The following is a 57671-nucleotide window of genomic DNA, read 5'->3' as shown; positions in this document are numbered from 1 at the left end:
ATGCCCATTCATCCATGATTGGTGATTTGGAAGTAGTAGGTGAGATAACTTTATCTGGTAATGATATCCCCTTTGAAACAAATTCTGATGATGGAAATAGGCATCGTTCAATAACTCCTGATATTCCTATTATTGCAACGTTGTGCGGGAATAATTTGGTAGAAATCAATTTCTTTGCCGCTGTAGGCGAAGTTGAAATAACCATTTCCCAAGATGGTGTTCCGGTGTATACTTCTTCTGAGAATATCACTACTTCTATTTTGAAGAATATTCAGTTGTCACCTGACATGACTGGAGCATTCTTGATAGAAATAAAAGGAGATAACGGGGCTTATGCTTATGGATGGTTTAATCTATAAGTCACGGCATCACAGGCACTGTTACTATATTTTCATTATAACTACTGGTTAGGGTGTTGGATACTTGACTATCTTAATACTCTACAGGCGGAAGTTTCTCTGTTGATGGAGGGATTTTCCGCCTTTGTTTTTAATCTATTTCGGCTTGTCCAGATACTCTCTTTTAAACATATCCACGAACAAGAAGAACAATGAGAGTAATAGTGGTCCGAATATGACTCCCATAAAGCCGAATAGAGACAATCCGATTACTACTCCGAAGATAGTGATTAGCGGGTGTATATCAGCCATTCTTTTTTGTAGGATAAAGCGTATCAGGTTGTCGAGTTGAGAGATAATCAGAGTTCCGAATATAGCCAGGCCGATACCATTGAAGAGATCGCCGGATAATGCCATATAGACAGCAATCGGGAACCAGACCAAGGCTGTACCTACCATAGGGATGACTGTTGCAAGGCAGGTGAGAAATCCCGTTAACAGAATATCCGGAACATCAAAGAACCAGTAACCTATCATGGCCACTCCACCTTGTATGATTGCCAGTAAGGGAATGCCGACCGCATTGGAGTGTACAATCATCTTTATTTCTCTCACTACATGATCTTTATTCGCTTTATTAAAGGGAAGTATGTCACTGATATATTGCTCCATCTTTTGTCCGCCTATCAGCATGAAGTATAGAACAAATACCAATACAAAGAGATTGACAGCAAAGCTACTGATACTACCCATTACGAATTGTCCTATGGTAGGCAGTGCAGAAATAATAAAAGAAGTGGTGTCTTTACCCAGAACATCATAGCCAGTCCTGTCTTTTATGATATTGGCCATATCTTCAATGGGGGCAATAATGCTTTGAGGATCTAAGTTGATGTCTTGTAACTTGCTGACTAATAGCCATACAGCCAATGCCAAAGGAACTAAGAAGAAGAGAATGGCTTCAGTGGTAATGAGGGTAGCAGCGATGCTTCGTTTCATATTCCGCTTGTCGGTCAGATGTATCATCTGCTTTCTGACCAGTATGTAGATAGTCAGTGCACCTAATAGACCACCCAGAAAGGGTGTAATCTGTAAAAACAGGATTATCCCCAGTCCGATGATAATAGTAATTAGTGAATATTTCCAGTATTTTTCTTTTGTACTCATATCCTTTTTGTTCGTTTTCTTAAAAAACAAACAAAAGGGGGATTTGGTTGATTATTATCCTTCATTCAACCAGCCTTTTCCTTGGCGTACAATCTCTGCCTCTCCATTGGTACAGTCCACAATGGTGGAGGATTCCGTGCCACCGATTCCACCATCGATAACCAGATCGACAAGGTCACCGAACTTTTCATCGATTAATTCCGGGTCGGTACAGTACTCCATGTCTTCATGTTCTTCGTGAGGCAGGGTAGTAGTCATAATAGGGGCATCCAGAATGCGGGCTATCTCCTGGATAATGGCATTATCAGGCATACGGATACCAACCTCCTTCCGGTTGCGGAATATTTTAGGCAAACGGGTAGTGCCGTTCAGGATGAAAGTGAAAGCACCGGGCAGGTTCCTTTTCATCAATTTGAATGTATTGTTATCTACTTTGGCATATTCACTGATGCTGCTCAGGTCATAGCAAATAATAGAAAGGTTGTTTTTGCGCGGATCAATTTCTTTGATACGGCAAATACGTTCGATAGCACGCTCTTTCAGCCCATGGCAACCAATGGCATACATGGTGTCGGTGGGATAGATGATAAGTCCACCGTCATTCAGAATATCCACTATCTGTTGCAGGTCTTGTGGATTGTTGTTCTTTTCGTACAGTTTCAGAAGCATAGGGCTGGTTGTTAGTCTATATATAATAACACAAAAGTAGAGAATAAGTTTCTTATTATCAAATAAGTGTGGCTTATTTCTTGGATGATTTTTTTCGAAGTTCTTCTGCCAGCCTCCACTGTAATGCAGCTTCTACTTCTTTTCCTGCCTGCATCAGGGCATCGCCAAAGAGTTCGTGTGCTCCGGCATGGTCGGGTTTCAGGGTGGTAGCCTTGTCCAGATCGGCAATAGCGCCTTCTGTTTCCTGTTGTTTCAGTCGCAGTTTTCCCCGGTTATAGACAGCTTTAAATTCTGCCGGACGTAGTTTTACTGCCCGTGTGAGGCATTCTTCCGCTTCAATATATCTTCCGTCATTGAAGAGGGTGATTCCTTTGCGTATCCACGCATCCGCATATTCGGGATAGAGTTCCAGCGCCTTGTCATAGTTGGCAATGGCGGCACGGGAGTCATGGGCAAGAGTGATAGATTCATTGCCCATAAGGTAATACTCTCGTGCATAGGCTTGCAGTCGTTTTTGCTGTTCGGCCATCTGGGCTTTTAGTTGATCGTTGTTGTCACGTAGCTTGTTGATAACACCTAACTTGCGACGGATGAGGCGTTGTATAACAGGCTTTTCTATGTCGTATCGGGAGTGTATAGCCTTGAAGAAATGATTGAGAAAGACTTCGAAATCTCCTTGGTCAAAAGCTTTGGTCGCAGCAGCATATTCCACGTCGGCCTGTGCTTGTTTCAGGGCGCGGTCTATGGCTTGCCGGTTGTTAAAGCGTTCGGCAAAGTTTACTATTTCCGGGCGGACAAAGATATCAGCGCGGTTGACAGGTTTCTTTAGCTGGATGCCTTCCAATGAAGTGCAACGACTGAGGGCAACATAGGCTTGCCCACCGGCGAACACGCCACCGGTGAAGTCGATAACCACACGGCTGAAAGTCAATCCCTGACTTTTATGAACAGTGATTGCCCATGCCAGCCGTACGGGGAACTGGGAGAAAGTACCCAGGACTTCTTCTTCAATCTCTTTTTTCTTTTCGTTGTATTTATAGCGGATATTTTTCCAGTGTTCCGGCTTGACGTCACATTCTTTTCCATCATCGGTGATGACGTAGAGAGTTTCTTCTATTTCATCGAAGCCGCTGACTATGCCAATAGTACCATTTACCCAGCGGCGGTCGAAGTCATTTTTGATGAAGATAACCTGAGCTCCCGGTTTCAGCACCAGCTCGCGCGATGTGGGCAGGCTACTTTCCGGGAAATCTCCCGTGACTTCACCCCGGAAGGTAACAGAGTCACCGGGTAGTTCTGCCAGTTTCCGGTCGTTGATGTAGTCTACATTATCGCGGCGTGTAGCGAGGGTGATGTACATATCTTCCTCATTTTCCTCAATATCAGTGCCATAGCGTGTGTTGAGTAATTGCAAGTCGGCTGCACCGGCGGTGTTACTGCGGATATGGTCCAGAACACTGACAAATACTTTATCCGTTTGACGATACACCTTTTGGAGTTCGATGGAAACAAGGTCTATCTGGCTGAAAACTCTTGCTGAGAAAAAGTAGGGAGTAGGATAGAAGCGGTTTAGTATTTCCCGTTCATCTCCCTTAACGACAGGCTCGAGTTGGAAAACATCACCTACTAACAGAAGCTGTTTTCCGCCGAAGGGCTCACGCAGGTTGCGTGAATAGACTCGCAGGATGCGGTCTACGGCATCGATAATATCCGCCCGTACCATGGAAATCTCGTCGATAATGATAAGTTCCAGTTCTTCCAGTAACTTTCGCTGCGGCTTGGTATACCTGAAGAATTCGTGGATGCGCCCGCGTTGCAGGCTCAGGTTCGGATCATCGGGTAGCAGAGGATGAAACGGTAATTTGAAGAAACTGTGCAAGGTGCTGCCACCGGCATTGATGGCTGCAATACCGGTAGGAGCCAATACTACATACTTCTTTTTTATATTCTCGCAGATATATCGCAGAAAGGTAGACTTACCCGTACCTGCCTTTCCGGTTAGAAATACGGACTGGCGAGTATATTGTATAAGACTCAGGGCATCCTGAAACTCTTTATTGTTGGTATCTATCGACTGCGACAAGGTAGAATGAAATCGTATTTAAATGATTGAAAAATGTTTGAGCGCATTGGCTATTCCGTTTTCGTCCACTGAGGTAGTGATGTAGTTGGCATGTTCCTTCACTTCATCCACTGCATTACCCATAGCCACACCAATGGCAGCATGGCGTAACATGCTTACATCATTGCCGCCATCTCCGAATGCCATCGTCTCTTCCAGGCGAATGCCGAAATGACGAATAATTTCGTCGATTCCCTTTTGCTTGGTATTTCCTTTTGCGGTAATGTCGGTAAAAGCAGGAAACCAGCGTCCGGCTTCACAACCGGGAAGTTGTGGGAGAATAACTTTCTCTTGCTCCAGGGTGATGAACGGAGTCATCTGGAATATTTCTTGTCTGATAGCTTCTTCGGGTGTCTTTTCCGGAATTATATCCACCCTAAGATAATCGTTGAATATCTTCTTTACCATCTTATCAGGTTGGCAGACACAGACATCATGCTCACTCACGAAAATGCAAGGGAAATTCTGCTCAGCAGAGATACATGCAAGCTTTTGTACGTCAGTGGCAGGAATTGCACTCTTATAAATCACTTCTTTGCCTACGAAACAATATCCGCCGTTCATGGTTATATAACCATCTATGAGTCCACGGTCCTGCAAGGCAGAAAGGTTGTTGATGATAACAGCGGGGCGTCCCGTAGCGATAAATATCCGAATGCCTTTGGCTTTGGCAGCGGCGATGGCTTCGATGGTGGTTTCGGGGATAGCATGTGTATCAAAACTCACTAAAGTGCCGTCGATGTCAAAAAACAGGGCTTTAATCATATATTTTTTATTTTACTTGGATGCAAAAGTACTCAAAAGTGAGGATATTTTGTACTTTTGTCTCCTAAAGAAATCGTAAATAGTGACTATACATTAATAAAATAGCAAAAGCTGTTTTGAACGTAGTTAAATCGTAGATGAAAAAGCATTCCTTCAAAGATTGGTTGATCGCTGTACGCCCTTGGTCATTCCCGGCGTCGGCAATGCCGGTGATTGTGACGCTGGCGTATTTGTATTGGGCATACGGGGTAATAGAGTGGGCGAACGGACTGCTGGCGTTGGTCGGTATTGTTATTTTCCATGCTTCGGGAAATGCATGGAGTGATTATTTCGATTTTGAACGAGGAGTAGACCGCGTAGATACCTTCGGTGTGAAGACTCTGACGAGTGGGCAATTCATGCCATTGGAAATACGCAACCTGGCTATAGGATTAATGGTACCGGCAGTGGTTATCGGCCTTTGGCTGGTTACACGTACCGGACTTCCCTTGTTATGGATAGGAGTTTGCGGTGCCATGTGTTCGTTGCTCTATCCGTGTCTGAAGTACCGGGCTTTCGGTGATTTTGTTATTTTCGTGGCTTATGCTATTCTGCCTACTTTGGGAATAACTTATATAACAATGGGGAGATTCCTGCCTGATGTATGGTTGATCATTGTTCCGGTAGGATTGATAACAGTAGCCATCCTGCATGCTAATAATACGCGTGATATCGGTACGGATGTACGGGCAAAGATCAGTACGCTTGCTATGAAGTTGGGAGTGAAGACTGATATTTACCTCTATATGTTTGAAGTACTGTTTCCATTCTTGTGGATTGCGATTTGTGCATTACTGGGCTACTTTCCATGGTGGTCTCTGTTGACTATAATAGGAATTCTGCCGGCTATAGCCAATGCCCGTACTATGTTGCGGTTACCGAAAGAAGGGATTGGTGCAATCTCTAATCTGGATGAAAAGACGGCGAAACTGCAACTTTTGTTCAGCTTACTGTTTACGGTTACATTTTTAATATAGTATGAAACGAATTATCATCCCTTTGCTGATAGCTGCTTTCTTGTGGTTTTTCATGTTCTCTCCCTGGACAAGCGGCATATTCAACTTCTGGACAGCAATGAGCTTTTCAGCGGTTATACTGATGAATATGTCTTTTGCACTTCGTCCGCAGTGGTGGGTAGAAGATGTGAAGTTCGATTGGAAGAATATTGCCGGAGGTGTGGCTTTGTCCGTTGTATTATGGGGAATATTCTGGATAGGGGATAAAGCTTCTGCCTGGCTTTTTGACTTTGCCCGCCCGCAGGTAGAACTTATTTATGGTATGAAGACCGGGGAAAATCCCTGGCTACTCTCTATACTGTTACTCATATTGATAGGCCCTGCAGAAGAAATCTTTTGGCGTGGCTATGTACAGAATGCACTATCGAAACGTTGGAACTCGAATACAGGTTTCATTGTGACGACGCTGGTCTATGCCTTGGTGCACATTTGGTCGTTTAACTTTATGCTGGTGATGGCAGCATTGGTAGTTGGAGCTATCTGGGGACTGGCTTACAGGCTGTATCCGCAGAAGTTAGGGGCACTGATCGTGTCGCATGCGGTGTGGGATGTGGCGGTGTTTGTACTCTTTCCGATATGAGAATGGGTACTATGATTTGTGTGACTTACGTAAATAGAAATAGAACGATGAAATACAATTTTGATGAAATCATTGAACGCCGTGGTACCAACTCCGTGAAGTGGGATGGCGTAAAAAATATCTGGGGACGTGATGATTTACTCCCTATGTGGGTAGCTGATATGGATTTCCGCACTCCGCCTTTTGTAATGGACGCTTTGAAAAAGCGCTTGGAACATGAGGTGTTGGGATATACTTTTGCCTGTGAAGAATGGTATACTTCCATTTGTGCATGGTTGCGCGATCGTCACGGATGGGATATATCCCGTGAGATGTTGACATTTGTCCCGGGGATTGTCCGTGGACAGGCTTTTGCCTTGCAGTGTTTCACTAATCCGGGTGATAAAGTGATGGTGATGACTCCTGTCTATCATCCTTTCTTTCTGGTGACCGAACGCATGGGGCGTGAAGTGGTATATTCGCCTCTGGAACTATGTGACGGACAGTATCAGATTGACTTTGAACGTTTCCGCAAAGATATACAAGATTGTAAAGTGCTCATTCTGTGTAATCCTCATAATCCCGGTGGGCGTGTCTGGACGGCGGATGAACTGAGAGAAATAGCTGCCATTTGTTATGACAGTGGTACTTTTGTGATCTCTGATGAGATACATGCTGACTTGACTTTGCCACCTTATAAGCATCATCCGTTTGCCACGGTTTCTGAAAAAGCAGCTGCAAATTCTCTTGTTTTTATGGCTCCCAGTAAAGCATTCAATATGCCGGGGTTGGGCAGTTCGTATGCAATCACTGTTGATAAAGGTATTCGTGAGCGTTTCCAGACTTTTATGGAAGCTGGTGAGTTTTCCGAAGGACATTTGCTTGCTTATATCGGTGCGGCAGCGGCTTATATGCATGGTGCAGAATGGCTGGAACAGATGCTCGACTATATAAAAGGAAATATAGACTTTACTGAGAACTACCTGGAAGAATATATTCCGGGCATCAGTATGATACGTCCGCAGGCTTCTTACCTTGTTTTTCTGGATTGTCGCGCTTTAGGGCTGACACAAGAGGCATTGACTCGTCTTTTTGCAGAGAAAGCACACTTGGCTCTGAATGATGGAACCATGTTCGGTGTGCCGGGAGAAGGTTTTATGCGATTGAATATCGGTTGTCCCCGTTCGGTGCTGGAGCAGGCTTTGAAGCAACTACGTGATGCGGTTGTACAGTGATTTAGAAAGGAGACTATACCTTTGTTGCCTGTGAAGGGCTATACTATATGAAGAAACTCTTATATCTTTTCATCATAAGTAGTATTCTGCTGTGTGCTTGCAGGCATACGGACAATACTACTTTGCTTCGCCAGGCGGATGCAGTGATTTATGGAAATTCGGATAGTGCTATGAAGCTTCTGTCATCAATCAAGAATCCGGAGCGGTTGCCGTTTGAGGAAAAGATGCTGTATGGTTGGCTGCGTACATTTGTGCATAACGTACGGGGAAATTCCATGACGGAGGACTCTCTGATTCTTCCGGCATTCGATTACTTTGTTGCCGGTCCGGACACGGTGAAAATGCTTAATTCATTTGTGTTGAAATCCAAGTATTTATATTGGCAGAAAAGGCATGAAGAAGCTATGTCTGTACTTGATAGTGGTATCGCAGCAGCTACAGCCTGTAGAGATACTTATCTGATGGTCAGCATGCTTGCTGAGAAAGCTAACAGGTATGTATATGTTGATAAGGACTATAAAAAGGCAATAGAAGCACATCTCCGGGCGATTGCTATTCGTGAAGATGAAGGATTGTGCTATTCTTTGGGTATTGCCATGGGACTGCAGGGGAATGATTCTGCTTCTTACTATATGGACCGGAGCATTGCGTTGGTGGAGCAGAAGAAGGATACGGCCCGCTTGGTACATTATCTGCGAAACTATGCACAAATGTTGTCTTATATCGGCAATGATTACGAAAAGGCAGCAGTTGTTTCGAAACGCTTGCGAAGCCTGACGCCGGACGGAGGGCAGATTGCAATGACTGATCTGGTGCTGACAGAATGTTTTCTAAAGATGGGAAAACTGGATTCTGCCCAATATTATCTTGACCAGGGCAGATCGCTGCTTGCTTATCAGGAGAAGTTTCTGACTACAGAAAATATGATGAGTTATTATCAGGGATTGATAGATTATACTCGTCATCGTACGTTTGACTTCCTGAAAGTGATGCGATATAATGACTCTGTTCACAATGCCCTTTATGCCTTGCAAAGTACTATCCGGCGAAAGGACGAAAGCAAAGAGTCACTTTCGAATGCTAACTTGATGCTGACGGTGGAACGGCAAGAGGCACAGCTGACATTATTAGGCTGTTTGCTGTTGTTGGTTGTAGTAGGTGGCGGGGCCTTTTTTTATATCCGGAGGCGTCGTCATCGCTTGATTGAGGCGGAAGAACGTATTGAAACACTAAATCGCTTGCTGGTAGATGCTACAAAAGGAGATGATGAACAGAGAGTTGTCGGAAGTACTGATAAAGAAGTGGAAGATGGACAGTTTTTCCGAAAGATACTTTTGCAACAGTTGGGCATTATACGCTTGGTTGCTACACAACCTACATCTCAAAATCAGGAGTTGCTTCGTCGTATATCCGGTATCACGAACCGCGAGTTGCCGGTAGAAAGCCTTTTAGTGTGGGAGGATCTGTATCCCGTAATCGACCGTATATATAATGGGTTCTATACCCAAATGAACCGGCGTTTCGGTTCTGTGCTTATTGATAAGGAACAGCAGCTTTGTTGTCTGCTTTGCGCAGAATTCTCGACGAAAGAGATTAGTGTTGTGACACAACAAAGCATTCCAACCATTTATCAGCGGAAGACAAATATCCGAAAGAAACTTGGAATGGGAGAGAAGGAGGACATTGTCGGGTTCATTTTAGAGAAATAAGGCTTGTTTTCTCGTCAACTAATTCATATCAAGAAAGTAATGAAGCAAATGATTCAGTAGTACTATCCGTCATCCTGTAGTCGAAGGATCTCTTCCCTTACTGTATAGCGCAGCCTTATGCCAAGAGAGTAGATTCTTCGACTACGCTCAGAATGACGGATAGTCCGCAAATCACTTCATTCATAACCGCTACAGAAATGAATTAAAGATTGCTGATGAATTTTTTTTGTTAATTTACTGATAATCAATGAATAGTATTTACCGACTGTTTACTGCAAAATGTAAAAGCATTTACCGCCGTATGTAACGGCTTTTACCCCTTATTGTAACGACCTTTACCTCGGTATGTAACGGTCTTTACCGCGGTATGTAAATGGAGTTACCGTGTGGAGTGAACAAAGTTACCATTTGGGGTAAACTGAATTTTCATGAAAGGAAAACGACTGTGTCCTTATCACATTTTGTTCATATCCCTCCCAAAATGAACAACCCTTTCTTCAATGCATATAGATAGTATATAGACCTTAAAAAGGTAAATATAGAGAGTGAAGAATGTAATTCGTTGATAATGAGATGCATTTATGCTGCTAATATAGAACTTTTATATCCTGATATAGACCGTTTGAGATACGTTTCACCCTTAAATTAGCATCAGGTAAAAACGAAAAGTGAAACATTAAGATCAATCAAATGATGAAAGCAAATTCAATGAAGTCTATTGGGAAAAGACTTACGTTCTTATTCCTTATGTTATGTGTAGCGGTTTCTATTTCTGCTCAAAGCTATCAACTCTCCGGTTGCGTACAAGATGAAAACAATCAGCCGATGGAAGTAGCAAACATCCTTTTAAAGCAAGCTAAAGACAGTACATACATTACAGGTATGCTGACGGACGCACAAGGTTGTTTTACTTTTACTCAACCTAAAGGGAAATATCTGTTGCATATCACTCTAATCGGTTGTGAAGACATCTACCTGCCTGTCTCTTTACAGGAAAATAAGAATGTAGGTATGCTCACCCTGAAATCCTCTTCTACCTTTTTAAATGAAGTGACTGTCACAGCCGCCCGTCCGGTAATTAAACGTCTGGTGGACAGAGTGGTTTTTGATACTCACAACTCCATTGCCTCTGCCGGTGGAAATGCACTCGACCTTTTGCGCGAAGTACCTGGTTTGCGTGTAGGACAGAATAGCATTGATATTATAGGTAAAGGAGGCGTGAAAGTGTATATCAACGACCGTGAAACGAAACTTTCCGGCGACGAACTGATCGACTATCTCCGGTCTTATGACGCTTCGCAGATACAGAAAGTAGAAGTGATCACCACTCCACCGTCCAAGTATGATGCAGCAGGTAATGCAGGTATCATCAACATACGCCTGAAATCGCGTCCTAAAGATTACTTGGGAGGTACGGTATCCACTTCGTATAATGTCGGTGAGAAGGAAAATTACGGCTATGGCGGAGTAAACCTAAATATCAGTAAAGGCCGTGTATCCTCATTCGCCAATGCAGGTACCACACAAGGTAACTATGAAACGCGTGAAGCAAACCGCCGCTATTTCGCCAAGAATACTTGGGACGGACGCACGGATTACAAGAAGTATATGCAGAGTTATTATGGTCAGGCAGGTGTGGACGTTGCTTTGGAGCATAACTGGACTGTAGGTCTGCAAGCTGTTTATAATTATGGTAATCCTAAAGATGCCAAAGCCGTTTCCGTTACGGAAGTTTATGATGTAGCTACTACCCGTTTGGATTCTCTTCTGTTCTCAGATAGCAAAGAAGGAGGCAAGTCCGATCGTCTTAACTTGAACTTCCATACAGATAAGACTTGGGGGGATAAAGGCAAAAAGATGAGTTGGGATGTGGATTACCTGCGTGATAACCGGGATAGTCATATGGGCTTCCTGTCCGAAACTCAGACTCCTGATGGTGTAGCAATACCTGGAACCAATTTTGATTATAGCTATCTGCAAGACCGTAAGGTAGACGTATTCTCTTCTGCACTCGACTTTACACTTCCGTTTGAAAAGTATAAGGTAACTGCAGGTGCCAAGGTCTCTTTCACAGATACCCGCAATCGCATCAATTATGATACTTCGGACCCGACACTGGTGCAGGATGATTACTTCCACTATAAGGAACAGATTTATGCCCTTTATGCCGATTACAATCGTGCGTTCTCCAAACAGTTTTCTATGCAGTTGGGCGTACGTATGGAGCACACCCGTACTACCGGTATTTCCGAGTCGGCGAATAAGACAGACAAGCATGATTATACCCGTCTGTTTCCTACGCTCTACTTCTTGTACTCACCTAATGAACTGAATGCATTGAATCTTAGTTTATCCAACCGTATTTCACGCCCCTCGCAGAATATGGTGAATCCGTTCCCGTTCTATCAGAATAAGTACACTTATGCTTGTGGAAAGGAAGATTTGAAACCGAGTTATACGTATAATGCCGAATTGGGATATACATTCAAGAACAATCTTAATTTTTCCGCTTTCTATTCTTATTCGGACGATGTATTCTTCCAGGTGGTAGGTTTGGATCCGGAAACAAATGTCAGCTCTTTCCTGTGGGATAACTTTATGGAAACGCACTCTTTTGGATTGAATAATTCATATACCTTCCGTACGGGATGGATGCAGGCTTATGTACAGCATGGGGTAAACTATAGCCGTACGACTTCCAGCGCCGCTTCCACATCTGCCGAAGAGAAAGGATGGGCCTATAATGCCAGTTTGCGCAATACGTTCTTCTTCAATTCGAAGAAGACATTCATTGGAACGCTTTCCGGTTGGTTCACTTCGCGTCAATATAGTGGGGTTTATCTGATAAAGCCTAATTACGGTATCAGTGCAGGTTTGCTTTATCGTATGCTGGATAATAAACTCAGTCTTAGCCTGAATGTGAATAATATCCTGATCAGTCATTCCAAACTTGAGACGGTATCCAACGGTGTCCGGATGACGACGGATAATCAGTTTGCCTTTACCGGTTTCCGCATCGGTGTTTCCTACACATTTGGTGGAGATATCCGCAGCAAAGGGCAACGTAATAGTAACTCGGATATCCAGAATAGATTATAAATATTGCTTTCATCGTTTTTACCTATTTGAAAGCACTCCTGTAACGGGAGACGGGCGGCTTGTCGATATGAAACGGAGGTTTCAATCGGGAAGCCGTCTTTTGGTGTGAATGTGGTTTGATAGGTGGGTTTCGCCGTTTTATAGCATCAGTCCCCCTTTTCTATCAGTTTTTCCCCCTCTTTTTACTATGGATTCCTCACTTTTGCATTACATGAACCAATCTTAGAAGAGAGTATATATGAAAAACGAAATGAAAAACAGAATGAACGGGGCGTACATTATACGTTTCTTATGTCTGGCCTTATTCCTGCTTCCAATCATACCGGCAGGAGCGAGTGTCCTGCCTGATGATGAACAAACGGAAACAACAAAGGAACTGATAGCTTTTCCCGGCGCCGAAGGCTTCGGGCGGAATACAACAGGTGGCCGTGGAGAGCCTGACGGACTTGGAAGTACGGATTGCAGGAATCTAATCATTGACCATTGCTCTATTAGTTGGTCGGTAGATGAATGTTGTTCTATATATGGTGGTGAGAATCTGACTGTTCAATGGTGCCTGGTTTCCGAAAGTCTTCGCACGGCAGGTCATGCTAAAGGTAAACATGGATATGGAGCCATCTGGGGAGGAGCAAAAGCTTCTTTTCATCATAATCTGCTGGCACATCACGAAAGTCGTGTACCCCGTCTGGGACCTCGTCCATTTACTCAGGAACGCGAACACATGGATATGAGGAATAACGTATTCTACAACTGGGCCGGAAACGGTTGCTATGGCGGAGAAGGCATGTGTGTCAATATTGTGAACAATTATTATAAACCAGGACCGGCTACACCGAAAAACAGCCCTGTCCGCTACCGTATTGCCGCCATAGGAGTACGCATAAAGAAGTATTGCATGAATGCAGACGGCACTCCCAATGCCTGGAAACCAATGGAACACGTATGGGGGAAATTCTATGTAGACGGCAATATCATCGAAGGAAATGAGGAAGTAACCCAAGATAACTGGACCAAAGGTATTTACGGGCAAATCAATAATGCTTCTTGTGACAATACATTCACAAAGAAAGTGAAAAAGGAAATGCGTCTGTCCGAACCTCTGGATGCAGGCATTATCACTACTCATAGTGCAAAACAAGCTTATGAACTCGTATTGGATCAAGCGGGATGTTCCAGGCAACGGGATGCCATTGATATACGTGTTATAGAAGAAACCAGAAACGGTACGGCTACCTATATCGGTAGTGTGACAAAAGGAGCGGAAAGTGTTCCCGGCCTGATAGACTTGCCGGCAGATGTGAAACCGGAAGGAGCCACCAGCCCTTGGCCTACATTGAGCGATGGCGGCATTACAGCCGATGAACTGCGGGATACTGATGGAGACGGCATACCCGATGTTTGGGAAGCGGCCCATGGACTGAATCCGAAAGATGTTTCCGATGGCATTGCCACTACATTGAGTAAAGAAGGTTATACCAATCTGGAAGTTTATCTGAACGGCCTGATAAAGTAAAATTCAAACCAATTATTAAATATATTAAGTATGAAGAAGATAATTCTTACGGCATTATTTATGGGCATTTTATTAGGAGGTCATGCCCGGAATACTGCATCACCATTTCAGGCTGTAGTGGCCCAGGATGGTAGTGGTGACTACACAAGCATTCAGGCTGCTATTGATGCAGTACCCGACAACCGGCAAGAGCCGTGGTTGATTTTCGTAAAGAACGGTTCGTACCGGGAACATGTGGTAATACCCGAAACCAAAACGTATGTCCACCTGATCGGTCAGGACAAGGATAAAACCATCATTCATCATCTCCTGAATGTAGGTGGAAAGCCTGAAGAAGGTACAGAACCGGCAAAGACGGCTTTTTGGAAACATTCGGTTCATAATCCCTTTTCCGAAGTCTATAAGTTTGAGGGGAGCGTTGTTAAGGTGAAAGCCGATCATTTCTATACTGAGAATATCTCTTATGTGAATGATTGGGGGGTAGAGAGCCAGAATGGTCCACAGGCATTGGCTATGAGCAGCCAGGCAGATTGTGCAGCGTTCAATAACTGCATTTTCCGTTCTTTTCAAGACACCTGGATGACTTCTACTAATGATTCTCACCGCCACTATGTGAAAGACTGTTGGATTGAAGGTGCAGTCGATTATTTTTATGGTGGGGGAGATGCTTTACTTGAAAACTGTACATTATATAATGTACGTAGCGGTTCTGTAATTGTCGCTCCCTGTCATAAGGATGCAAAGTTCGGATATATTTTCCGTGATTGCATTGTGGATGGCAATGCCTCTGCTGCCGACGGTAAACAGAAGTTGGGGCGTCCCTGGCACAACTCGCCGCGTGCTGTCTATATACATACCACTATGCGCATTCCTCTTGCTCCCGAGGGTTGGACCAATATGGGAGCTATTCCCGGATTATTTGCAGAGTATGATAGTCGTGATGCCGAAGGTAATGTACTCGACTTGAGCCTACGCAAAACAGAATATGACGGACGCGGACCAAATAACCCGCCAAAAGGCTCTTGTCGTGCTATCGTTACCAAAGAGGAGGCGGATAGCTATGTATACGAACGTATCATTCCGGGTAATGACGGATGGGATCCTCGTACAATGATGGAAAAACTACCGGCTCCGCAGAATCTGAAAAAACAAGGAACGAAGATTACTTGGAAAGCTGTATCCGATGCTGCCGGTTATATCATTTTCGATAATGATCAGGTGGTGGGTTTTGCTCAAAAGCCGGTTTTCGAAACAAGATTCGTGATGAAAGGAAATTTAAAAGTACGTGCGGTCAATCGTTATGGTTCATTAGGACTTGAGAGTGCTCTTTAAGTAAATGAATCGTAATGGCACTATAACACATTGACATTTTTTGCATGTGAGATCCCGGGCTTGTGAAAGTCTGGGATTTTTTGTGTAACCCCCTTGTATTTATTGTTCTAACAGATATTTTCCTCTTTTTCCGATAGTTTTTACTCCTCTCTCCATCCGTAAATTGTCACATTTGCAACAGGAAAAAATATGTGAAACTAAATCCTTTATTAATGTGAAACAAAAATCTGTAGAAATGAAAAACAAGTGTTTTGTATGGCTAATGGCTATACTGTTGATGGTTCCTATCGGACTGTCTGCACAAGAGATTACTGTTAAAGGTAATGTGACAGACTCCACGGGAGAAGGTGTTATCGGTGCATCCGTTGTAGAAAAGGGTAATGCAGGTAACGGAACGATTACCGATATAAACGGTGATTTTACTCTGAAGGTCAGTGGCAAAGGTAAGAAACTGGTCATCTCATATATAGGTATGCAGGCCCAGGAGATAGATGCCGTTGCCGGGAAGACGCTAAGTATTAAGCTTCAGGACGACTCTAAAATGTTGGATGAAGTAGTCGTTGTAGGTTACGGTACGATGAAGAAGAAAGACCTGACCGGTTCTGTTTCTTCTATGAACGACAAGGTACTGAAAGATATCCCTGTAACTTCTGCCTTGCAGGCTATGAGCGGACATCTGGCAGGTGTGAACGTAACGGTAACGGACGGTTCTCCCGATGCCGAAATCAAAGTACGTGTACGCGGTGGTGGTTCTATTACCCAGGATAATTCTCCGCTTTATATCGTAGATGGCTTTATCGTGAAGAATATTAATGATATTCCTCCCGGTGACATCCAGGATATCAGTGTATTGAAAGATGCTTCTTCTACGGCAATCTATGGTGCCAAGGGTGCTAATGGTGTAGTTCTGGTGACTACAAAGAGTGGTAAAGCCGGTAAGACAGTGGTAGATGTGAACTCCTATGTTGGTATAAAGAAAACCTACAATCTGACGGATGTCCTTTCTCCTTATGAATATGTATATTATCAGAAGGAAATCGATTCGAGCCCGAATGTATCCAGTGCAGGCTTCTACAGCATGTATGGTATGTGGGATGATATAGACCTTTACAAATACCGTGAAGGTATCGACTGGCAAGATCAGCTGTACGGCAATACCGGTGTACAGAAGAATTTCAATGTATCGCTTTCGGGTGGTACGGAAACTATGCGCTACAATATCAGTTATACACGTGATGATGAAGATTACATCATGTTGAACTCTAACTATGTACGTGATAACTTCAACATTAAGCTGAATAAATCTTTTGGTAAAGTCATTGATCTGGACGTTACAGCCCGTACTACGAATACGGTGATTGATGGTCCCGACGTATCCGGTGGACGTAAGCTCCGTGATGGTGTCAAGTATGCTCCGGTAAAGAGTATAACGACTTTGTCTATGGAGAACCTGGTGGGTACCAGCGAAGAGCTCGACTGGGCAGAATCTGCTAGTATGTTGAATGATCCGATTTACAACATTACCAATGAGTTTAAGAAACAGTACTCATTTGTTAATTCTTATAATGTCGGTTTGACATTCCATATCATCAAAGGTTTGGATTATCGTGTTCAGGGTAGCTACTCTTACGAGAAAGCACATACGGATAATATATGGTTGAAGAAGACCGGTGAATCTAATGCTAATGGTGGACAGCCCGTTGCCAAACGTGAATATACCGATGGTTATCGTTTTACGATACAGAATCATCTGACGTATGATTTTACGGTTGCAAAAGATCACCGTTTCAATATTATGTTTGGACAGGAGATTTTCTCCGGCAAATCGGACAAGATGACCCTTCAATCCAAATTCTTCCCGAAGGACTTTACAGCAGAACAAGTATTGGCTATGTGGAATTATGGTGAACCGTTGCCTACTTATAATGATATAGGTGAGCCGTCGCGTACCTCTTCTTTCTTCGGTCGTCTGAACTATACGTTGAAAGACCGTTATTATCTGACTTTCACAGCTCGTGAAGATGGTACAAACGTATTTGCTCCGGGCAAACAATGGGGGTTCTTCCCCGCTGGTGCTTTGGCATGGCGTCTGTCTGAGGAGCCTTTTATGGAAGCTACTAAAAGTTGGCTTTCTAATGCTAAGCTTCGTTTAAGTTACGGACAGGTAGGTAATGCACGTGTAGGTTCTTACTGGCGTCAGCAATACAGTTTCGAAAGCTCTGCAAACAGACTCTACTATATCGGTGAGAAAGTGCAAAGTGGTTTGAAACCAACCAATACACTCCGTAACGAGAACCTGACTTGGGAAACCAAGACTTCTGCTAACATCGGTTTGGATCTGGGATTCTTTAATGATAAAGTGAATGTGGTAATCGATGCTTATAAGGATGTAACTAAGGATTTGATTCTGGCTGTGGATATCCCGACTCATTCCGGTTACGGCACTCAATACCGCAACCTGGGACAGACTACTAACAAAGGTGTGGAGTTGACAGCTAACTGGTATGCCGTTGAAACTAAGGACTTCAACTTGTCATTGGGTTTCAATATCTCTTTCAACCGCAATACTGTTGACAAACTGGATGGTTCCGACTCTATGATTGCTACTTCCGGCTGGGGAGTAAGTATCGGTTCGGATGATTATCGTGCCATTGTAGGTAAATCCATTGGTCAGATCTATGGTTACAAACAAGATGGTTTCTATTCTTTCGATGACTTTACTTTTAACGAAGAAACGAAACGTTGGATCATCAAACCGGGTGTAGCCGATTGTAGTGATATTATTGCAACCAGCGGTAACTGGTTTGGTCCTGGACACATGAAACTAAAGAAATTGACGGATGATGGTTCTGATAAAGTCACTACGAATGACCGTACCGTCATTGGTAATGCCATGCCGAAACATACCGGTGGTTTCAATATCAATGCGGACTATAAAGGCATCGACTTTGGTGTACAGTTCAACTGGAGTTATGGTAATGACATTCTGAATGCCAATAAAATAGATAATACTACGTATGCAGGTTCCAAGAAGTATCAGAATCTGAGTAGCGATATGGCCTTGGATAAGCGTTTTACCACTATCGATCCTGAAACCGGTTACAATATCATGTATGGTGAATATGCGAATCCGGCACGTTTGCAGGAAATCAATCAGAATGCTACGATCTGGCATCCATTGATGAACTCTACGGTCATGACGGACTATGCTATCGAAGATGGTTCATTCCTTCGCTTGAGTAATCTTACAATCGGTTATACTTTACCGAAGGCTTGGACTAAGAAGTTCCTGGTTGAGAAGTTGCGTGTATACTTCACTGGTTACAACCTGCATTGTTGGACAAAGTATTCCGGACAAGATCCTGAGGTAGATACCCGTCGTAGCACTCCATTGACCCCGGGTGTTGACTACTCTGCTTACCCGAAAGCTCATTCATTCTTATTTGGTATTAACCTGACACTCTAAAAAACTAATGATCATGAAGAAATTATATATATTAACTTTGGCAGCTGCCATGCTGATCACTACTTCATGTGATGATTTCCTGGCAACTGACACCCCCTCCAAACAAAGTAACACAAATGTGTTCAATACCGAGGCTATGGCCGAGGCTGCCCTGATGGGAGTTTATGCTACCATGTCCGACACGTATGTTTACGGACAGAAAATATCTGTGAACTGGCAGAATATCAGTGATACGGAAAATTGTAACCTTTATCTGACTAACTATAAAGAAGTAAATAGCGACTATGGTCAGAACCACTATTATGGTAATTCCGGCAACTCTACCACTCGTTGGAACAATATCTTCCGTTTTGCAGAACTTGCTTCTGCTGCCGTAGAAGGAATGCGTGGAGGTGAATTGCTGAAGACAAATCCGACTGTCGGTAAGCCGTTATTAGGTGAAGCTTTGACTCTGAGAGCATTGGCTTATTTTGAATTGGTGCGTATCTATGGAGATATTCCTTATAAGAAAACAACTTCCAATTCTGACCTTTCCAATGTATATATCGGTAAGATTGACCGTGATACTGTATATGCCGACCTTGTGAAGAACTTGCAGGAAGCCATCGAATACCTGCCTTGGTTAGGTAGTGGTAAAGCTTCTACTGCTGAACGTATCAGCAAAGGTTTTGCTAAAGGCCTGTTGGCACGTGTGGCCTTATTCGCAGGTGGATGGTCGTTGCGTGATGGTAATCAATTCCCTGATATGCAGCTGGAGAAGCATCCTACCATCCCTGAAATGAATGGATATTATGTAGGTCGTGTGAAGAACTATAAAGAGTACTATGAAATAGCAGCTAAACAATGTGCTGAAATTCTGGGTGATCCTGAGAATCCGCATCAATTGGATCCTGACTTTGAGAATATCTGGAAAACGGTAAATCATCTGGATCAGAATCCTTATAATGAAAATCTTTATGAAGTTGGTTTAGGTGTAGGTAATACCGGTGACGTGGGCACTCTGATGGGTTGGGAAGTTCAACAAGGCTCTATGTACGGACAGCAAGGTATGGGTAGTAGCTATGTTACTTCTACAATTTATTACTTCTATTCTTTTGGTAAGACGGATAAGCGCCGTGACGTTACATTGACTTTCGGTCGCTGGCGTAAAGAGAATTATGAGGATTTGAGTCTGAATGCTACGAATGTACACTATGCTAAATGGCGTATGTACTGGACCAGTGAAACCTATCGTGCCCTTCACTTGGCTGCTGCCGGCCGTGTGGCTACCGGTATCAACTGGATTGTAATGCGTTATTCTGATATTTATCTGATGTTTGCTGAGGCTATGAATGAGCTTTACGGACCGGATCATCAGAATACAACGGCAGGTATGACAGCCCGTCAAGCTCTGGAAAAAGTACGTGAACGTGCATTTGGATCCGGTTCTTCTGAAATTGCGAAGTATGATTCTGACTTCTTCAATGCTATAGTGAATGAACGTGCTTGGGAATTTGGTGGTGAAGGTGTTCGTAAAATGGACCTGATTCGTTGGGGGCTGTTGGATAGTAAGATTGAAGCTATGAAAGAAAGCCTTTGCCTGATGCTTGATAACCAACATCCGGTGACCATCTTTGATAAGACTTATCAGCCTTCGGATTTCCCGACTGTATTGTACTATAAGATGCGGACAGATGATAAACTGTATGTAGATTATTCATCACCCAATTATTATCAGGAACTGGGTACGGCTCCTGCAGGCTATGAAAAGATTGACTGGTTTCCGAAAACTTATGCAAAACCTGAAACCGGGTCAGGCACTACTTATCGTGACGAACTTGCCAAGATTCTGGTAATGGCTACCGGTATCAATGCATCTTACGACTATAGTGCATTACTGGGAAAACTGAAGAATGGTGGTGAGATTGGTGATATGTTGAAACAATATCCTATTGGCAACGGAACTTGTAACTATCGTCATCCTTATGCTATCTATGATACGGATATTTATCAGTCCAAGGGTTTTTTGGTAAATTCCTATGGTTATTAATAAACGGACAACAGAATTAAAAAATGAAGATTATGAAACTTAAAAGCATATTCGCATCCCTTGTCATGACAGCCGCACTCTTTTCTTCGTGCGACCGTGACGTAAACGATTGGGAAGTGGCCACCGGTGAGAACCGTTTGTTTAAGCCTTTGATTTTCGAGGCAAGTACGTTGAAGCCTACTTCCATTCAGATTAAACACACTAAAGTAGTTGACGCTGCTAACTATGTATTTGAATTCAGTAAAGATGCCGACTTTGCAACGATTGACAAATCTGTTGTTATTCTGGCTGATACTCTGACTCCGTTTGCAGATTCAAATACAGCGATGAAAGTAGAATACCGTACTTGGTTTGAAGGGCTTGATGGTACTACCAATTATTGGGTACGTATGCATGCTGAGAATGCAGATGCATCATTAAAGTCAAAGTTGAGCTCATTTACCTTTATCACTCCGGCGGAACAAATATTCAGGAGTTACAGACCTACAGTTAATAGCCTGACTTTCCTTTGGGAAGAGACAGATCGGGTTACGAATCTTGTATTGATGAATGAAGATAGTACAGTAGTTGAAAACCGTGTGCTGACTACTGCTGAGATACAGAATGCTGCTGCAACATTTGAAGGTCTGGATATGGGAGTACCTTATATTGCTCAGATTTTCTACAATGAAGTATTGCGTGGAACACTGAATACGAAAACTTCAGGTTCGTCCGGCAGTCTGATTTTTAATATTAATATTTCTGGCATTACTGCTGAGGATATATCAACGGCTTTGGCAGGACATGCTGCTGAAGGGACTAAAAAAGTTACTGTGAACTTTGCCTCTGGTATGGAATTTAATATGGAGGGAACCATTACAATTCCAACAGGTATACAGGATATTAGTTTTGTTGGTTCGGAAAATGCAAATGGTAAGTTGTCTCAATTGAATAAAGTTTATTTTACTATCGAAAGCGAAGTGAATGATGTTAATTTTGAATACCTCAGCATGAACTCCGATGGTGGATTTATGTTCCAAGTAGGTGCGCAGAAGTTCCACGATATTACTTTTGAAGGCTGTGAAGTGAAACAAGTTAATTCTGCTGTCCGTCTCCATAGTGGTGCAGAAGGTAATAGTGTCAACTTCAATAACTGTTGGGTATCGAACACTGGTGGTTGGAGTTTCCTCAATGTAGGTTCAGGCTGTACAATTCCTGCTATCAATGTTACGAATAGTACATTGACTGAATTCAACACCCGTATTGCCGATATACGTGTGAAGACTGATATCAAATTCAAGAATGTGACTTTGGTAAATATTGCAGAGAAGATGACTCACCTTTGGTTACTTGACAACAACTCCAAACCGACTGTGACTATTGAAAACTGTATTTTTGCCGGTCCTAATGGTGGTCAGAAGCTGCACTCTACGAATGGTAACTATAGCAATATTACTATTTCCTATGGTGGTTCTTACAAGACAAATGATTTAATAGAAGATTCTCGTCCGCTGGATGATATTACGGTTGTAAACCTGGATATCTATGGCTTGTTTGTAGATCCTGCCAATGGCGATTTCCACATCAAACAAGGTGCTGGATTTGCAGGAACCGGAGTAGCGGGAGACCCGAGATGGTTTTAATAAGTAGGTATTAGATTCAGGATAAGATTCTCTTAAAAAGGAAGAGGTTGTGTCAAAACTCTGGTACAACCTCTTTCTATAATTTATAGTCCTGTTATCTTTTCTTTTGGCTATGCCGCTTTTTTCTCATTCATTTGTAACAAGTTACTATATTCCCGTTGTATCGGGTTATAAATAGCCCAATAAATATAGATTTAGCAAATGTAATGAGCTCCTTTCCTGCTTTTCTCAGTTTTGCACACATCTTTTTGATATTAAAAGCTATGGCAAAGAAGGCAAAGTCCATTGTCACCTTGTCTTCTCCCACATGCCGGAACCTCCTGTATGCCATGTTGTATTTCATTTGTCCGAAAACAGCTTCCGGTTCTATACACCGCCTTTCCCTATGCCTGACTCCTTCTTCTGAGACTAGCCTTTCCCGTGCCTGCCTTTTGTATTGATTTAACCGGTGGTTGACTTCTATAATACGGTTTCCCCGTGCTTTAAACAACTTCCATGCAAAGGACAGCCTTCGCATCTTTGTGCTTTATACTGGGCACTTTTGGTGATGTATCCGCTCGTTGTTTTGTCACGTCTGGTTCCTATACGGTTCATATGTTGCCTCATTGGACAAACATAATAATCCTCCCCCGCATTGTAATGGAGACTTTCCGCATGGAACGGGTTGGGAGTATAACGGGGACGCTGCTCTTTATGGAAGTAGTTGTACTTGACAAAGGCCTCTATCCCGTTTTCTTGCATGAACCGGTAATTTTCTTCCGAGCCGTAACCGGAGTCTGCCACACCGATACCCGGTAAGCGGTTATAGCGATGCTGGAAGGAGTGGAAGAAAGTGATAGCAGACGAAGTTGAGGCTTTTGGGAAAGAACTTCCCCCTCCGTTTTGAAACTCATAAAATTCAAGTTAGCAACTAGAATCGCGATATGCCAACGAATAAGAATGCAACCATACGATACCAAGCATGAGACAAGTGCTTCCAAGATCATCGCCACCGATACTATATTGATACGTGAGTTCGGGATAAAAAAGTTCCTTTAAAAGTTTTTTCTTATCCCGAACTCACGCTTATATAGAAGCAGGGCATGAGAAAGACATTATTCCCATCCATATATCACGATGTTTCAGATGTAAGATTACTAATCCTTCAAACACAAGATTACCAATCCTTCAGACGCAAGATTACCAAGAAACACGCCATCTTGTGCATAACGCCAACTATCGGCCCGGACATCTCCTCATAAGTAAGGACACCGAAAGGGACAGATTCAAAAGCATGCGGGCGCTTTCGTGATGTGATAATATTTAGGCGCGTATCACGCGGAACAATACGGATTCTATAATTAAATCCGAGGTTCCGCGCAATTCGCGCCTAAAAGAAAGTATCAAGGGAGTTTCTTCTGACACCCTCTACAGCTTGGTTCTACTTTCCGTCTTTAATCAGTGTTACACAGATTGCAGATTTCACAGGAAAGGCAGAGTCGATATCGGCATATTAGTAACCGGGGTTCTGCTCCAATTGGTCGTTGACCAAGAGGTCGTCAGCCGGTATGGGCCACAAATAGTTCTTTTTGGGGTCGAACGACATCTTATAGAAAGTCACGATATAGCCGGCCTCTTCCATCGGAGACAAATCGGGAAGTCCGTCTTCGTCAATATTAGGGATGCCTCCTATCGGATAGTTGCCCTCGTCCCAGTTTTTCAAAAGCTTCATAAACTCGTCAGACAATTGCGTATTCGACTCGCTGCCTGTCAGTCCGTTCCAATTGGTCGAGCCGGACCATGCACGATCCAAGTAATACATGGATTTGTTATGCGACTTCTCGGCTACTCTCCAGCGCAGCAAATCGCGATACCGAACACTTTCGAATGTAAACTCCGCACGACGGTCCATCCGTATGATACGGCGGAGTGCTGCTTGCGAAGCGACCTTGACTCTGGGGTAGTCGATACCTGTATTCCGATAAGCACGCTCCCGGATCAAGTTGATAGTCTTGTCCAAATCTTCTTGCGTACACGTCCCCATCTCATTCTTAGCCTCCAAGTAAGTCATAAGAACTTCGGCATAACGCAGGTAGGGATGGCAATTGTCTGAGACGCCGCCATACTTGTTATAGTTTTTCCACTCCTCTTTCACAAATTTGCGGATTACCAAACCATTGTATGCGGCATGCTGGTTAGAAGCTTTCGAATCGCTGCTCAGAACCATTTTGCCAGTAGCCACCTCGTAGACTTTATTGGCGTAAGGGCTGGGGTTGTATTCATATCCCAGCATAACGTAGTCCGGATATTTCTCGGGGAATGTGCCATCTTTCTTCGAGGCCTCATATTCAGCATAATCTTCCGAATACTTCGTCTTATACGGCTGAATGGTCATTGCCAATCGGGGATCACGGTTGGCAAACGGGTCTTTAGGATTATAGAGCGGCGATTCGTCGATAGGCAATCCGTCTATGCAGGTATAAGCGCATAGCAATTCCAAAGAAGGGCTCTTTCCGGCAGTTCCACTGACCTTACGTATGATTGTATTTCGGATGTCGGTAAAAAGGCCGAATCCTTTCTTAAGAGCCAGGTTTCCCTTGAAATAGAACATCAGCTCTTTCGACTTGTCTGCCTTAAACAAATCGAGATAATTGTCGTGCAACTCGTACACATTCAAGTCCATACATTGCTTAGCAGCATCTGCAGCAGTCTGCCAGTCTTGATGGAACAGGGCAAAACGCGCCTTAAAGCCAAGTGCAGCACCTTTAGTCGGTCTGAGCTGTCCGGTTATCGTGGCCGGCAAGTATTCGATGGCCTTATCGAAACATTCATAAGCATATTCAAGCACCTTTTCCTTAGGAGAACGGGCGGCATGGTATGCTTCGTTCAGGCTCATGTTGTTATTGAGAATGCAGTCACCATAATATGCAGTCAGCTCACCGTAAGCAAAGCCCAGCATAAAATAGGCTTCGCCTTTGTATTGGTTCACTTTGGCTTCTCTCAGCCCCGATGCACTGCCTTTATCCAGTGCATTGACGATTTTGTTTGCACGCGCAATTGCTTTGTAGAGCACGTTCCATCTGCTGACAGAGGTTTTCCATTGCGAAGTAACTGTTCCAATAGTGATTTCATTTGACGCACCACGGTTCAGTACGTCATCGTCCCAATCAATACCATCGATAGGGAAAAAGTCCGGTCGCCACAAATCATTCAAGGCCATTTCTATTTCCGTGGCATCGTGGTACCAGTTTTCACTTGACCCTTCAGACAAAGGATTCAAATCTAAATCAGCGCAAGCTGTCAGGCCGATGGCCATTGTCATGACCAATATCTTTTTATGCAATTTTTTCATGATTTCTTAGATATTAAAATGAAACATTCAAGCCGAATATAAATGAAGAGGTTATTAAATCGTTGCCATAGCTGGTCCACTCAGGATCATACCCTTTAGGATGGTTAGAGAATGCCGGCAAATCATTAACGCTAAAGTAAGCTCTCAGTTTGCTTACATTAAACTTCTGAGTCAGCTGCTTGGGGAAAGTATAACCAAGGGTTATATTCTTTATACGCATGTAAGCCCCATTAAATAAGTAGAAATCACTGGTTGCGTAAATATTTGTATTATTCGTTGTCAGCTTCGGATATTTAGCCTTGGCATTCTCTGCATCGGTAGTATTAGGGCTCCAATGGCTCTCAATTAAATTAAGCGGACAAGCGTATGCCTGATATTTAAAGGGAGTGACGGGCCATGACCAATAAGAAAGTATATGCCCGATGCCTTGAAATGCCAGATTGAAGTCAATGCCTTTCCATTCGGCCCATATAGAACCACCGTATTGCAGTTCGGGCAATGAATTACCCAGTCTCACCCGGTCGCTGGAAGCGGTTATCTTGTTATCGCCATCAATGTCTTGATAACGGATGTTACCCTCTTTGTCATTGTTAGTGAGCACAGCTATCTTCTTTCCATCGGCATCATACATAGCATCTGCATTCAGGATAATGCCTAAGCTCTTATAACCGTACCATTCATTGTAATAAGAACCTTCCTCGGTTATCTTACCGGAACCGATATTCTGTCTGTCGGCCATATATCCCATCTTAGAACGATAGTCGGACAGGTTGAAGCTTACTCCATACTTGAAATCATCAATATGGTCGCTCCACGACAATTCAAAGTCCCAGCCTCTGGTGTGCATATCAGCAGCATTGTTCTGCGGTGCATTGTATCCGAAATAAGAAGGGAATCCTACTTGCATCAGCATATCGGTGGTTTTCTTGTAATAGTAATCGAAAGAACCACGCAAGCGGCTATCTAATAATCCGAAATCCGCGCCAACTCCATAAGTGGTGGTGGTTTCCCATGTCAAATCATTGAAAGCATATTCAGACTGATAGGCTGTTTGAACAACATCGGACACACCCGTAGAGGTGTTGGGAAGATAACCTGTTCCGAAAGCCAACTTAGCTTGATAAGGGAATTCAGAACCGATACGCTCATTTCCCAATTGACCGATAGAGCCACGCAGCTTCAAATAGTCTACAACTTTTTTGTTGAACCAAGATTCCTCAGAAACAATCCATCCGGCACTTACCGACGGGAACGTTCCCCAACGATGACCTTTTGCAAAGCGTGAAGAACCGTCGGAACGGACATTGGCTTGCAGCATGTAGCGATTTGCCCATGAATACATGATACGTCCAAACACAGAGCGGTAAGCATTGTGTCCGGCACTGCCACTATTAAACTGGTAATCTTTAGGACCTAAATCCAAGTAAGGATAGTTATTCAAAGTATAATTGGTACGTGAAGCACCCAGATTCTCCCACTTGTATGCATAGTCTTCATAACCGGCCATCACTCCGATGGAATGTTTCTTGATGTCTAGTTTGTAATTGGCATAGAGTTGTTTTGTTAAGCTATGGTTGTGGTTGCGCGATTCGCTCAGGTTAGTAGTCGCATTGTCCTTTCCCGGAATTGTTTCACCGGAAATGGTGTACACATCGTATCGTTTAGTATGGCTCTTCCCAATTGCAAAAGAATAGTTCGGAGCAAGGATGGCCGTCAATGTCAGCCCCTTGATCGGCTTAATGTCCAATTGGATTTTACCACTTATACGATAATTCTTGCTGATAGAGGTTCCTCCCAATTCTTGCTTTGCGATAGGATTATCTCCATCCTTGCCATCGGCAAAAGTGCCGTCGCTCCAATAAACATTGTAAATAGGAGCACGCTCCATCAGCTCGGATATGGAAGCATGAGATTTTTCGGAGTTCCCATACACCATGTTCAAGTCTACATTGGCATGAATCCACTTGTTTATGGAGTAATCGTTATTGGTACGGATATTAATCCGCTCGTAGTTTTTGTTCTTAAAAAGCGATTCAGAGCTATAATATCCCAAGTTGAAGTTACTTTTCAGTTTGTCAGTTCCTCCACTCAACGACAACGAATGGCGATGGTGTGATGTATGGCTTTTAAGTCCGAGTCCCATAAAATCCGTATCGGCATACCTGTCTGGGTCTTCAGCACGCAATTGCGCATAGTTGTCTATCATTTCTTTCGAATAGATAGAGTAAGGAGAAGAAGCGCCATCATTGTATGTCATTTCATTCAAGCCAGTCATCCATTGAACCGAATTAGCAAATTCGGGCACTTCTGTCGGCTTATCTATTCCATATTCGCCATTATATGACAGATGGAATTCTTTATTCTTGGCACGCTTTGTTGTAACCAGCACAACACCTGCGGCAGCACGTGAACCATAGATTGCTGCAGATGCCGCATCTTTAAGAACCTGAATGTCTTTCACGTTTTCCGGTGCCACATCGCCCAAGTTTCCGGGTACTCCATCAATAATGACCAAGGGGTCGTTGGTAGAGAGAGTCGTAATACCACGTACACGTATTGTGGCTCCGGAACCTGGATCGCCGCTTGACCTTGTTATCTGCACACCGGCCATCTGTCCTTGCAATTGTGATGACAGCTGAGGAGTGTTATTCATACGCAATTTCTCACCGCCCAATGAAGACGTAGAACCTGTCAAGTCCATTTTGCGGGCACTACCGTAGCCGATTACCACAACTTCCTCCAGCGCTTCGGTATCTTCTTGCATGACAACTTCGTATGAGTTACTATTGCCTATCGCCACTTCGGTAGACTTATAACCTATGTAAGTGACAATAAGGGTAGCTTTTGGGTTGCTTACAGACAATGTAAAATTTCCATCCGTATCGGAGATAACACCGTTAGTAGTACCTTTCTCTATAATATTTGCACCGATAATAGGCCCGAAAGAATCTTTTACAACACCTTTTATGGTGCGCTTGGCTTGCTGTTGGCTATCGTTTGTCGAAGCTCCGTTGCGAGAGAGCACAATGTAGCCGCCTTCTATCTTATAGGATGCTTCATCACCGAACAAATCCTTGAGCACCTCCTCTAAAGTAGAATTTTTGGTGTTGATGCTTACTATTTTGTTTACGTTTACGTTCTTGTTGTAAATGAACAACAAGTCTGTCTGTTTTTCAATGTCACTCATTACACTCTCCACCTTGACATTGCGTTTGTTCAAGGTGATGCGCAAGTCTTGCAGGTCCACTGTTACCGCTTGTAGACTCAAGGGGCACGAAACCAAGAACATCGCTGCCATTTTCAGCAGGTGTGATACGCTGGTTTTTCTTTTTCTCATGATGTAAAGTTTAAAAGTTTTTTAGTATTAGTATGTTATGTTTATAGGTATGTATATTATATTTAAGGCGGTGATGTCATAGGTATTAAAAAGTTTTTAGGGTTATTATTGAATGATTATCGTATCGTTGTTTTTATATTCGAAAGAGAACTTAGCGTCTTGCTGAAGTGCTTTTAGCACAGTTTCTATGGTATCCGATATGCGGAACTTTCCGCTGCATGAGTAATGGTCGAGTTTAGGGTTGTTTATAATAATTCGTATGCCGTAGTTCTTTTCCATTTTTCTCATCAGATCTTTAAACGAAGTGTTGCGAAACGTGATGATTCCCTCTTTCCAGCTATACGCATCAAAGTTGCTAATGGGGCTCACTTTAAGCTGCCCGTCGCACAACGTTGCCGAGTTGTTAGGAGTGAGCGTCACAACCTGGTCGGGGTTCTCTGAATCGGTGACCTTAACGCTTCCTTGCATAAGGGCGGTAGAAAATTCGTCATCCTCATAGGATTCTACGTTGAACTGCGTGCCCAGCACCTCTACTTCGCAACGGCCGGTGTTCACAATGAATTTTTTGTTGCCCTGCTTCGTGACATTGAAGAAAGCTTCCCCTTTCAGCCGAACTTCACGTTTTTTGCTATTGAAGCTTGTAGGATATGTTAGTTCGGAGCGGGCATTGAGCCAGATGTGCGTACCATCAGACAAGGTCATTTCCACACGTTGCCCGGTTGGCACCTTGATGGTATTGAAAAACATTTCATCAGTGGCGAAATGGCTCCATAAGGCCGGGCCTGCCAAGACACAAATCAGAATCACTGCTGCCGCAGCAACGGTTTGGCTCCAACTCCAGATAAACGTTTTACGCGCTGAGGGCTTATTGGCCGTGGCCTTTTTGCTCAATTGGAGCGCATCGTAAAAGGTGCGTTCCCTGAAGAAATCTTTTCGGTTAGCCTGGTCGGCATTGACCCATTGACGAATGGCAGCCAACTCTTGGTCGGTTGCCTCGCCACGAAACATCTTATGTAGGAGTTCTTGTTCCATATATAGTTATATCACTATTATGAGGACGAATGAATGAGGGAATACCCTAAACACGGAATCCGCTTTTTTTTAAATTAATTGTCCTACCTCTACAAGTCTACTCCTTAGCTGCTTGATGTCCACATTATGTACATCGGGTTTCTTGGAACGGACAATCTGTGCGGCGGCTGTTCCTGCTGCTTCACCGGTCACCAGCGAGGGAGGCATCACACGCAGGCTACCGTAGGCGTAAGGGTCGGTTGATATGCAACGGCCTGCCACTAACACATTTTCCAGTTTCACCGGAGTCAGACAGCTGAAAGGAATCCCGTGTGACTCTCCTTTTTTATAACGAGGAAAATGCTTAGCGTCTTTCTTATGGACATCAATATAATAATTGTTGCGTCCAATGCCATCGGCGAACTCCTTGCGTTCCAACCAATCGTCTAAGGTAAAAGTATAATCGCACTTTATCCGGCGGCTTTCACGAATCCCCATCAAGCTTCCGGTAGTGTTCAAGTGTGAGGCGCCAAAGGTTTTAGGCTCAAACTCTCTAAGCCCCTGATGCAATTGTTGAGCTACCTTGCGGCCTTTCAGCATAGCCTGCGACAACGACTCCGGATTGGTGCTATCTACAGTGACATGTCCGGCATTGAATCCTACGATAGCAGGTCCTACCAGCTTGTCGTTCATGTGCGCATCCTTGACCAAGGGATATTTAGGATTTCCATGAATGGAGTGCACAGGCGAATCTTTTCGGTTAGAGTGTACGCTACCTATCAGAGAGTATTCATAAGGGTCGATGTTCGATACGGTAAAACAGAGTGTACCGTCCTGCACTTCACCGTTTTCATCCCCTTTAAGATAGTCGGCTCCCGCCCAAGTTGCCAAATCGCCGTCACCGGTGCAGTCTATGAACACTTTAGCCTTGCAGGCTGTAAGGCCGGCCTTGTTGGCCACAATGATTGCGTCCACCACTCCGTCTTGTTTCATTTCGACAGCAGCCATGGTCGTAAAGAAGAGCACGTGTACACCGGCTTGGGTCACTAAGTCATCGTATACGACCTTGAGGTACTCGCTATTGATGGGCACCCAGTCATTGTAGCGGACGTGGGGCACACCTTTGCGGGATTCCATGAATACTTTTTCGGCTATACCTTTATATATAATACGGTTCCCATCGGTAAAAGGACACCAGGCATTTAGCAAGCCAGAGGTTCCCATGCCTCCTAAAGCTCCGGTTCCTTCAATCAGCAGTGTGCGAGCACCATCGCGAGCGGCGGCGGCGGCAGCTGCACATCCTGAGGGTCCACCTCCTACCACAATGACATCCCAGTCTGTACTTATGGGAATGCGGGCTCTGATGCTGTCTTTGTTATTGCCGCCCGGTATGGATGCTAAAGTAGGAGTCATGGCCACTGAGGCCAATCCTAACGTACTCAAGCTTTTGATAAAATTTCGTCTTTTCATGTTTTTATGGTTTTAGCATTTTCTATAAGGACGAACGAGCTTCGGAGCACCCTAACCAAACTTTGGATATTTTTTAGCGTCTGCTTGATTTTTCTTTTTTTCTCAAGTTCCTCATCAGTTTTATTTAGAGAATTATCTTTGGCCTTTTCTCCCGTTTTCACTTGCTGCACGATCCGTTACGCTTTCCGTATCTGCAAAAGCGGAAAGATGGTTCCCGAAGAGGTGGCGGATGAAGCTTATCCAGGCCCGAATAAAATAAGAGACTCGGCCGCGGAAGTGGTAATTTTTTGCCACGTAAGGTTCCTTTGCTTCTGTGCCAAGTATGAGGAGCTTTCGATTTCAGTAAACCTTCGCGTCCGTTTTACTAAAACCAGAGACACCTCCTCTGGATGATGGCGGTAATTTTTACAATACAAAGAATAAAAACGACTAAAAAATCTTTTTCAAGTTTTTTTGCCTGCTCCATTTGAACTCATCTTCGGCCTTTCCCCTGTTTTTGCTCACCATACAGCCTGTTTACCCCTCATAAAGCAGAAAACAGCCTCATACACATATTTCAAAGACACACTGAGCAAAATTCAAACTGCCCCTTAGAATATTTGGATTTTTTAGAAAAACAACTTACCTTTGTTTTGCTTTAACAGCACTTCGTTAAAGCCCAATTAAGTTATTGAAAACGATACGAGTTAGCCAACAAAGCTTAGTGCTGCAAGATAAATAAGCGACTAATTCCCAACATCTTTAATGGAGCCTGAACACACATTAAAGCAATGTAGGAAACAGCATTCGACCGATATAAGGGAATCGCAATTGGCGCATAGCCCATATCCGGCTTTTTAATACGCTATTGCTAAAAAGTGCTATATCATAGTTGTATGAACATTGTCAACCAATTACTTTAAACAATGGGAAAAACAAGAAATATAATGGCAATCGACCAAATTTTCATGACACACCGCGAACGTTTTGTCCGATTTGCCGATTCCTATGTCCATCACATTGAGGCTGCGGAAGACATCGTGAGCGAGAGTTTTCTACATTGTTGGGAACAACGGAACAATCTGATAGAAGTAAACGACATAGCTATGTATATGCTAGTTATAGTGAAAAACCGATGTTTGGACTATTTGCGGCGGGAGCGTGTACGGGATAGCATCACAGAAGACATGCTGAGTGACAGAGAGTGGGAACTGACCATGCGTATTACCAGCCTGGAAGCCTGTGAGCCTGAAACCCTTTTAAGAAACGAAGTGCAGAAGTTAATAGACAAAGCCCTTAAGCAAATGCCAGAAAAAACGAGAAACATCTTTGTGATGAACCGCTACGAATGGAAGAGCTATCAAGACATAGCGCAAGAAACAGGACTCTCCATTAAGAGCATTGAATATCACATTAGCAAAGCCTTAAAGGTCCTTCGCCATGAATTAAAAGATTATATGCCGACATTCCTGTTTGCGCTTCACTTCTTGAACAGTTAAAGAATAGCCTACTTTCATTTAGGGTATTTAGATTCTAATTCGTCCTTATAACAAGAGCTTAGGGAGACAATCGCTGGTGTGCGATGTACTCCCTATATATTTCGATTTATTAACTAATTAGAGTACTATGAGTAAATTCAACATGCGTTTATCAATGTTCAAGTCCTTTATCAAACTCACGGGAGGAGACTATTTGCCCCAATTATCATCTTTAGGGAGCAATCATCTCTTTTTGGCCTTATGTCTGATTTTCATTTCTTTGGGAAAGAATGAGCGTGCCGTAGCGCAACAACTAAACTTTGGCCTTAACCAGAAGCAACCTTTTGAGGAAATTCCGCATTCTGAATACTCCTTTCAAACATCCTCTCGTAAAACCAAGAAACCGGTAGCAGGAAAACTCGTTGCATTAAGCAATAGAGAGTATCAACTGAATGAGGGCTGGGAACTTCTTGAAGGCTATAAAGTCCGCGAACTGCAAACATCTGTCCATGCCCCGATGTTGAATACTTCCGATTGGTATGGCGCAACCGTGCCTGGAACGGTGTTAACTACTCTTGTAGAGCAAGGGGTGTACCCCGATCCATATTGGGGATTGAACAACTTGCTTATTCCTGACACTTTATGCAGAATGGACTGGTGGTATAGAAATGTATTTACGATTCCCCAGAACAAACATGGAAATCGGCCCAAATTAATATTCAATGGAATAAACTATAGAGCAGAGGTGTGGCTGAACGGGAAACTCTTAGGCAATATCGACGGGGCATTCTGCCGTGGAATTTTTGATATAAGTTCGATTGCCAAGGTAGGAGAAGCAAATGTATTGGCAGTGCGTGTCATCCCGCCGAGCAATCCGGGTATTCCCCACGAGTCATGCAGAGCCGGAATAGGCCCAAATGGAGGAGTGTTATGTTTAGATGGCCCTACATTCATCAGCTCCGAAGGCTGGGATTGGAATCCTGCCACAAGAGATCGGAATACAGGAATCTGGCAAGATGTACGAATTGTATATGCCAATGAACTGGAACTTACCGATTCGCAAATCATCACAGATTTGCCTTTGCCTGATACCACAAAAGTCAGTTTCCTGATTCATACCAAGGTTTATAATGCCTCTACTCAACTCCAAGATGCCAAGCTGCATGTTCAAATAGGCAATGTGAAGGCTGTTCATCCTTTTAAGATAGGAGCCAAGGAGTATAAGGAGATTCATCTTACTCCCAAGCAATGCAAGGAGCTGGTTATGGAACATCCTATACTCTGGTGGCCCAACGGTTATGGCAATCAGTATTTATATAATGCAACGATTTGCCTGACCGACAATAACAACGATACCTTAGACATCCAAAAAATGCGTATTGGAGTGCGCGAAATGGAATATGAATTATCAGCCCATAACGCTAAAGGTGAAATAATGAGGATTAACTTCAACCCTACTGCGGCTTCTGAAAAGAGAACAAGACTATTTGACAATGTAGCTCGTATAAAGAGTAAAAACGGAGTGTTCGTGCCGCAGCTATTGCAACCTCTCGATGGTGAAATAGTGCGAGAAGTGGAAGATAAAGAGATGAAAGAGCACTTGGTAGTCAAAGTGAACGGTCAACGAATCTTCTGCAAAGGCGGAAACTGGGGCATGGATGATGCTATGAAAAGAGTTTCAAGAGAACGCTTGGAACCATACTTCAAACTGCATAAAAACATGCATTATACCATGATTCGCAACTGGACGGGCGAGTCTACCGAAGAGATTTTTTATGAGCTATGCGATGAATATGGTATATTGGTATTCAACGATTTCTGGCTATCTACAGAAGGATTCAACCTGAATCCATTAGACAATACGCTTTTCATGAAGAATGTAAGAGAGGTCGTTCGCCGTTACCGAAATCATCCGTCTATCGCTTTGTGGTGTGCCCGAAATGAAGGCTTTGCCCCCAAAGAATTGGAACATTCATTGGCAGAAACTCTTGTGGAAGAAGATGGGACCAGACACTATTTAGGCAATTCAAGGTCCTTGAACAGCGCGGGAAGCGGACCTTGGAACTATAAATTCGACCCCGCGTGGTATTATAAATCATTAGCAGGAGGCTTCCGTTCCGAAGTAGGCACTCCCTCACTGCCAACCGCCGAAACCGTTCGTGAATTCATGGCCGAAGAAGACACTTGGCCCATTAGCGATGTTTGGTTCTACCACGATTGGCACAACCGTAGCTTTGGCGAGAAGACCTTCTGTGAGCTCTATACGGAAGGAATGGATTTGAAACTCGGCAAATCGAGCTCTTTGGATGAGTTCTGCACGAAAGCACAACTCATCAATTACGAAAGCCATAGAGCCATCTTCGAAGCATGGAACAGTAAGATGTGGAGGGACGCATCAGGCATATTGCTATGGATGAGCCACCCCGCATGGCCAAGTATGGTATGGCAAAACTACAGTTCCAATGGCGAAACTGCCGGCGCATATCATGGCGCCCAGAAAGCATGCCGTCCTTTGCACATACAGATGAGTTTGGATAAGTACAATGTAGATATAATAAACACTTCGCTGAAGGAGTATAAGAACGTAACGGTCAACTTGGCCACTTACAGTAAAGAGGGCCACAAGATTAGCGCTACCACACTAAAGGTGCCAACCATAAAGCGCAATGGACTGACGCCGGTTATCACATTTGATGAATTGGCTGGAGTCACCGACTTTCGTTGGATAAAAATTGTACTGACTGATGCAAAGGGCCATGAATTGGATGATAACGTATATTGGTTCAATCCCAATAAATGGGACGGAAAGCTGTTGTCGAATCTGCCGGAATCAAACGTCAGTATGCAGATTAAGAATGTACGATATGATGAATCAAGCTATTGCAAAGGAAAAGTCGTTGTTACCAACAAAAGTAAAGTTATTGCCTCGTTTATAGACCTGACACTTAGGGATAGTAATAGTGGAAAGGCTATACGTCCTGCCTATTTCAACGACGGCTACTTTACATTAATGCCCAATGAAAGCAAAGAAATAACATTCGAATTTCTTATCTCCGCACAAACCAAACATGTGGTAATACAGCTTAATGGGTACAATGTAGCATCAAATCAGGTAACTTTACGATAAAAAGACAACTACGGTAAGTAGATGAAATAAAAGGATATAAAAGAGATTGTGTCAAAATGCTGGCACAACCTCTTCTGTTTAAATGCTTATTACTTACTAACCACTGATCATTTTTTCCCTTCTTTGTATTCCGAAGGTGTCATCCCCATCTGCTTCTTGAAGCATTTGCTGAAATACTTGGGATCGTTGAATCCCGTCATATACGCTACTTGTGAGAAGTTGTATTCTCCACTATCTATCAACTGTACGGCACGTTTGATTCGGATTTCCCGTATGAAGTCCACTGGTGACAAGCCGATGATAGATTTCAACTTTTGATAGAAAACGGTACGTCCCATATTCAGTTTCTGTGCAAACTCTTCGATGGTCAGGTCGGAATTATCCATTTCTTTTTCCATAACTTCCATTACCTGCTGCATGAACTGTTCATCGAATGGAGTGATCTGCGGCTGTGATGGGGATATATCGATAGACGGTGCAGCGGGATTTTCCTGTTTTTCAGACCATTGTTTCCAGAGAATATCCTGTAACTGCTTGCGCTGGTGTAGCAACGATTTGATACGTGCTTTCAGATAAGTAGCACTGAAAGGCTTGGTGATATAATCGTCGATACCCTGCTCCAATCCGGAGATACGGTCATCCAATGATGATTTGGCGGATAAGAGGATGATGGGGATATGACAAATCTCCCGATTCTCTTTAATGTTTTTCACCATATCCAGACCATCCATTACAGGCATCATGATGTCGCTGATAATAAGATCAGGAACATGCTCCTGTGCATGTTCTAAACCTTCTTGACCGTTAGTTGCTTCAATGACTTTGTAGTTTTCCGAAAGAATAGTATGCAAGAAGCTCCGAAGCTCCGTATTGTCTTCCACGATCAGAATAGAAATCGGATCAACTTTGTCGGTATCCATAGGCATATCCTGAGATACCTCGTCTATTTCATTGTCGGTTTCTGTAGAAGCTCCGTCATTCAGAATGAATTCAGTGTTTTTATGAGTTTCATATATTTTCTGTCCCATTGGTAGGGTGACAATAAATTCACTACCCACTTCGGGCTGGCTTTTTACTTCAATACTACCACAATGCAACTCTATTAATTCTTTTACGAGTGACAAGCCGATACCGGAGGAAGGTTGTAATATATTGTATTTCACTAAAGTCTCAAAGCGTTGGAAAAGCGTTTGTTGCTTCTTAGGGTCAATACCGATTCCCTCATCAGCTACGGATACAATCAGCTTGTCTCCCTCCACATTGGCATGAACAGTAATAGATTTGTTGGCAGGCGTATATTTGAAAGCGTTGGACAATAGGTTGAAAATTATCTTCTCGAATTTATCCTGATCAATCCAAGCGGATATTATCTCTTGGTTTGTCTGTAATTGATAGTTTATATTCTTTTCTTCAGCAATAAGACGGAAATTATCCATTACCTTTTCCAGCAAGACAAGCACATTGGTCTTTTCCAACAGTACTTTCATCTTTTTATTCTCTATTTTACGGAAATCCAGAATCTGGTTTACCAAGTGGAGCATACGTTCCGTATTTTTGTGTACCAATGTCAGGTGTTTACGTGCATTGGCCGATAGAGTCGTTTCATGTTCCAATACTTCGGTTACCGGACTGGCTATCAGTGTTAGCGGGGTGCGTAACTCGTGAGATATGTCAGTGAAGAAACGTAGTTTGATGTTTGCCAGTTGTTGTTCCAGATTGATCCGGTGGCGCAGACGGTATATATAGAGAATGATATAAACGATCGTTGCAGTCGATACTATGAATAAAAAGGTATAAAGTATCCATGCCCAATAGGTCTCCCAGAATGTAGGGAGCACTATAATAGGAAGAACACGTGTACCGCTTTCCATCCATACTCCATCGCTATTGGTGGATCGTATCTGCAGTTCATAATCTCCGGGAGGAAGGTTGATATAACTGGCAGACCGACTGTTGTCTACTTCATTCCAGTTTTCTTCCAGACCTTTCAGACGATAAGCGTAACTGATGGATTGCGGATCAATGTAATCCAGCGCAGCAAACTGGAAGGTTACATTTCGTTCGGAAGGTTTCAGCTTTAATTCTTTCAGATCATCAATATCCAGATCCTGGGAAGCTCCTTGTATCTTGAGTCCAGTGAATACGATAGGAGGAACATAACTACTTTTTTGAAGCTGCTCAGGGAATATCCTCAGAATGCCGATATCTGTTCCCAGTAATAGCTGGTGATGTTGGCTCTGCACCGGAGCGGCTTCGGTGAAGTATAGATCTTGTTGCAGATATTTCTTGTCGTAATGTTCAAAGGTCTCTTTGTCCGGATGAAAACATGCCAGTGCATTTTCTGCTATTATCCAGAGATTCCCTTTATTATCTTCTATCATAGATTCCACAAGGTCTGAGGGAAGGCCGTTTTGGGTAGTGTATGTTTTAAATTCTATTTCGTTGCTTAGCAGGTTCTCGGATAATATTTTATTGAGACCTCCGGTAAATGATAGGACATAGGTATCTTTCCGGCTGTCGGTATAAATGTAGATGACATCGTTGCTGCAAAGGCTGGATACTTTATCAGGGATACGTATGTTCCGGTAGAATTCAATTTGTTCCGGTTGTGTAAATTCACTGGAGAAGGTGAGTAAACCCTCTGTTGTTCCCACCAATAATACTTGGTTTGCTTCAGTGATGTACCGGACTTTGGCAAAGCGATCTTTCGAATATCCCGTTAATTTATTGCCGCTATGCAGAAAGCGTATGTTTCCTTCCTGCGTTTCTTCAATCAGGTTCAATCCGCCCCCGTAACATCCTACCCATATACGGTTTTTGCTATCCTGAAAGATGGTATAAATACTGTTGTAGCTTAAACTGTACGGATCGTCCTTTTGATGGGTGAACTGGCGTATTTTGAAACGGTTTTCTCCTGTTCTTTCCAGACGGAAAAGTCCGTCCTGTTTGCTACCCATCCAGATGATACCTTCTTCGTCTTCCATGAAACAATAAATATTCTTGGTAAACGACACAGGATTAGGACTGATAGTTCCTTCCGGAGTCAGATACCCCTTCAGGCTACCGTCCGTCCGATATATCCTGACAGAGCCTTTTTTGGTAGATGTCCAGAGATTCTTTTCCTTATCTATAAGAAAAGCACGGGTCTCAAAGCCGGTGTCAATGGATTGCAGGTGGCAGGCGTGCGGGAAGAAAGATATCTTGGTAACATCCCAGGTATTGCAGAACCATAGGTTGCCCTGGCGGTCCAGGAAGTAGTTTAGAATGTTGGGATTATACTTCGAATTTGGATTGTCGTAATCTGTATAATAGGGTTTCAACTGGCGGTTTCTCCGGTCGTAGTAACAGAAACCACCCTGATGGGGGACCATCCACAAGGTTCCCTGTGAATCTTCGAAAATGAAATCACGGTTTACACGTTCGGCATTCGGCAGATCCTCCTTGGGAGTGATGTAGTGTTGCTTATCTTCTGTGACCAAGTTATACCTTACTACTCCCGGGGTATCGCCAAACATCCATAATTCTCCGTGATGATCTTTGAATACGGATAATACTTTGGGAGAAGGTTTGGTTGAAGTACGAGGATCGATAAGTCTGTATCTGCCTTCTCCGGCAAAAAAGATATATAAACCTTCATCTGTACAAAGCCCAATACTATCTTTGCCGAGATTCTGCATGGAATTAATGGTATTAGAAGAGAGGAAAGGTGCTTCATTGAACTGTAATTGCTGTGTCTGGGGATTATATATCACCAATTGATTATCATTGGATACCAGATATATCTTACCATTATTTTCTTTAATGCTCTTGAACGGTATATCCGATTCAATATTCTTTTTGCCGATGATGGATATTCCTTTATCAGTTAGGATCCACTCATCTCCTTCACTGTCCTGATGTACAGTGATAATGTGACTCCCTTTCAGATTCTTCTGTTCCGGACTGTAAAGAGTGATACCTTCTCCTTCTTTACAACTCAGTTCGTCGATTCGGAATGCTTCCTGTTCGCACAGAATCCAGCTGATCCCCTTTGGTAGAGCATAAATGGTACGTACGGCATACGTTTGTTTGTTCTGATTTTCGTAAGGACGCAGAACATCTATAAACTTCTCGCTACGTGTATCGAACAGATAAACGCGGAGATCATAAGTCTGACACCAGATGTCACAAGTCTGAGTCTGAGTGATGGAAGATAGGCGGTTGCTCGTCAGGTTGGAGCCGTCTCCTGGAAATGCTTTGTAATTTTTGAAGGTATACCCGTCGAATTTATTCAGACCATTCCAGGTTGAGAACCAGATAAGCCCTTTTGAATCTTGTACGATGTTCGTTACCGTTCGCTGTGCTAATCCATTGTAAGCAGAGAAATGTTGTATCTGGCACACTGGTTGGGCAGCAGCTTTACAGGTAATGAAGAGTATAAATAGCAGTAAATAAATAGTTTGTGATAGAATGTACTTTCTCATTGTATGACTGATTGAGTTTTCTTATGCAAATATACAACAAAAACTACTCTCTTCCTTAATATTCTTTAATTCCCCGGAAAATCTTCTTAGATTGCTTGTTTATATGCTTGATAATTCGATATATTTGTGATATCAAAATGATATCAATTAAATCTATAAAGTATGGAAACAAAAGAAAAGGATTTCAACGGTTTTAAGATGAACGGCTTCTTAAGCTTATTTATTCATCTTATTGTATTGCCAGCACTTATCTACTTTGGTTTTATTACCTGTGTTCCGACGGCAGTTGTGGCCGGTATTCTCTGTCTTGTATGGCTGGTTATGTTTGCCGGCTATATGCAATTGGAACCGAACGAAGCCCGGGCTATGGTTTTCTTCGGTAAATACAAGGGAACGTTTAAGGAAACAGGATTTTTCTGGGTGAATCCATTTCTGGATAAGAAGAAACTTTCTCTCCGTGCCCGTAATCTGGATGTGGAACCTATCAAAGTAAATGATAAGATTGGCAATCCTATTCTCATCGGTTTGGTATTGGTATGGAAACTCAAAGATACCTATAAGGCTATGTTTGAGATTGACTCACAGACGATGGCATCTTCAGGTCATACGTCGGGGAATGCTAACCAGATTACTATAGGTAATGCGGTTGCCAATAGGATGAACGCTTTTGAGAACTTTGTGAAGATACAGAGCGATGCAGCTCTGCGCCAGGTGGCCGGACAATATGCTTATGATGATAATGAAGCGGATGCTGAGGGGCTGACTCTCCGTTCCGGTGGCGAGGAAATCAATGAGCAGTTAGAACAGAAGTTGAACGAACGCCTTGCAATGGCAGGTATGGAAGTGGTAGAAGCACGTATCAACTATCTGGCCTATGCGCCCGAGATTGCTGCGGTGATGCTTCGCCGTCAACAGGCTTCGGCTATTATCTCTGCCCGTGAAAAAATAGTGGAAGGTGCTGTTTCCATGGTAAAAATGGCCTTGCATAAACTTTCTGAGGAGGAGATTGTTGAACTGGACGAAGAAAAAAAGGCGGCTATGGTCAGCAACTTGTTGGTAGTGCTCTGTGCTGATGAGGCTGCACAACCAGTTGTAAATACAGGTACATTGAATCATTAATCAAAAATAGTATGAACTTTTCTTTTCTATATAAGTGGGCATTAGTGCTCGGCTTACTACTGGGGCATGTGGCAGCGGTTTTTGCACAGGATGCAGATATGGACCGTGCCAAGCATGTATACGAGTTGTTTGTAGCGAATCAGGGTGACAGTATTCATGCCCTTTTAACAGAAGAACTGCAGGAGAAATTATCTCCGGAAGTCTTCAAGGATATGTTTAAACAGTCGGAAAAGCAATTCGGCCAACTCCAGTCTAAAGGAGAATGGCAGAAGGAAAGTGCACAAGGCATTACGCTTTATCATTCCGACTTGAAGTTTGAACGCTATAGTCTACGTTTTTTGTTATCATTTGATGCTGATGGCAAAATGAATACAATCCGCTTGATGCCTGTGCCTGCTGCGTCTACGGCACGACCGGTAGTTTATAATAAAGAGAAGATGCTTGAACGGGATGTAACGGTGGGGGCAGACGGTTTTAAACTGCCCGGCACCTTGACGTTGCCTGTAGGAAAGAGGAAAGTTCCTGTGGTAATCTTTGTGCATGGTTCCGGTCCGCAGGATCGTGACGAAACGGTTGGACCGAATAAGCCTTTTCGTGATTTGGCTTGGGGACTGGCGGAGCGTGGCATTGCAACACTGCGTTATGAAAAACGTACAAAAGCTTATGGTGCGGCTTGTGTTCCGGAAGGTCGGGAAATTGATTATGACACCGAAAGTGTTGATGATGCCGTAGCCATTGCAGCCTGGGCAAAGACATTGCCGGAGGTTGATTCGGACAGTGTTTATGTGTTAGGCCATAGTCTGGGCGCTACGCTTGCTCCCCGTATAGCGGAACAGGCAGACGGACTGGCAGGTATTATTCTAGTTGCCGCTTTAGCTCGTCCGTTTGAAGATGCTATCGTTGAACAAGTAACTTATATATCTTCTTTGAAGGATTCTTCTGACAGTGCCAAAAAGCAGATTGCGGAAATAAAGAAGCAGGCGGATAATACAAAGAAGCTGGGTACGCCGGAATTTGATGATAAGATTCCTTTGTTGCTGGACATTCCTCGTTCTTACTGGGAATTTGCCAACGCCTATAAACCTGTGGAAGTAGCTGTTAAACTTACTTTGCCTATGCTTATATTGCAAGGTGAACGTGATTATCAGGTCACTATGGAAGATTTTGGATTATGGCGTTTTGGTCTACTGCGTAATAAGAATGCTTTCTTTAAATCTTACCCCAAGCTCAATCATATATTGCAGGAGGGGAGTGGAAAAGCTACTCCGTTTGAGTATGAGCGTGAGTCGCCTGTAGTTGGATATGTAATGGATGATATTGCGTCATTTATCCGTAACGGGAATTTGTTATAATATAAATTCAACTATAATTTGTAAATCATTAAATTATAAAATAGAATCGTGGCTAAAAAAGAAACTTCAACCAAAAGCTTTGTCCTGCGTGTAGACGCTGCGACCATGGATGCTCTCGAAAAGTGGGCAGCCGATGAGTTTCGCAGTACTAACGGACAGCTTCAGTGGATTATTGCTGAGGCGTTGAGGAAGAGCGGGCGGATGAAGAAGATTAAAAATGCTCCTCCGCCTCAGGAATCTGAAGCCTTAGAAGAATAATTGTCTAATCATAAATCTCTTAAAAGTACTTATGTTAAATTTGGGTCCTTATTCAGCTAAAGAATTCTCCGGTATCCGCATACATCCTACTGTTGTGGATCGCATGATGGAAGGTGTGGCTGCGCTATTTGCAGTTGCTGCCTGGGTATGTGCAATATGGGTTTATCTTCATGTGGAAGATAAAGTAACGGCAAACTTCTCTCTTTTGTCTGCCGGACTTGGTACTTTCAGCTTTCTGGCTATAGGTGCCACAGCCTACCTGCCTATCCGTTTTGTGCATTTTCCGGTACGCATCACCCAACAAAATGTTGCCACACAATTTTTTCTGGCAATTCGTTTTGCCCGGGTGCTGAACATCATGATAGTCTTGCTTTTCCTTGTCCTTGTTTTTAATAAGGTAGAGGTAGAATATGGCATTCCGCAGGGGTTGTGCAATATGCTCACAGCCGGTGTCGGTTGTCTGCTGGCGATAGTACTGATTGTGTATTATATATTGGCTTTCAGGTATAAATAGAGATATAGATATTTTGATTCTTGGGTTAAAGAAGCTATCTTTGTATTTAGATACTATCATATCTAAATACAAGGATTTTTTCATTAATCAAATACAATAGTATGCCATTACTTTACAATTTTGATATAGATACTGTTGAAGAGTTGTTAGCTGTTCTTGCCCGGAATATACAAAAGCGCAGACTTGAGAAAGGGCTTTCACGGGAAGCCCTTACCGAACTTAGTGGTGTTCCTACTCCTACTATTGCTAAATTTGAGCAAAAATATACTATTTCATTGGCATCCTATGTAGCTTTAGCAAAAGCTTTGGGGTATTCCAAAGCAGTAAAAGAACTCTTATCCGAACCATTATACAGTACGATGGAGGAATTAGAAATGATTAATAAAAATAAAAACAGGAAGAAGGGGCGTAATGAAATTGGTAAATAAACTAACAGTGACCTATCATGACCGGACTGTCGGAGCGCTTAGTATGACACCCGATAATCGTTTGTGTGCATTTCAATATGATAAAGAATGGTTAGCTAATGGATTTTCTATATCCCCACTTGATTTGCCTTTAAAATCAGATCTATTCATTGCTAAACCAGAGCCTTTCTGGGGGAATTTCGGCATTTTCGAGGATAGTCTACCTGATGGTTACGGGCGCTATTTGCTTAATCGTTTATTAAAAAAACAAGGGGTGAATGATGGTGAGCTAACTCCTTTGCAAAGATTGAGTATTGTTGGAACTTCAGGTATGGGAGCCTTATGCTATATTCCGGAAACGTATGTAGGTGAAGAAAAAGCTCTTCCTGAATTGGATAGTCTCCAGCAAATGGCCTTGGATGTGTTATCTGAAAAATCAGATAAAGATGAAGAGGTGCTTTACTTTAACAGTGGTAACTCTGGAGGTTGCCGTCCCAAATGCTTATTGCAGGATAATGAAGGTTCTTGGTTGGTAAAGTTCCGGCATACTTATGATCCTAAAGATATGGGTATAATGGAATATAGGTATAATGAGATTGCCCGTAAATGTGGAATTACTGTACCTGATTTTAAACTGATGGAGGGAAAATATTTTGCAAGTAAGCGTTTTGATGTAGAGGATGGATGGAGGCTACACATCGCTACTGCCGGAGCACTTTTGAGTGAATCTATATTACAGCCTAGGTTAGAATATAAAACATTGCTTCATCTAACTGGTTATCTGTCACAAGATCCGAAACAGGTTGATGAAATGTTTTGCCGTATGGTATTCAATGTGTTGACTGAAAATAAAGATGATCATGCTAAAAACTTCGCTTTCATTTGTCGGGAAGGTATTTGGTCGTTAGCTCCTGCTTACGATTTAACCCAGTGCAGTGGCGGGTATAATGGGGAACATGCCACTTCTGTTAATAATCAGGGGAATCCGAGTCTTGAAGACATGCTTATTGTGGGAGAAAGTATTCGTATTTCCCGAAAAAAAGGTTTGGAAATGATCCGATATATTGCTGGTTCTTGTGAAGAACTCTTGGCTGAAGAATATAGATTCATTAGAAAATAGGGCTTTCTGTCCGGTAAATACCTAATTATGGCTACTAACCTCTTTCATTATACCTTGTTTTAGGGATTGTGGTATCTCCGCAAATGCTCTACTTTTGCAACATCAGATTTAATGAATTAGTTAGTCATAATTACGTAACCACTTTTATTAAGGAAAAAAGGTTCCCGTCTTCCCCGATGTGATATCGTGAAGGAACGGGAATTTTTTCATTTCATACCTCTGTCTGACTAAAATATGCTATTCTATAATGCTACGTTCAAAGTGACAAAATGATGATACGGCTTCCTTATGAAATGAATTTCAAGTAACCCTCTTTGTTTCTTACTTCATAAGAAGCTACAAATAAATTTTCTATTGACGATTTTAATGTAAAATTCGTCAATAGACTGACGGATTTAATGTGAAAATCGTCAATAGGCTGACGGGTTTGCGGGTGTATTTTCCTTTAATGATTCCGTTTTTTGGTCTTCCCGGTTTACGCTTAGTTACAGATTTACTGTTTGTTAAGGTAGATTCATTTAACTTTTCCGCCCCTTTTTAAAAGACTTTCAGTCTCTTTTTCTGTACCATAATTTTTATGATTTAAATTAATAGTGTGATATGCGCTAAATGTAAAAGACGGTGAAGGTAATATCTTCTTTTGGAGTAAGATGGAAATGTTAAAGGAGAACTTCTTGTTTTGATGCAAATGTGTTGATAATCAGTGGCTTTATGAGTAAAAAAGAGGGTGTCCAAAAAACGTTCGTTTAATGGGCGCAAAGATATGAAGTATTTTTTAAAGAACAAAATGTTTAATAAAACTATTTTAGCAAATATGCTATTTTATAGTTATAATACTAATAATCAGTATAGAAATGTTGTAATTATGTGTGTTTTGTATACTCATCTTTTTATAGTTGTGCCGAACCCTCTTTTTCTTAAATTTTGACACCCATTAAACGAACGATTAAAAGACACAAAATATCGTTTTAACCGTCCTTTTATACGCAAACAAATAAGAGAAAAAATTTATGGTTCGTTCGATAAAAACTGTATCGTACGAACCACGAAGTGCACCCTGAATCAAGGTTTTTTCTTCTAAAAATAAAACATAAATGACTGAACATAAATCTTTTTGGTTCGCAGCCCGTACCAAAAATAATCAAGTACTGACGACACGGACGGTATTAGAAAAATTAAACATCGAATATTATCTTCCCACACAATTCACAGTCCGTATCTTGAGAGACCGCCGTCGTAATGTGGAAGTTCCGATGATTCAAAACCTTATTTTTGTGCATGCCACTAAGCAACGGGCTTGCGACATCGTCAACAACTGCTATGTGCGTCTCTACTATATGCGTGATTTTTGTACCCATCAGATGTTAGTCGTTCCTGACAAACAGATGGAGGATTTTATGTTGGTCATGAACCTTATGCCCGATAAAGTGTGTTTCGAAAACAAACAACTGACCTTGGGCGCTCCCGTACAGATCATTAAAGGAGAACTTTGCGGTATAGAAGGTGAAGTGGCCAGTATGGGCAACCATACTTATGTGGTGATTCGCATGCAAGGGGTACTGTCTGCCAGCATACGCGTCCCTCGCAGTTATCTGCGTTTACTTATCAAAAGCGAAATAAACAATATAAAATGAAAGAAGAACTACTTTCCCGCATTGCGGGAAAACAAATTGTGGTAGGTGTAGTGGGCCTGGGCTATGTAGGCCTGCCTCTCGCCGTAGAAAAAGCCAAGGCTGGATTCAAAACTATCGGTTTTGATGTGCAGGCAGACAAAGTGAAAATGGTGAACGAGGGACACAACTACATTGGCGATGTGGTGGATGCCGAACTGACACAATTGGTTGCCGATGGCATGCTCTCCGCCACTACTGATTTCTCGTTCGTGAAGGATGTCGATTTCATAGCCATCTGCGTGCCTACTCCCCTGGATGCACACCAGCAACCCGACATCAGCTATGTGGAATCTTCCGCTAAAGCCATTGCCGAACATCTCAGCCCGAATACAATGGTCGTCCTGGAATCCACCACTTATCCCGGAACCACGGAGGAACTCATCAGGCCTCTCCTTGAAAAAGGTTCCGGACTTACCTGCGGTAAAGATTTCTATTTGGGTTTCTCTCCGGAAAGAGTGGATCCGGGCAACCTTATCTATAAAACAAAAAATACCCCCAAAGTGGTGGGCGCCATCGGCGAAGATGCCCGTGAGGTAATTGCAGCTGTCTATGGAGCTGTTCTGGGCGATAAAGTGCATACGGTTTCTTCTCCGGCGGTAGCCGAGATGACTAAGATTCTTGAAAACACCTATCGGAACATCAATATCGGGCTGATTAATGAGCTTGCCATTTTGTGCAACCGCATGAATATCAATCTTTGGGAAGTGATTGAGGCTGCCAAAACCAAACCGTTCGGTTTCACTCCTTTCTATCCCGGTCCCGGACTGGGCGGTCATTGCATCCCCCTCGATCCTTATTATCTGACTTGGAAAGCCCGTGAATACGGTTTCCACACTTCCATGATCGAAGCTTCCATGATGGTGAACGACCGCATGCCGGAATACACCGTGGAACGTTGCGGGAAAATCCTCAACCGGCACGATAAATCCCTGAAAGGCGCGCGGGTATTGGTGTTGGGCATCGCCTATAAACAGGATATCGACGACTGCCGTGAAAGTCCCGCCCTCCGGGTAATAGAAGAATTGGAGAAAACGGGGGCTGTGGTCTCATTCTACGACCCCTATATCCCCCAATACAAGCAACAAGGCAAGATGAAGAAAGGAGAGCCCGCTCTGACCGCCGCTTTGTTGCAACAAACCGACCTGGTGGTGGTGACCGCCGCCCACACCAACGTGGACTATGATTTCGTGCAGCAATATGCCAGGGCCATCTTCGACACGAAGAACGTGATGACACAAGTGAAGGAACGAACGAATATCGAAGTCCTGTAAATATACGCTATCCCAATGAAAAAGAATATCTGTGTAATTGGTGGCGGCCGATGGGGGAAGAACCATATCCGCACCCTTTCCGGGCTGGGTTGCCTGGCTGCCATTGTAGAGTCCGATTCCGCCCGCTTAAACGCTTTCCTGGATGAATATCCCGGAGTGAAAGGATATACTGACGTGGAAGAGGCCATTGCCGCCCGGTATGACGGGTACACGGTAGCCCTTCCTGCCGAACTGCATTATCCCATCGGAAAAAAGTTGCTGGAAAGCGGCTTGCATGTACTGATGGAAAAACCCATGACGCTGACTTCCGCGCAATCCCGGGAGCTGGTAGAGCTTGCCGGGCGCACAAGCTCGCGCCTGATGGTGGGGCACGTGCTGCTGTTCCATCCCGCCTATCGCAAAATCAAGGAAGTGATTGAAAGCGGCAAGCTGGGCAAACTGTTCTACCTCTATTCCAATCGCCTGAATCTGGGCACGGTGCGTACCGAAGAGAGTGTTTTCTCTTCTTTCGCCCCGCACGATATTTCGATACTCGATTACCTGACGGGCGGTGCGGCCGTGAAGATTGAAGCCCGGGGAGCTAAATTCCTTCAGGATAAAGTTTTCGATACGACTTTGACGCAACTGGAATACCCCCATCACGTACATGCCCATATCTATGTGTCCTGGCTTCATCCCTACAAACAGCAGTTGCTGGTAGTGGTGGGTAGCAAAGGCATGATTTCTTTTGACGATTCCACCAGTGAAAAGGAGATTCACTTCTATAATAAGCGGATCGACTTTGAAAACGGCGTCCCGGTGAAGGTGGAGAATCCCGATGAAATCATTCCTTATGAACCTAAAATGCCTTTGGAAGAGGAATTGAAGTATTTTGTGGAACATCTGGATACTGCCATCGGAATAAACGATGGCGCAGCCGGTTATGAGGTCGTGAAAGTGTTGGAAACCGTACAAAAATTAGTAGAAAAATAATGGAAACTCCCAAAGATTATTTCGTTCATCCCAGTAGTTATGTGGATGAAGGGGCGCAGATAGGCAAAGGTACCAAAGTGTGGCATTTCACCCATATCCAGCAAGGTGCCGTCGTGGGCGAAAACTGTTCCTTGGGACAGAATGTGAATATTGCCAATCATGTGAAAATAGGCAACGGTGTGCGCATCCAGAATAATGTTTCCGTTTACGAAGGTGTGGAACTGGAAGATAACGTGTTTTGCGGCCCGTCGTGCGTGTTCACCAATGTCACCACCCCCCGCGCGCATTTTCCGGTGCATGGCGTGTATGCCCCCACCTTGATTAAGGAAGGCGCTTCTTTAGGAGCCAATTCCACCATCGTTTGCGGGCATACCGTAGGCCGGAGCGCCTTGATAGCCGCCGGTGCCGTGGTGACGAAAGATGTGAAAGACTACGCCCTCATGGCAGGCGTGCCTGCCCGCCGGATAGGATGGGTGTGCGAATGTGGCGAGCGGCTCGATGCTTCCCTCGTTTGCAAGTGCGGCCGGAAATACAAGGAAGAAAACGAACGATTGATTCCCATAAATAAAACTATATAAAATTATGCAATTCAGAGATTTAAAGAAGCAGTACCAGGTACTGAAACAAGATATGGACGCTGCCCTGACAGATACGGCAGCTTCCGCTGCTTTCATTATGGGCAAGCCGGTGAAAGAGTTGGAAGCCGAATTGGCGGCTTATGTAGGCGTGAAACACTGCGTTTCCTGTGCCAACGGCACGGATGCCCTCACCCTTGCCCTCAAAACGTGGGGCATCGGCAAGGGAGATGCCGTGTTTGTTCCGGACTTCACCTTTTTCTCTTCCGCCGAAGTCGTTTCCCTGGAAGGCGCCACTCCCGTTTTCGTAGATGTGGATAAAGACACTTTCAACCTCGATGCCGCCGACCTGGAAGAAAAAATAGGAGAAACGGTGGCTAAAGGGGAATTGACCCCGAAGGTTATTATCACGGTCGATTTGTTCGGGTTGCCGGCTGATTATCCGAGAATCAGAAAAATAGCCGATACCTATCGTTTATTGATTCTGGAAGACGGAGCGCAAGGTTTCGGCGGAGAAATCAGCGGGAAAAAAGCCTGCGGCTTCGGAGATATTTCCACCACCTCTTTTTTTCCCGCCAAGCCTTTGGGATGTTATGGCGATGGCGGTGCCGTATTTACCGATAACGATGAGTGGGCGGCGTTGCTCGACTCCTATCGTGTGCATGGGAAGGGACAGTTTAAGTACGACAATGTCCGCATTGGCATGAATTCCCGTCTGGACACTTTGCAAGCGGCGGTTCTGAAGATCAAGCTGAAAGCGTTCCGTGAATATGAAGTGGCTGACATCAACCGGGCAGCCGCCCGATATACGGAAAAGTTGCAGGGTAAAGTCAAAACTCCGGTCGTTCCCGAAGGCTATTATTCCAGCTGGGCGCAATACACCATTCGTCTGGACAGCAAAGAGCAGCGTGACGCCCTGCAGGCCGTACTGAAGGAGCAAGGCATTCCCACGATGGTTTATTACCCTACGCCCATGCATGACCAGACGGCTTATAAGAACTTGAAGGTTCCCGTCGGCAGTTGTCCCGTAGCCGAACAACTATGCCACACCGTCTTGTCCCTGCCCATTCATCCCTACATCAGCGAGGAAGACATCGATAGTGTCTGCGAAGGTATCCTGACCTTTATTGCCAAAAAATAGATTGTAAATTTGTGATAAATACTTAGAGTTCAGAATCATTCTCTCTTTATGCATTTCTCTTTCCGTCGTGAATCCGGCATCCTCTGTCTCGACCTTCTGATCGCCCTGTTTGCTTTCTGGCTGGCCCGTTATTTCGGTACTTTGCCCCGTTGGTATTGGTTGGTGCTGTCGGCTGTAGTATGGGTGATTTTGGGAGGCGTATCCCGGAAGCTGCAATTCGATTCCTATAAGCGGATTCGCTATGCGCTGCTGGGAGTCTTTACGCTGAATGTCTTCTCCGGTTTATTCATTTACTTTCTTTACCGGCATTTTGTTCTGGGCTATGAGGCGGACCATTCCATACTCGTAGCTACGGGAATCATTACCCTGCTTGAGTGGAGCCTTTATGGGCTGCTCCGTACCTTCGTGTACAGGAAGATTCCTTATTTCTACGAAGAGCCTTTGCTTGAAGATGTGACGGAGGCGGGTGTGCGGAGTGAAAATGAAATGGCAGAAAAAATCCGGATTCAGGATATTGACAGGCTGTTGAGCCTCACCCGGGAGAAAAAAGGAGAACAAGGAGTGGTGGCGTGGCTCAAAGAGCACCCGCACTTGTTTGCTCCGGATACGATTCTGCTCGACTCATCCAATCCGGAAGCCATTCTTGCCCACAAGACCAGAACTCCCGCATTGATTGTCCATGTGTGTTCCCTGAATAAAATCCGGCATTTGAATACTTTTTTTTCCTATTCTAACTATTGCCTCGATGCCGGGGGAGGCATTGCTTGTCATTGCACCACTTCCGGCATCCGCAGAGAGAAAATCATGCGGCAGACGCCTCCGGTCATCAATCACATCCTCTATGTGTTGGATTATTGCTGGCATCGGATATTTCCTAAAATGTCCCTCACCAGAGGGCTCTATTATAGGGTGACCCATGGGACGAAGCGAGCCCTCACCCGTGTGGAGGTACTGGGAAGACTCTATCGGGCGGGTTTCGACGTGGTGCATGAGGAAATCACCCAAGGGGAGTTTTATGTGATAGCCATTAAAGTGAAAGACCCTATTCGGGACGACACCCCTTCCAATGGGCTCCTGATCCGCCTGAAGCGTAAGGGGAAGAATGGCGAGACTATCGGTGTTTACAAGTTCCGCACCATGCACGCTTATTCCGAATATCTTCAACCTTATATTTATAAGCAAGAGGGACTTTGTGCCGGTGGCAAGATTGCCGACGACTACCGGGTGAGCACGCTGGGGAAATTCTTGCGCAAAACCTGGCTGGACGAGCTCCCCATGCTTCTGAACTGGCTCAAAGGCGACCTGAAGCTGGTGGGCGTCCGCCCGCTGAGCAACCATTATTTCAGCCTCTATTCCCGGGAACTACAGGAACTACGCATCCGTACCAAGCCGGGGCTTCTTCCCCCCTTTTATGCCGACATGCCTGAGACGCTACAGGAAATACAGGAAAGCGAACGGCGTTATCTGGAGGCTTATTTTCAAAATCCCTTCCTTACGGATTGGAGGTATTTCTGGAAGGCAGTGGGAAACATTGTGGTGAAGGGGAAGAGAAGTAAGTAGGAGAATCAATAAAAATAGATAAATATGGAATTACAAGAATTTATCAAAAAGTTCGCGGAGCTCTTTGAGGATACTGACCCCAATGAAATCCAGGCGGATACGAATTTTAGAGAATTGTATGAATGGTCGTCACTGACGGCCTTGTCGGTAATGGCGATGGTGGCTGATGAATATGAAATCCTTCTGAAAGGGGAAGACATACGTAAGGCGGGCACCGTGAATGAGTTGTATCAAATCTTAAAGAATAAACGGTAATGTACAATCCTTTCACCCTGCAAGGCAAAACCATCCTTGTTACAGGCGCTTCTTCCGGCATCGGCCGGGCCGCCGCCATCGAATGTTCGCGTATGGGAGCAAGGGTCATAGTAACCGGCAGGAATGAAGAACGCCTGAAAGAGACACTTGGGCAATTGGAAGGAGAAGGACATGCGATGATCGTGGCCGACCTGTCCGACGACGCCCAACTGGATCGTCTGGTGGAACAGACTCCGGTGCTGGACGGGCTGGTCAACAATGCGGGAATTAACGATCTGTTCCCGGTCCTTTTTATTAATAGAGAAGAATTGTCCCGTATGTTGGAGATTAACACCGTCGCCCCCATTTTACTGATGCAACGCCTGCTCCGGAAAAAGAAGCTTGTGAAGGGGGCTTCCGTTGTATTTACTTCTTCTATCTCCGGCAAATACATTGCGGCGCCCGGGAATACGCTCTATAGCACCAGTAAATCCGCCATCTGCGGCTTTGTGAAGAATGCGGCACTGGAACTGGCGGCAAGGCAGATTCGTGTAAACTCTGTCTGTCCCGGCATGATAGAAACGCATATTCTGGATGGAGGAATGGTTACAAAAGAAGACTTGGATGTAGAGCGCCAACAATACCCCCTGAAAAGGTTCGGACGTCCCGAAGAAGTGGCTTATGGCATTGTTTATTTGTTGAGTGACGCATCCGGATTTACTACCGGGGCAGAGTTGGTGATGGATGGAGGGTTTACATTGCAGTAGTTAAAATGAAAATAATAGTAAACAATATTCAAATAAGTTCCTTGATGGCTTGGCTTCCGGAGAATAGCGTTGAAATGACATCCTATGCGGATATTTACGGCCATTCGGAAGTTAACAATATAATGAAAGCTACCGGAGTGGAAAGAGTGCGCATTGCCAGTGAGGATATGACATCTTCGGATATGTGCCGGAAGGCGGCGGAATATCTCATAAGTCAAGAATCGATTGATAAATCGACAATCGATGGAATTGTTTTTGTCTCTCAAACTTGCGACTATTTGCTACCCTCTACTTCTATATGTCTTCAGGAACGGTTGGGACTGACAAAGGATACCGTCTGTATGGATGTGCACTATGGATGTTCCGGCTATATCTATGGGCTGTTTCAGGCCGCTTTGTGGATTCATAGCGGCGCATGTGCGAATGTTTTGTTACTGACCGGCGATACGACCTCCCGAATCATCAATGAACACGATAAGTCATTAAGGATGGTATTCGGCGATTGTGGTACGGCAACTATGGTAACACAAGGAAGTCATTCGATGGGATTTCATATTCAGTCGGATGGCAGTGGGGCCAATCGTCTGATTGTACTTGCCGGTGGTTTCAGGACTCCCGTTTCGGAACAATCCTCTGCGTTAGCATGGGATGAAGATCAAAATGGACGCACTCTCAATGATTTGTATATGGATGGGTTGGGATTATTCAATTTTGCTATTAGTAATGTTCCGAAAAATGTAAACGGACTGTTGGAAGACATGCGATGGGATAAAGAAACTGTAGGTTTGTTCGCACTTCATCAAGCCAATAAGTTTATGGTCGACAATGTTCGCAAGCGATTGAAAGTACCTGTAGATAAGGTTCCTGTAAATGTAGCGAATTATGGGAATACCGGTCCGTCATCGATTCCATTACTACTGAGCGACCTGTGTTCCCGTGAACATGGCTATGACTTATCGAAGGTTCTCATGAGCGGTTTCGGAGTAGGTTTGTCGTGGGGGAGTGTAGCCGCAAATCTATCAACAACGAAATTTTACGTACCTATTAATAGCTAATTAAAAAAATGGAAGAAAAAGTTTTATCGATCGTAAATCGGATAAGAGTTTCAAAAGGTCTGACCACGCTTCAATCATTAGACGCTTCATCCAACCTGCGCAATGATTTGGGACTTACCTCTTTCGATTTGGCTGAATTAACCGTACATATCGAAGATGAATTTGAAATTGATATTTTTGAAGACGGTTTAGTAAATACCGTTGGTGAAGTGCTTGCTAAATTAGAAAAATAAATGGAATTCTTTCTGATAGATAAGTCCCGACATTTCACTTACGCTGATTTGGTAGATGCGATTAACCGGAAACAGGAATATTATCCTTTATTCAAGAATAAAGATTTATTTCCCTATTTTGTAAATCTGTTGAGTGCGTTAGCTTCCAATCAACCATTGGTTCTATTGGATGCCGATCTGAATTCGGATGAGATAGAGGATGTAAAGGAAAGAGATGTGAATGTGGCCTTTCCCTTAGAGCCTTGCCATTACAATTCGGCGGAAGAAATAGTAAAAGCTATTTTGCATTCAAGTTCGGAAATAACCATATTCACATCCGGGACAACGGGGCAACCTAAAAAAGTGGTACATACTATTTCTTCTTTAACACGATTTTTGAGGACTGGAAACTGTTATAAGGAACAGACATGGGCTTATGCTTATAATCCTACACATATGGCGGGATTACAGGTCTTTTTTCAAGCTTTTGCGAATGGCAATACGTTGATTAATGTATTCAATTTTTCCCGTTCGGAAATATACCGGTTGATTCATGAGTTTCAAGTAACCCACATTTCCGCCACGCCTACCTTTTATCGTTTATTGCTTCCCTGTGAATCTGCTTATCCGTCGGTAGTCAGAGTAACATTGGGAGGTGAAAGGTCGGAGAGCCAGTTGTACGACTCCATCAAAAAAATATTTCCGATGGCGAAGATAAATAATATCTATGCCTCTACAGAGGCGGGGAGCTTGTTCGTAGCCCAAGGCGATTGTTTTCGGATACCCGAAGCCATCAGAAATAAAATCAGGGTGGAAGAAGACGAACTGTTCATCCATAAATCGTTATTGGGTAAGTCGGAGCATTTTCAATTGATAGGCGATTATTATCCCTCAGGCGATTTGGTAGAATGGCAGGATGATGAGCGAAACACTTTTAAGTTTAAAAGTCGTAAAAATGAACTGATCAATATAGGAGGTTATAAGGTTAATCCGGGTGAAGTGGAAAGCGCTTTGCTCTCCATTGCCGGAATAAGCCAGGTCAGGGTATACGGTAGGTCAAATTCCGTTTTGGGGAATATACTTTGTGCGGAAGTAAGGTTGGAACCATCTTCTGTGTTGGAAGAAGTAGAAATCCGGAATCAGTTGAAGGACCGCCTGCAAGACTTCAAGATACCCCGTTATTTTAAATTTGTAGAAACTCTGTCACTGACCCGTACGGGAAAATTGAAAAGATTATGAATTATTTAGTAACAGGCTGTTCGCGTGGCGTAGGACTTGAAATCTGCGAGATATTACTGGCGCAAGGGCATTGTGTATATGGAGTGGCTCGCGGCTATTCGGACGAATTCATTGCTTTAGAAAAAACATATTCTGGCAGGCTGTTTTTTAAAAGCGTTGATTTGAGCGATTCGGACTGCATTCGTATCTCTATTTTTAAGGAGTTCATATCCGGTAAAATTCAATTGCATGGCTTTGTAAACAATGCGGCAATGGCTTACGATGATATTGTCACTAATTTGAGTTTGCCTAAGTTGCAGACTATGTATGCGGTCAATGTGTTTACCCCCATGATGATAACCAAATATGTATTAAGGAATATGTTGCTGCATCATACTTGCGGGTGTATTGTTCATATCTCTTCCATCAGTGCCCATACCGGCTATAAAGGATTGGCAATGTATGCGTCGAGTAAAGGAGCTTTGGAGGCATTCTCAAAAGATACAGCCCGAGAATGGGGCGAACTGGGTATCCGTTCCAATGTTGTGGTACCTGGATTTATGGAAACGGCAATGAGTTCTACTCTATCACAAGATCAAAAAGATAGAATTTATAAACGTACATCTTTGAAAAAAGCGACGTCAATCCGTTCTGTTGCCGAAACTGTTGTTTTCTTATTATCTGATAAGGCTTGCTCAATAACCGGTCAGAATATTCATGTGGATTCAGGGACGATATAAAATCAGCCTTCAGCATGAAGAGATAAATGAATATGAAATTGTGACAGCCTGCCTGAGCCTGGAAGATATGTGATAGTGAACGGTGGGCGCTGGGAGTTTGGAAGATAGAGTAGACTGGACTAGACGTTCCATCGGATTTGTAATCCGATAGAACAGAGTCTTTCCGTTTTATAATTCACTGTATGTTGACTTTGCATCGAAGCACGGACACGCCTTATGCACTGACCTGCTGAGTTGATAATGCCCCAGTATCTTCGCCTTTGGATAATCCGTTTTCAGTTGCCTTAGCAAATCGAGTAGCGAACATTTCTGCGCATAGGTCCTTGTATCCGCCGGTTGCCCGTCCTCGTTGAGCCCGCCTTCATAACAGATGCCGACGCTTTTATCATTCCATCCTGTGGCGTGCGCCCCGATCTGATGAACCGGTCGACAGACGTGAACTTCTCCATCCCGTGTGATGTAGAAATGATAGCCGATGCTTGCGAAGCCTCTTGCCAGATGACAGCGATGAAGAGCTTCTACCGGGAAATTCCGGTCGCAGCGTGTTGCGCTGCAATGAACTACCAGGAGGCGCACCTCCCGATAGTTCTGATAAAAACTGCCTGCT

41 protein-coding genes and 1 pseudogene (1 of these 42 only partly in view) are annotated in these 57671 nt (G+C 43.7%); 31 read left to right on the top strand and 11 right to left on the bottom strand.

Annotation, left to right across the window (positions count from 1 at the left end):
* Positions 1-359, top strand: the 3' portion of a protein-coding gene (locus tag DW182_RS10535) for a DUF3244 domain-containing protein (RefSeq protein ID WP_118295485.1). The gene continues 55 nt to the left of window position 1, outside the view; 359 of the gene's 414 nt are visible here — the last part of the coding sequence; its start codon lies off the left edge, out of view; it ends in the stop codon at positions 357-359.
* A gap of 135 nt (positions 360-494) precedes the next feature.
* Here DW182_RS10535 and DW182_RS10530 read toward each other — a convergent pair whose 3' ends face one another.
* The 4 genes from DW182_RS10530 to DW182_RS10515 all read right to left on the bottom strand — a co-directional run bounded on the left by DW182_RS10530 (position 495) and on the right by DW182_RS10515 (position 5061).
* Positions 495-1505 (bottom strand): AI-2E family transporter, encoded by a 1011-nt coding sequence (locus tag DW182_RS10530; protein ID WP_118295484.1) that lies wholly within the window; start codon positions 1503-1505, stop codon positions 495-497.
* 54 nt (positions 1506-1559) lie between these two features.
* Complete coding sequence (locus DW182_RS10525; protein WP_118295483.1) at positions 1560-2174, bottom strand: L-threonylcarbamoyladenylate synthase; 615 nt, start codon at positions 2172-2174, stop codon at positions 1560-1562.
* A 73-nt stretch (positions 2175-2247) separates the two neighbouring features.
* A complete protein-coding gene (locus DW182_RS10520; RefSeq protein WP_118295482.1) occupies positions 2248-4257 on the bottom strand; it encodes a tetratricopeptide repeat protein in 2010 nt (669 codons plus the stop codon).
* Between the two features lie 18 nt (positions 4258-4275).
* Positions 4276-5061 carry a Cof-type HAD-IIB family hydrolase gene (locus DW182_RS10515; RefSeq protein WP_118295481.1) on the bottom strand — a complete coding sequence of 262 codons (786 nt, stop codon included), beginning with the start codon at positions 5059-5061 and terminating at the stop codon, positions 4276-4278.
* A gap of 137 nt (positions 5062-5198) precedes the next feature.
* On the opposite strand from DW182_RS10515, the gene DW182_RS10510 reads away from it, so the two are divergent.
* The 10 genes from DW182_RS10510 (at position 5199) to DW182_RS10465 (ending at position 22680) form a co-directional block, all read left to right on the top strand.
* Positions 5199-6077, top strand: coding sequence for a prenyltransferase (locus DW182_RS10510; RefSeq protein ID WP_118295480.1), 879 nt, complete (start codon positions 5199-5201; stop codon positions 6075-6077).
* Between the two features lies 1 nt (position 6078).
* Complete coding sequence (locus tag DW182_RS10505) at positions 6079-6696, top strand: CPBP family intramembrane glutamic endopeptidase (protein WP_118295479.1); 618 nt, start codon at positions 6079-6081, stop codon at positions 6694-6696.
* 47 nt (positions 6697-6743) lie between these two features.
* Positions 6744-7910, top strand: coding sequence for a MalY/PatB family protein (locus tag DW182_RS10500; protein WP_118295478.1), 1167 nt, complete (start codon positions 6744-6746; stop codon positions 7908-7910).
* Positions 7911-7957: 47 nt separating this feature from the next.
* Positions 7958-9619 (top strand): hypothetical protein, encoded by a 1662-nt coding sequence (locus DW182_RS10495; protein WP_118295477.1) that lies wholly within the window; start codon positions 7958-7960, stop codon positions 9617-9619.
* 693 nt (positions 9620-10312) lie between these two features.
* On the top strand, positions 10313-12718 hold the full coding sequence (locus DW182_RS10490) for a TonB-dependent receptor domain-containing protein (protein ID WP_118295530.1): 2406 nt from the start codon (positions 10313-10315) through the stop codon (positions 12716-12718).
* 250 nt (positions 12719-12968) lie between these two features.
* Entirely contained in the window at positions 12969-14231 is a 1263-nt protein-coding gene (locus DW182_RS10485) for a thrombospondin type 3 repeat-containing protein (RefSeq protein ID WP_233564127.1), read from the top strand.
* Between the two features lie 30 nt (positions 14232-14261).
* Positions 14262-15563, top strand: a complete 1302-nt coding sequence (locus tag DW182_RS10480) for a pectinesterase family protein (RefSeq protein ID WP_118295475.1) — start codon at positions 14262-14264, stop codon at positions 15561-15563.
* Positions 15564-15798: 235 nt separating this feature from the next.
* Positions 15799-19029 (top strand): TonB-dependent receptor, encoded by a 3231-nt coding sequence (locus DW182_RS10475; RefSeq protein WP_044155142.1) that lies wholly within the window; start codon positions 15799-15801, stop codon positions 19027-19029.
* 7 nt (positions 19030-19036) lie between these two features.
* A complete protein-coding gene (locus tag DW182_RS10470) occupies positions 19037-21058 on the top strand; it encodes a RagB/SusD family nutrient uptake outer membrane protein (RefSeq protein ID WP_305000463.1) in 2022 nt (673 codons plus the stop codon).
* Positions 21059-21090: 32 nt separating this feature from the next.
* Positions 21091-22680 carry a DUF5123 domain-containing protein gene (locus tag DW182_RS10465; protein ID WP_233564126.1) on the top strand — a complete coding sequence of 530 codons (1590 nt, stop codon included), beginning with the start codon at positions 21091-21093 and terminating at the stop codon, positions 22678-22680.
* A 110-nt stretch (positions 22681-22790) separates the two neighbouring features.
* Here DW182_RS10465 and DW182_RS10460 read toward each other — a convergent pair.
* The 5 genes and pseudogenes from DW182_RS10460 to DW182_RS10440 form a co-directional block, all read right to left on the bottom strand.
* A pseudogene (locus DW182_RS10460) lies at positions 22791-23520 on the bottom strand (transposase); the annotation flags it as partial.
* Between the two features lie 652 nt (positions 23521-24172).
* The gene (locus DW182_RS10455) at positions 24173-26011 is read right to left on the bottom strand and encodes a RagB/SusD family nutrient uptake outer membrane protein (RefSeq protein ID WP_117707305.1); all 1839 of its coding nucleotides are present in this window, start codon (positions 26009-26011) and stop codon (positions 24173-24175) included.
* 13 nt (positions 26012-26024) lie between these two features.
* Positions 26025-29348: a TonB-dependent receptor gene (locus DW182_RS10450; protein WP_233564125.1), complete on the bottom strand. Its 3324-nt coding sequence runs from the start codon at positions 29346-29348 to the stop codon at positions 26025-26027.
* A gap of 105 nt (positions 29349-29453) precedes the next feature.
* The gene (locus tag DW182_RS10445; protein WP_044532757.1) at positions 29454-30380 is read right to left on the bottom strand and encodes a FecR family protein; all 927 of its coding nucleotides are present in this window, start codon (positions 30378-30380) and stop codon (positions 29454-29456) included.
* Between the two features lie 69 nt (positions 30381-30449).
* The gene (locus DW182_RS10440) at positions 30450-31829 is read right to left on the bottom strand and encodes an FAD-dependent oxidoreductase (RefSeq protein ID WP_044532758.1); all 1380 of its coding nucleotides are present in this window, start codon (positions 31827-31829) and stop codon (positions 30450-30452) included.
* Between the two features lie 905 nt (positions 31830-32734).
* Between DW182_RS10440 and DW182_RS10435 the strand changes: the two genes are divergently transcribed.
* Both DW182_RS10435 and DW182_RS10430 read left to right on the top strand, forming a co-directional pair.
* The gene (locus tag DW182_RS10435) at positions 32735-33307 is read left to right on the top strand and encodes an RNA polymerase sigma-70 factor (RefSeq protein ID WP_044532759.1); all 573 of its coding nucleotides are present in this window, start codon (positions 32735-32737) and stop codon (positions 33305-33307) included.
* Between the two features lie 127 nt (positions 33308-33434).
* Positions 33435-36413, top strand: a complete 2979-nt coding sequence (locus DW182_RS10430; RefSeq protein WP_233441259.1) for a sugar-binding domain-containing protein — start codon at positions 33435-33437, stop codon at positions 36411-36413.
* Positions 36414-36520: 107 nt separating this feature from the next.
* On the opposite strand, the gene DW182_RS10425 is transcribed toward DW182_RS10430, so the two are convergent.
* Positions 36521-40876 carry a response regulator gene (locus DW182_RS10425; RefSeq protein ID WP_118295473.1) on the bottom strand — a complete coding sequence of 1452 codons (4356 nt, stop codon included), beginning with the start codon at positions 40874-40876 and terminating at the stop codon, positions 36521-36523.
* A gap of 162 nt (positions 40877-41038) precedes the next feature.
* Here DW182_RS10425 and DW182_RS10420 point away from each other — a divergent pair, with 162 nt between their 5' ends.
* The 18 genes from DW182_RS10420 to DW182_RS10335 all read left to right on the top strand — a co-directional run bounded on the left by DW182_RS10420 (position 41039) and on the right by DW182_RS10335 (position 57064).
* Entirely contained in the window at positions 41039-41995 is a 957-nt protein-coding gene (locus DW182_RS10420; RefSeq protein WP_118295472.1) for an SPFH domain-containing protein, read from the top strand.
* A gap of 11 nt (positions 41996-42006) precedes the next feature.
* Positions 42007-43347: an alpha/beta fold hydrolase gene (locus DW182_RS10415; protein WP_118295471.1), complete on the top strand. Its 1341-nt coding sequence runs from the start codon at positions 42007-42009 to the stop codon at positions 43345-43347.
* Positions 43348-43395: 48 nt separating this feature from the next.
* Positions 43396-43605 carry a DNA-binding protein gene (locus DW182_RS10410; protein WP_118295470.1) on the top strand — a complete coding sequence of 70 codons (210 nt, stop codon included), beginning with the start codon at positions 43396-43398 and terminating at the stop codon, positions 43603-43605.
* A 31-nt stretch (positions 43606-43636) separates the two neighbouring features.
* The gene (locus DW182_RS10405; protein ID WP_118295469.1) at positions 43637-44119 is read left to right on the top strand and encodes a hypothetical protein; all 483 of its coding nucleotides are present in this window, start codon (positions 43637-43639) and stop codon (positions 44117-44119) included.
* A gap of 101 nt (positions 44120-44220) precedes the next feature.
* Positions 44221-44547 carry a helix-turn-helix domain-containing protein gene (locus DW182_RS10400; protein WP_118295468.1) on the top strand — a complete coding sequence of 109 codons (327 nt, stop codon included), beginning with the start codon at positions 44221-44223 and terminating at the stop codon, positions 44545-44547.
* Complete coding sequence (locus tag DW182_RS10395; RefSeq protein WP_118295467.1) at positions 44531-45646, top strand: type II toxin-antitoxin system HipA family toxin; 1116 nt, start codon at positions 44531-44533, stop codon at positions 45644-45646. Before DW182_RS10400 ends, DW182_RS10395 begins: the two co-directional genes overlap by 17 nt.
* A gap of 1094 nt (positions 45647-46740) precedes the next feature.
* A complete protein-coding gene (locus tag DW182_RS10390; protein ID WP_118295466.1) occupies positions 46741-47280 on the top strand; it encodes a UpxY family transcription antiterminator in 540 nt (179 codons plus the stop codon).
* On the top strand, positions 47277-48590 hold the full coding sequence (locus DW182_RS10385) for a nucleotide sugar dehydrogenase (protein WP_118295465.1): 1314 nt from the start codon (positions 47277-47279) through the stop codon (positions 48588-48590). The genes DW182_RS10390 and DW182_RS10385 overlap by 4 nt, the downstream gene beginning before the upstream one ends.
* Positions 48591-48605: 15 nt before the next feature.
* Positions 48606-49562 (top strand): Gfo/Idh/MocA family protein, encoded by a 957-nt coding sequence (locus DW182_RS10380; protein WP_118295464.1) that lies wholly within the window; start codon positions 48606-48608, stop codon positions 49560-49562.
* Positions 49562-50140: an acyltransferase gene (locus DW182_RS10375; RefSeq protein ID WP_118295463.1), complete on the top strand. Its 579-nt coding sequence runs from the start codon at positions 49562-49564 to the stop codon at positions 50138-50140. Before DW182_RS10380 ends, DW182_RS10375 begins: the two co-directional genes overlap by 1 nt.
* Positions 50141-50144: 4 nt before the next feature.
* Positions 50145-51278, top strand: a complete 1134-nt coding sequence (locus DW182_RS10370) for a DegT/DnrJ/EryC1/StrS aminotransferase family protein (RefSeq protein ID WP_118295462.1) — start codon at positions 50145-50147, stop codon at positions 51276-51278.
* A 48-nt stretch (positions 51279-51326) separates the two neighbouring features.
* Positions 51327-52838, top strand: a complete 1512-nt coding sequence (locus tag DW182_RS10365; protein WP_118295461.1) for a sugar transferase — start codon at positions 51327-51329, stop codon at positions 52836-52838.
* A 24-nt stretch (positions 52839-52862) separates the two neighbouring features.
* The gene (locus tag DW182_RS10360) at positions 52863-53093 is read left to right on the top strand and encodes an acyl carrier protein (RefSeq protein WP_118295460.1); all 231 of its coding nucleotides are present in this window, start codon (positions 52863-52865) and stop codon (positions 53091-53093) included.
* On the top strand, positions 53093-53839 hold the full coding sequence (locus DW182_RS10355) for an SDR family NAD(P)-dependent oxidoreductase (RefSeq protein ID WP_118295459.1): 747 nt from the start codon (positions 53093-53095) through the stop codon (positions 53837-53839). Before DW182_RS10360 ends, DW182_RS10355 begins: the two co-directional genes overlap by 1 nt.
* 5 nt (positions 53840-53844) lie before the next feature.
* Positions 53845-54894 carry a 3-oxoacyl-ACP synthase III family protein gene (locus DW182_RS10350; RefSeq protein WP_118295458.1) on the top strand — a complete coding sequence of 350 codons (1050 nt, stop codon included), beginning with the start codon at positions 53845-53847 and terminating at the stop codon, positions 54892-54894.
* 8 nt (positions 54895-54902) lie between these two features.
* Entirely contained in the window at positions 54903-55127 is a 225-nt protein-coding gene (locus DW182_RS10345) for a phosphopantetheine-binding protein (protein WP_118295457.1), read from the top strand.
* Complete coding sequence (locus DW182_RS10340) at positions 55128-56345, top strand: fatty acid--CoA ligase family protein (RefSeq protein ID WP_118295456.1); 1218 nt, start codon at positions 55128-55130, stop codon at positions 56343-56345.
* Complete coding sequence (locus DW182_RS10335) at positions 56342-57064, top strand: SDR family oxidoreductase (RefSeq protein WP_118295455.1); 723 nt, start codon at positions 56342-56344, stop codon at positions 57062-57064. The genes DW182_RS10340 and DW182_RS10335 overlap by 4 nt, the downstream gene beginning before the upstream one ends.
* A gap of 168 nt (positions 57065-57232) precedes the next feature.
* Here DW182_RS10335 and DW182_RS10330 read toward each other — a convergent pair.
* On the bottom strand, positions 57233-57671 hold a 439-nt coding region (locus tag DW182_RS10330; protein ID WP_118295527.1), incomplete at its 5' end, for an N-acetylmuramoyl-L-alanine amidase.

This window comes from Bacteroides sp. AM16-24 (assembly GCF_003471885.1).
Lineage (GTDB): Bacteria > Bacteroidota > Bacteroidia > Bacteroidales > Bacteroidaceae > Bacteroides.
This window is presented reverse-complemented; position numbering and strand designations above follow the sequence as displayed.

Bases quoted from the DNA above. Each gene is read 5' to 3' on its own strand.
- DW182_RS10355 (WP_118295459.1), top strand. From the start codon at position 53,093: ATGTACAATCCTTTCACCCTGCAAGGCAAAACCATCCTTGTTACAGGC.
- DW182_RS10335 (WP_118295455.1), top strand. From the start codon at position 56,342: ATGAATTATTTAGTAACAGGCTGTTCGCGTGGCGTAGGACTTGAAATC.
- DW182_RS10475 (WP_044155142.1), top strand. From the start codon at position 15,799: ATGAAAAACAAGTGTTTTGTATGGCTAATGGCTATACTGTTGATGGTT.
- DW182_RS10455 (WP_117707305.1), bottom strand. From the start codon at position 26,011: ATGAAAAAATTGCATAAAAAGATATTGGTCATGACAATGGCCATCGGC.
- DW182_RS10525 (WP_118295483.1), bottom strand. From the start codon at position 2,174: ATGCTTCTGAAACTGTACGAAAAGAACAACAATCCACAAGACCTGCAA.
- DW182_RS10345 (WP_118295457.1), top strand. From the start codon at position 54,903: ATGGAAGAAAAAGTTTTATCGATCGTAAATCGGATAAGAGTTTCAAAA.
- DW182_RS10500 (WP_118295478.1), top strand. From the start codon at position 6,744: ATGAAATACAATTTTGATGAAATCATTGAACGCCGTGGTACCAACTCC.
- DW182_RS10480 (WP_118295475.1), top strand. From the start codon at position 14,262: ATGAAGAAGATAATTCTTACGGCATTATTTATGGGCATTTTATTAGGA.
- DW182_RS10490 (WP_118295530.1), top strand. From the start codon at position 10,313: ATGAAAGCAAATTCAATGAAGTCTATTGGGAAAAGACTTACGTTCTTA.
- DW182_RS10485 (WP_233564127.1), top strand. From the start codon at position 12,969: ATGAAAAACAGAATGAACGGGGCGTACATTATACGTTTCTTATGTCTG.
- DW182_RS10425 (WP_118295473.1), bottom strand. From the start codon at position 40,876: ATGAGAAAGTACATTCTATCACAAACTATTTATTTACTGCTATTTATA.
- DW182_RS10530 (WP_118295484.1), bottom strand. From the start codon at position 1,505: ATGAGTACAAAAGAAAAATACTGGAAATATTCACTAATTACTATTATC.
- DW182_RS10465 (WP_233564126.1), top strand. From the start codon at position 21,091: ATGAAACTTAAAAGCATATTCGCATCCCTTGTCATGACAGCCGCACTC.
- DW182_RS10360 (WP_118295460.1), top strand. From the start codon at position 52,863: ATGGAATTACAAGAATTTATCAAAAAGTTCGCGGAGCTCTTTGAGGAT.
- DW182_RS10385 (WP_118295465.1), top strand. From the start codon at position 47,277: ATGAAAGAAGAACTACTTTCCCGCATTGCGGGAAAACAAATTGTGGTA.
- DW182_RS10440 (WP_044532758.1), bottom strand. From the start codon at position 31,829: ATGAAAAGACGAAATTTTATCAAAAGCTTGAGTACGTTAGGATTGGCC.
- DW182_RS10340 (WP_118295456.1), top strand. From the start codon at position 55,128: ATGGAATTCTTTCTGATAGATAAGTCCCGACATTTCACTTACGCTGAT.
- DW182_RS10390 (WP_118295466.1), top strand. From the start codon at position 46,741: ATGACTGAACATAAATCTTTTTGGTTCGCAGCCCGTACCAAAAATAAT.
- DW182_RS10505 (WP_118295479.1), top strand. From the start codon at position 6,079: ATGAAACGAATTATCATCCCTTTGCTGATAGCTGCTTTCTTGTGGTTT.
- DW182_RS10420 (WP_118295472.1), top strand. From the start codon at position 41,039: ATGGAAACAAAAGAAAAGGATTTCAACGGTTTTAAGATGAACGGCTTC.
- DW182_RS10495 (WP_118295477.1), top strand. From the start codon at position 7,958: ATGAAGAAACTCTTATATCTTTTCATCATAAGTAGTATTCTGCTGTGT.
- DW182_RS10515 (WP_118295481.1), bottom strand. From the start codon at position 5,061: ATGATTAAAGCCCTGTTTTTTGACATCGACGGCACTTTAGTGAGTTTT.
- DW182_RS10415 (WP_118295471.1), top strand. From the start codon at position 42,007: ATGAACTTTTCTTTTCTATATAAGTGGGCATTAGTGCTCGGCTTACTA.
- DW182_RS10510 (WP_118295480.1), top strand. From the start codon at position 5,199: ATGAAAAAGCATTCCTTCAAAGATTGGTTGATCGCTGTACGCCCTTGG.
- DW182_RS10430 (WP_233441259.1), top strand. From the start codon at position 33,435: ATGAGTAAATTCAACATGCGTTTATCAATGTTCAAGTCCTTTATCAAA.
- DW182_RS10350 (WP_118295458.1), top strand. From the start codon at position 53,845: ATGAAAATAATAGTAAACAATATTCAAATAAGTTCCTTGATGGCTTGG.
- DW182_RS10365 (WP_118295461.1), top strand. From the start codon at position 51,327: ATGCATTTCTCTTTCCGTCGTGAATCCGGCATCCTCTGTCTCGACCTT.
- DW182_RS10375 (WP_118295463.1), top strand. From the start codon at position 49,562: ATGGAAACTCCCAAAGATTATTTCGTTCATCCCAGTAGTTATGTGGAT.
- DW182_RS10450 (WP_233564125.1), bottom strand. From the start codon at position 29,348: ATGAGAAAAAGAAAAACCAGCGTATCACACCTGCTGAAAATGGCAGCG.
- DW182_RS10470 (WP_305000463.1), top strand. From the start codon at position 19,037: ATGATCATGAAGAAATTATATATATTAACTTTGGCAGCTGCCATGCTG.
- DW182_RS10370 (WP_118295462.1), top strand. From the start codon at position 50,145: ATGCAATTCAGAGATTTAAAGAAGCAGTACCAGGTACTGAAACAAGAT.
- DW182_RS10445 (WP_044532757.1), bottom strand. From the start codon at position 30,380: ATGGAACAAGAACTCCTACATAAGATGTTTCGTGGCGAGGCAACCGAC.
- DW182_RS10405 (WP_118295469.1), top strand. From the start codon at position 43,637: ATGTTAAATTTGGGTCCTTATTCAGCTAAAGAATTCTCCGGTATCCGC.
- DW182_RS10395 (WP_118295467.1), top strand. From the start codon at position 44,531: ATGAAATTGGTAAATAAACTAACAGTGACCTATCATGACCGGACTGTC.
- DW182_RS10435 (WP_044532759.1), top strand. From the start codon at position 32,735: ATGGGAAAAACAAGAAATATAATGGCAATCGACCAAATTTTCATGACA.
- DW182_RS10380 (WP_118295464.1), top strand. From the start codon at position 48,606: ATGAAAAAGAATATCTGTGTAATTGGTGGCGGCCGATGGGGGAAGAAC.
- DW182_RS10400 (WP_118295468.1), top strand. From the start codon at position 44,221: ATGCCATTACTTTACAATTTTGATATAGATACTGTTGAAGAGTTGTTA.